Here is a 56592-nt window from a genome sequence, read left to right as displayed (position 1 = left end):
GGCGTCGTCTCATTGAATCCGACCCCAAGCCGTTTCTTCAAATGCGCGACGATATCGTCGCTGCCACGCAGGAGACAGGAAATGTTCGTGCAGACGCTGACCTTATGCCGCCCCACCGGCTCCAGATCATACATGGTGTAGAAACTCGCCACCTCGTAGACCTGGATGGGCCGCATCCCGAGCAATTCGGCGATATAATCCATGAGCGACACGCTCAACCACCCGTGCTCCTCCTGGGCGATATGCAGAGCCGCCATCACCGCTGACTGCTTGTGCTCCGGCGGATATTTGGCGATCTCCCGGTCGATCTGTTCGCGCGACTCCTTCGTCAACATACGCTCACCTGTCAACTTCGCCGAAAACGATGTCCTGGGTGCCGATGATCGCCACGACATCGGCGATCATGTGCCCGCGGGTCATTTCGTCCAAGGCCGCCAGATGCGCGAAACCCGGCGCCCTGATCTTTACGCGGAACGGCTTATTGGCGCCGTCCGACACAAGGTAGATGCCGAACTCGCCCTTGGGGTGCTCGACCGCCGCATAGGCCTCGCCCGCCGGCACCGAGTAACCTTCCGTAAACAGCTTGAAGTGATGGATCAAGGCCTCCATGTCGGCCTTCATTTCCTCGCGCGAGGGCGGCACAACCTTATGGTCACTCACGATCACGGGGCCCGGATTCTTGCGCAGCCAATCGATACATTGGGTCACGATCCGGTTGGACTGGCGCATCTCCTCGACGCGTACGAGGTAGCGATCATAACAATCCCCCTGGACCCCGACCGGTATGTCGAAATCCAGCTTGTCGTATACCTCGTAGGGCTGCTTCTTGCGAAGATCCCACTCGACGCCGGATCCCCTGAGCATCGGACCCGTAAAACCAAGCTGCAGGGCGCGCTCCGGACTCACGACACCTATGCCCACAGTCCTCTGCTTCCAGATGCGATTATCGGTGAGCAAGGTCTCATAGTCGTCTACGTAGCCCGGGAAGCGCCGGCAAAAATCGCCAAGAAAATCGAGGAGGCTGCCCTCTCGATTGGCATTCATGCGCGCCACGTCCTTCTCGTCGTGCCAACGCGACACACTGTAGCGAGGCATGCTGTCCGGCAGATCCCGGTAGACCCCGCCCACCCGATAATAAGTGGCATGCATGCGCGCCCCCGACACAGCCTCGTAGGCGTCCATAAGATCCTCGCGCTCGCGGAAGGCGTACAGAAACACCGTCATCGCGCCGATATCAAGCGCGTGCGCCCCAAGCCACAGCAGGTGGTTCAAGATACGCGTCAGTTCGTCGAACATCACGCGGATGTACTGTGCGCGGATCGGCACCTCGACCTTCAGAAGCTTCTCCAGGGCCATGACGTAGGCGTGCTCATTGGCCATCATGGAGACGTAATCGAGTCGGTCCATGTAGGGGATGGACTGGTTGTAGGGCTTAGTTTCGGCGAGCTTCTCGGTCGCGCGATGCAGAAGTCCGATATGCGGATCCGCGCGCTCCACGACCTCACCGTCGAGTTCCAAGACGAGTCGCAGCACGCCGTGGGCCGAGGGATGCTGCGGTCCAAAGTTCATCGTGTAATTACGAATCTCTGCCACCGTAGCCCTCCTCTCGGATCACGCGCGGGACGAGCACGCGCGGTTCTATGCTGACAGGCTCGTACACCACGCGCCGCTTGTCGGGGTCATAGCGCACCTCCACGCGCCCTGAAATCGGAAAATCCTTTCGGAACGGGTGGCCTACAAACCCGTAGTCCGTCAACAAGCGCCGCAAATCCTTATGCCCCTCGAAGATAAAACCAAACAGATCGAAGGCCTCGCGCTCATACCAATCGGCTGAGTTCCAGACTCCTGTCACGGAGGCGATCGTCGGCTGCTCGTCGTCGAGGAACGCACGAACCCTCAGGCGCCGGTTGTGGGCGAGAGACAGAAGATGCGCCACGACCGCGAACCGCGGCTCGCATCGTTCTCTTTCCCCATAAGTCAGATAATCCACGCCGCAAAGATCGATAAGCTGCTCGAAGTGAAACGCGGGCTCATCGCGCAAGGTCTGGCAGGTCGCAAGCCATCTCGCGCGCGGCACCACAAACGTTACCTCGCCGTGCTCCACCGTGACGGAGGCGAGCGCGTCCCCGAAGGTTTTTCGGGCATAGTCGAGGAAGGCCTCTTGCGTGGTCATGACTTAAGGGAGCCCTATGTCGGGTTCAACGCGCGATCGTGTTCGTGCGCCGAATTTTGTTTTGAAGCTGGATGATCCCATAGAGGAGGGCTTCCGCTGTGGGCGGACACCCGGGTACATAGACATCCACCGGCACAATCCGGTCACAGCCGCGTACCACGGCGTATGAGTAGTGATAGTACCCGCCTCCATTGGCGCACGATCCCATGGAAATGACCCAACGCGGCTCCGCCATCTGGTCATAAACCTTGCGCAAGGCCGGGGCCATCTTATTGACCAAGGTGCCCGCCACGATCATCACATCCGACTGCCGGGGACTCGGCCGAAACACCACACCGAAGCGATCCAGGTCATAACGCGCGGCGCCGGCATGCATCATCTCGACTGCGCAACAGGCAAGCCCGAACGTCATGGGCCACAAGGACCCCGTCCGCGTCCAGTTGATCACCTTGTCCGCGGATGTGACGACCCAGCCCTTGTCGAGAATGCCTTCTACTCCCACTCGAGCGCCCCTTTCATCCACTCATAGACAAATCCCACGACCAGAATTCCCAGGAATAAAACCATAGCCAAAAACCCCGGGCGACCGATCTGCTTTAGGGCCACGGCCCACGGGAACAAAAACGCGATCTCGAGATCGAAGACGATGAATAGGATGGCGACGAGGTAGTAGCGCACATCGAACTTCATGCGCGAATCCTCGAACGCCTCGAAGCCGCATTCGTAGGGCGAGAGCTTGGCGGCATCCGGGTGGTGAGGGGCAAGCAAGCGGCCGAGGACCATCGGTAGGACGCCGACGACGACGCCTACGCCTATGAAGATCAGAATAGGCAGATAATTTTGTAACATCCGCTTTCCTCGAGATGGACCTCGGGCGTGGCTGAAAGCCGCCGGGTTGGTTAGTCTAGACACCCCTGCGCGCGCAAGTCAAGCAAGGGCGCACCCTATAGTTTTATTCTATTTCAAGCGGTTAGCCATCCTCGAGAGAGGCGGGCTGGAGGAAAATCTGGTGCCGAAGGCGGGACTCGAACCCGCACAGCTTGCGCCACCGCCCCCTCAAGACGGCGTGTCTACCAATTCCACCACTTCGGCGAACTCGACTCTATCCCGTCCTTAATCCTAGACCGCGCACTAAGGGACCTTGTGGTCCGGTATGCCCGGGACAGTGGACGGGGATTGCGGTACCGGCGCAGCCGGCTGCGTTTGCGGCACCGGCGCGGCCGGGGCCGCGGGCCGCACGATCTCGGTCACGCTCCGCAAAGAACGCGGGTGTGCCGAAAGATAGGCGAGCCCTAAACTCGTTATAAAAAATAAGGTCGCGAGCACGGCGGTCATACGGCTTAGAAAAGTCGCCGAACCGCGCGCCCCGAACAAGGTCTGCGATGATCCGCCGCCGAAAGAAGCGCCCATATCGGCCCCCTTGCCATGCTGCAAGAGCACGACCCCGATCAGCGTGAGCGCAACCAAAATCTGTAAGACCACCAAAAAAACCGTCATGACGCCCTTATTACCCGATGCATGCCGCGCGGCAAATACCAACGAAGTCGGCGCCCGCGAGTGACGCGCCCCCTATCAGGCCGCCATCTATATCGTCCTGCCCGAACAGCTCGCGCGCGTTCTGCGCCTTGACGCTGCCGCCATACAATATGCGCAAGCGCCCTGCCGCCTCTGCGCTCTGCCGCGCAACGACATCCCGGATGAACCGGTGAACCGTCTGCGCTTCTTCGGGGCTCGCCGCGCGTCCCGTGCCGATCGCCCAGACCGGCTCGTAGGCGACCACCGCGCGCTCGAAGGCACTGCTCCCGCACTCTTTGAATACTGCGGAAAGCTGCCGAAGAATCACTTCCTGCGTACGTCCCGCGTCACGCTCGGCCGTCGTCTCGCCCACACAAAGGACGGGCGTCAGATCGGCTGCGAGCGAGCGCGCAAATTTCTGCGCCACCACCGCATCGGTCTCCCCAAACAGGGTGCGACGCTCCGAGTGACCTATGATAGCAAATCGACAGCCCACGTCGCGCGCCATCTCGGCCGATACCTCGCCCGTGTAGGCGCCGTCCGTATACGCACTCACGTCCTGCGCCCCGCAGACAACGGTGCTGTTTGCGGCGAGCCTATCCATGACCAAGCCGAGGTACGGATAAGGGGGGCATACCACGACCTCGACACCGAACAGATCACCGATGTCGGCCATGACGGCCTTCAACAAACTCTCGACCATGGAGCGGCGGCCGTTCATCTTCCAGTTACCCATAACCAACGGCTGCCGCACGGCCCCCCCACATATTCTTCTGAAACGCGCGCAGATGTTACCGGCAAGCCCGGTGGAAAGCAATTTTCGAGCCCGGAAAAATCCGGCTCTCGTTTCAGGCCGCGCGCTATGCCCATATCAGGCAACAGCAGCACCGGCGGCCGCTTTGGTGACGGCCGCGGCAAGTTGTTCGGTAAGGTCGGCCACCATCTGGGCTTCAGCCGCCTCAACCATGACGCGCACGACGGGCTCAGTCCCGGACGGCCGCAAGACCACTCGACCGGCGCTCCCCAGGCGACGCTCGACCTCATGGAGGATGGCAACCACCTCTGGGGCCCGTACCACCTCGCGCGCCGACACCCCGCGATTCAAGGTGACATTCACGAGCGCCTGCGGGTAGACGGACATCCCTTCGGCCAGTTCCGCGAGACTGCGTTCGGACTCGCGCATAGCGGCAAGCACCTGCAAGGCGGCGATCACGCCATCGCCCGTCGTGCTCTTATCCAGACAAATCACGTGTCCTGAGGCCTCGCCACCCAAATCCCAGCCCTGCTCCGCCAAGAGCGCCATCACATAGCGGTCGCCCACTGCGGCGCGCGCGAAGGGGATCTCCAAGCGCTTCAGGGCTTGCTCGAGACCCACGTTGCTCATGAGGGTGCCGGCCACGCCCGGCACCGGGACGCCCAAACGCTTCCGGTGTGCGGCGATGATATACAGGATGCGGTCGCCATCGATCGTGCAGCCGTGCCGATCGACCATGACCACGCGATCGCCGTCGCCATCCAAAGCAATACCGAGGTCGGCGTCCGCCGCCAGGACCGCCTGCCGCAAGGTCTCCGGACAGGTCGATCCGCAGGCGCAATTGATATTGAACCCATCCGGTGCATTGCCGATCGCCACGACCTCCGCCCCCAGCTCACCGAAGACATGAGGGGCGATCTGATAGGCTGCCCCGTGGGCGCAGTCGACCACAATCTTCAGGCCCTCAAGCCCAAGGCGATAAGGGAAGGTGCTCTTGCAAAACTCGATATAGCGGCCGGCCGCATCCGGGAAACGGCGCACCTTTCCCAGTTCGGCCGACGGCACCGTACGCATGGGCTTGCGCATCATGGCCTCTATCGCGCATTCCACTTCATCGGGCAGCTTGGTGCCAAGCGACGAAAAAAACTTGATACCGTTGTCTTCGTAGGGATTGTGCGAGGCGCTGATGACGATCCCCGCCTGGGCGCGCGCGGTGCGCGTCAGATAGGCAATGCCGGGGGTGGGCATGGGCCCTATCAGGCGTATGTCCGCCCCGGCCGCCGAAAGACCCGCCTCAAGAGCGGATTCGAGTAGATAACCCGAGATCCGCGTATCCTTTCCAATCAACACGCTGCCGCGGTCCTCGCCCTTTGCCAAGAGCACCCGTCCGGCCGCCCAACCCAACTTCAAGACGGTCTCCGGGGTAATCGGCTCCTCGCCGACCCGTCCCCGCATTCCGTCCGTACCAAAATACTGACGCTTCACGCTACCCGCTCCTTAGGTTCGAATACCCATTCCCACGCGCGCACCGCCTCCCGCGTCTCGCGCACATCATGCACACGCACGACCTTCGCGCCGCCTTGGATCGCGGCCAGTGCCAGCGCGACACTGGTCTGAAGCCGCGCGCCCGCAGGCAAACCCCAGGGCTCGCCCGTCATACGCTTACGGGAGATGCCGACTAGAACCGGGGCCAATGCCGCAATCTCTGGCAAATCGAACAACAGACTGCGGTTCTCGGCCAAATCCTTGCCGAAACCAAACCCCGGGTCGACGATGATACGATCGCTGGGGATGCCCGCTAGGCGCGCCGCTTCCAGGCGCTGGGCAAGATAGGATTTCACCTCGCCCACGACGTCACCCGAACTGCTACGCGTCCCCATCATGGACGATCCGCCCGGCTCATGCATCAGACAAACCGGTACGCCGAGCTTGGCCGCCGCGGCCAGGGCTCCGGGTCTCGTCAGGGCACGAACATCATTAATCAGGGAGGCCCCCGCCGCGACTGCCTCGGTCATAACTAAAGGCTCGGAGGTATCCACCGAGAACGACACGGGGAGCCGGCCACAGAGCGCCTCCAGGACCGGGATGACGCGTTCGCACTCCTCTTCGGGACTCACGGGGCTGGCCCCCGGACGTGTCGACTCGCCGCCTATATCTATAATATCGGCCCCCGCCGCGACCATGGCTTCAACATGTTTGAGCGCCTGATCGCGGGCCAAAAAAAGACCCCCGTCCGAAAACGAATCGGGGGTCACATTCAAGATGCCCATAATAGCAACTCGGCCATCCGGCCGCAGCCAAGATGCCGCGGCCTTACACGCCTCGCCCATCGCGCCGCTACCGGGATTCCCCTGCCGGGGTATCCATGCGGGGCTTCACGAGGGCCCGATCCGCAGCCTTGGGCTCGCTACTATCGCCGCCCGGGGTGGGATCATTGTAGCCGTACGGGGGGCGCGGCTTGCGGCCCTCCATGATATCGTTGATCTGATCGGTGTCGAGCGTCTCCCACTCGAGGAGCATGCCGGCCATCATCTCCACCTTGTCCTTGTTGGTCTCGATGACGCGCCGCGCGCGTATGTATTGCTCATCGATGATCCGACGGATCTCGGCATCCACGAGCTGCGCCGTAGCATCGCTCAAATTCTTGTGCGTCGTCACGTCGCGCCCGAGGAAGACCTCGCTTTGGTTCTCGCCGTACACACGCGTACCCAACCGATCACTCATACCCCAGCGGCTCACCATGTTGCGCGCAAGCTCAGTGGCCCGCTCAAAATCGTTGGCCGCCCCAGTGGTCATCTGATGCATGAAGACCTCCTCCGCTATGCGACCTGCCATGAGCACGGCAACGGTCGACAGCAGGTACTCGCGATCGTGGCTATAGCGATCCTCGGTCGGCAGCTGCATCGTCACACCCAGTGCGCGGCCACGCGGGATGATGGTCACCTTGTGCACAGGATCGGTATTGGGCAATAACCGCGCGACCACGGCGTGGCCTGATTCATGGTACGCGGTATTGATCCGCTCCTTCTCGGGCATCACTATGGACCGGCGTTCGGCACCCATGACGATCTTGTCTTTCGCGAGCTCAAAGTCCTGCATCTCCACGAGCCGCTTGTTGGCGCGTGCCGCAAACAAGGCTGCCTCGTTGACGAGATTGGCCAGATCGGCGCCGGAAAAGCCAGGTGTCCCACGGGCAAGAATACTCGGGACCACGTCATCCGACACCGGCACCTTGCGCATATGGATACGGATGATCTGTTCACGGCCCCGGATGTCGGGCAGCGGCACGAAGACCTGCCGATCGAAACGACCTGGCCGCAGAAGGGCCGGATCCAGGACGTCGGGCCGGTTGGTGGCGGCGATCACGATCACACCCTCGCTGCCCTCAAACCCGTCCATCTCCACGAGTAGCTGGTTTAATGTCTGCTCACGCTCGTCATGCCCGCCACCGAGGCCTGCACCGCGCTGGCGGCCGACCGCATCAATCTCGTCAATGAAGATGATGCATGGCGCGTGCTTCTTCGCCTGGTCGAACATGTCGCGAACGCGCGAAGCGCCAACACCCACGAACATCTCGACGAAATCCGAACCCGAGATCGAGAAGAAAGGGACCTTCGCTTCGCCGGCGATTGCCTTGGCGAGCAGCGTCTTGCCGGTACCGGGGCTACCGGTCATGAGCACCCCGCGCGGGATCCGTCCGCCGAGCTTCTGGAACTTCGTCGGGTCCCGCAGAAACTCGACCAACTCCTTGACCTCTTCCTTGGCTTCTTCGACACCCGCGACGTCGTCGAATGTCACTTTATTGGTGTCTTCCGTCAACATCCGCGCTTTGCTCTTCCCAAAGCTCATCGCGCTGCGACCGCCACCGCCCCCCTGCATCTGGCGCATGAAGAAGATCCACACCCCGACGAACAGCAGCAATGGGAACCAGTTGATGAATATCTGCAGGAGCAAAGACTGCTGCGCCGGCGGCTTGGCATCGACGCTCACGCCATTATTCAGCAGCTGGTCGATCAATCCGGAGTCGGTCGGCGTATAGGTCTGAAAGCGCTGACCGGTCTTGGTGATACCCGTGATCTCGTGACCCTTGATGACGACGCGGCCTACCTGCCCCTGCTTCACGTGATTAATGAACCGCGAAAACGGGATGGAGTGCACCGCCGGGTGGTGGTTACCGAAGCTGTTGAAAACCGACATCAGCACGATGGCGATAATGAGCCACAACAGCAGATTCTTTGCGAGATTATTCAAGGTGTGACCTCGTGCGCCCCAAAAGACGCGCCTGCCGCCATTCTCCTACGACTCCGGTCCCGACACAACAGGCCGTAACCCGGTACCGAGGAGGTAGACCTCGGGGCTACGGGGGCGCGACGCCGGCGGTTTGCGCGTGGCCACCCGTTGGAAACGGCGCCGCATATCGGCCAATAGCTCCGTAAATCCGGCACCCTGAAAGACCTTAATAAGACAACTACCGTCCCGGGTCAAGCACGAGGCGGCGAAATCCAGGGCGATCTCGGCAAGCCCAACGGCCCGGGCCTGATCCGACACCCCCACACCGCTCATATTGGGGGCCATATCCGAAATTACAAGATCCACTCGGTCCCCCAGGGCCCTTTGGACCTGCGCATAGCATTCGGGCTCGGTGAAATCGCCTTGAATAAACGTAACACCCGGCAAGGGATCCATGGCTAGGACATCGACCGCCACCAGACGACCGGCAGGCCCGAGCCTACCCGCCGCATACTGGGAAAAGCCCCCTGGGGCCGAGCCTAAGTCGGCGATGACGCTGTCGGGACGTATGAGATGGTCGCGAGCGTCGATTTCCATGAGCTTGTAGGCCGCCCGCGAACGATAACCCTCCGCTTGGGCGCGCTTCACATAGGGATCGGCGAAATGCTCATCCATCCACCGGTTGCGGGCCATCGTCTTTGCTCTTTGGGCTACAGGGCGCGGGCCACGACCACGAGACCCAGTACACCTTCAATCAGGTAGATCGTGGTAGAGACGGCGTGCATAGCCATGAAGAGGCCCCAGGTGGGGCTTTGGGGACCAAAATCCGGTGCGGCGCGCAGATAGGCCATGATGGGCAGGATGACAAGCGCGAACGCGCCGTCGAGCGCCCAAGCGATCTGGGCCAAACGCCGATAACGGCCGGGAGAGACCGTTTGCGCGACAACCCCGCCCAGAATGAGACCGAGGCCCTGGCCCGCAGCGAACAGATCGCCCGCAAGCCCGCCCGCGACCGCCTGCGGGAGCCGCCAGAACAAAAGCGCGACCACGGCGGCCGTAGTCCAGAGACTGCCCATCCAAAAAACCGCGGCCACGCGCGCCACACCGGGCGCGAACGACCGCCGCTCAGACGTAACGGATACCCAGGATTTCATACTGGCGGGTCCCGTCTGGAACCACGACCTCCACGACATCCCCGTCTTCCTTGCCGATCAAGGCGCGCGCAATGGGAGAGCTGATCGAGATCTTCCCCTTGTGAATGTCAGCCTCGTCATCGCCAACGATTTGGTAGGTCACCTCGCGCTGCCCATCCTCCTCGAACAGATCGACGGTCGCACCGAACACAACCCGCCCGCCCGCATTGACGGTCAAAGGATCGATGATCTGGGCGTTACCGAGCTTGGCCTCGACCTCGCTGATCCGTCCTTCGATGAAGCTCTGCTGTTCCTTGGCCGCGTGATATTCGGCGTTTTCCGACAAATCGCCGTGCGCCCGAGCCTCCGCGATCGCTTGAATGATACGCGGCCGCTCCACGGTCTTTAGGCGATGCAGCTCCTGTTTCAGCTTCTCGGCGCCGCTTACCGTGAGAGGAACCTTAATCATGCGCAATCTCCTTATGCAAGTCCTGCAAACACCGTACCTCGAACTCCTGCATGTTCCCGTGCGCCTCGCATGCTGCACGCGCCGCGGCGAGCGTCGTATAGTTCGTCACCTTATGCTGCAAGGCCTCGCGACGAATCTGATAAGAGTCGGCCATGCTCTGTTTGTCGGCAACGGTATTGACGATAATATCAATCTCGTCGTTCTTGATCATATCCACCACATGCGGGCGACCCTCGGAAACCTTGTTGACCGCCCGCACCTTGAGCCCCGCCGCCTCGAGCGCGGCCGCCGTTCCGCGCGTGGCCAGAAGCTCGAACCCGTGATCGGCGAAGTAGCGAGCGATAGCCACGGCCGGCCCCCGGTCGCGGTCGCGCACACTAATAAAGAGCCTGCCCCCACCTGGAATCGCGGCACCAGCGGCAATCTGCGATTTCGCGAAGGCCTCGCCGAAGCTCCTGCCGATCCCCATCACTTCGCCCGTCGATTTCATCTCGGGCCCGAGGACGGTATCGACCCCCGGGAACTTTATGAACGGGAAAACGGCCTCCTTCACTGAGCAATAGGCAGGTACGACCTCGGAGACCACCCCCTGGCTCTCAAGGGAATAGCCCATCATCACGCGCGCCGCGATTTTGGCAAACGGACGAGCCGTCGCCTTCGAGACGTACGGTATCGTACGGGACGCCCGCGGGTTCACCTCGAGTACGTAGACGTCCTGGTCCTTGATCGCAAACTGCACGTTCATGAGGCCCACCACATCCAGGGCCTTGGCCAAGGCCACGGTCTGGCGGCGCAATTCGTCCTGCAGCGCCTCGGAAAGACTGAAAGGCGGCAGCGAGCAGGCCGAATCGCCGGAATGGACTCCCGCCTCCTCGATATGCTCCATGATCCCAGCGATCACCACCCGCTCGCCGTCGGAGACCGCATCGACATCCACTTCGACCGCATCGCTCAAGAATCGGTCGAGGAGAATGGGGCTGTCCTCGGACACGCGAACCGCGATCCGCATGTAGACCTCGAGGTCGTCCTTGTTATGACAGATTTCCATGGCGCGCCCCCCCAGGACATAAGAGGGTCGCACGACGAGCGGATATCCGGTCTCCTCCGCCAATGCCACCGCATCGACCGCGTTGTGCGCGATGCGATTGGGCGGCTGCAACAAGCCAAGGCCCGTGATCAAGTGCTGGAAGCGTTCCCGATCCTCGGCCAGATCGATGCAAGCGGGGCTCGTCCCGACGATGGGAACACCATTGGCGGCAAGCCCGCGCGCGAGCTTCAGGGGTGTCTGTCCCCCGTACTGCACAATCACGCCCGTCGGCCGCTCGATGCGCGCGATCTCGAGCACATCTTCAAGCGTCAGGGGCTCAAAATAGAGCCTGTCGGAGATATCATAATCTGTGGATACGGTCTCCGGATTACAGTTGACCATGATGGTCTGATAGCCATTCTCACGCAAGGCCATGGAGGCGTGAACGCAGCAGTAATCGAACTCAATACCCTGACCGATGCGGTTGGGCCCGCTGCCGAGCACGATGACCTTGTCGCAATTCTCCGGAAGGGCCTCGCACTCCTCTTCGTAGGTCGAATACATGTAAGCGGTCGTCGACCCAAACTCGGCGGCGCAGGAATCGACGCGCTTATAGACGGGATGGAGGGCGTGGGCGTAACGGAATGCGCGAACCGAGTCCTCAGCGCAACGAAGAAGCGCCGCAATCCGTCGATCCGAAAACCCGCGCCGCTTCCAGCCCCGAACGCGCGCGACATCAAGCGCCCCCGATGCACCCCACTCCTCAATCTCCGCCTCGGTGGCGACGATCTCGGCGATCTGCGCGACAAACCAGGGATCGATGCGCGTCAATTCGTGCACCTCGTGCGGAGTGAAGCCCGCGCGCAAGGCATCTGCCACATACCAGAGCCGCTCCGCCCCGGGCACCTTCAACTCCTGGACCAGACGATCGCGCGCAGCCTTCGCATCGCTTGCGCGGTCCACGCGCGGCTCGAACCCATAACTGTCGATCTCGAGGCTGCGCATGGCCTTCTGCAATGACTCCTGGAAGGTGCGCCCGATCGCCATGACCTCACCGACCGATTTCATTTGCGTGGTCAACGTCGGATCGGCCTTGGGGAACTTCTCGAAGGTAAAGCGGGGGATCTTCGTGACCACGTAGTCGATGCTAGGCTCGAAGGATGCCGGCGTCATTCCGCCGGTAATATCGTTGCGCAACTCGTCCAGGGTGTAGCCGATAGCGAGCTTGGCGGCCACCTTGGCGATCGGAAAGCCGGTCGCCTTGGAGGCGAGGGCCGATGACCGGGACACGCGCGGATTCATCTCGATGACAATCATTTGCCCAGTCTGCGGGTTGATCGCGAACTGGACGTTCGACCCGCCCGTCTCCACGCCGATCTCGCGCAACACGGCGATGCTGGCGTCCCGCATCCTCTGGTACTCTTTGTCCGTCAGGGTCTGCGCGGGGGCGACGGTGATGGAATCACCTGTGTGCACGCCCATCGGATCGATGTTCTCGATGGCGCAGACGATGATGCAGTTGTCGAGACGGTCGCGCACGACCTCCATCTCGTATTCCTTCCAACCGATGATGGACTCCTCGATAAGAAGCTCGTGGGTTGGGGAGGCATCCAGCCCGCGCTCACACAACTGCACGAACTCCTCGCGATTGTAAGCGATGCCTCCCCCGGTGCCGCCGAGCGTGAAGGAGGGCCGGATGATCGCCGGAAACCCCACCAGCGCATGCACCTGAAGGGCCTCCTCCAGGCTGTGCGCGATGGCACCCTTAGCCACGCCCAGACCAATCGACTCCATAGCCTTCTTGAAGAGCTCGCGGTCTTCAGCCTTGTCGATCGCGGCCTTCGAGGCCCCGATCATGCGTACCCCATAACGCTCCAAGACTCCCTCGCGATCCAGGTCGAGGGCGCAATTGAGCGCCGTTTGGCCACCCATGGTCGGGAGCAAGGCGTCGGGACGCTCCTTGGCGATGATCCGCTCCAGCACTCGCCAATTGATCGGTTCCACATAGGTGGCGTCGGCGAGATCGGGGTCAGTCATGATCGTAGCCGGGTTCGAATTCACCAGAATGACGCGCAGACCCTCCTCCTTGAGGGCCCGGCAGGCCTGCGTGCCGGAATAATCGAATTCGCAGCCTTGGCCGATCACGATCGGCCCGGCGCCTATGATGAGAACGCTCTTGATATCGTCGCGCTTGGGCATCAGGACCTCGGAATCGCGTCGCGCGCCGCACCCATCAGCGCTGCGAACTGCGAAAACAGGGGCGAAACATCATGCGGTCCGGGGCTCGCCTCGGGGTGCCCCTGGAAAGAGAATACGGGCCGATCAACAAACGCCAGTCCCTGGACCGAACCATCAAAGAGCGAGCGATGGGTCACGCGCAGACCCTGGGGTAGGCTTCCCTCGTCGACCGCGAAGCCGTGGTTCTGGCTTGTGATAAAGACTCGCCCCGAGTCCACGTCGAGGACCGGGTGGTTGGCCCCGTGGTGACCGAACTTCATCTTTACCGTGCGCCCGCCCGCGGCAAGCCCGAGCAACTGGTGACCAAGGCAGATCCCAAAGAGCGGTACGCCCGACTCGATGAGCGCCCGCGCGGCCTCAATGGCGTAATCACAGGCCTTCGGATCGCCGGGCCCGTTGGAAAGGAACACACCGTCGGGCTTCATGGCCAGAGCCTCCGCCGCCGGGGTCTGTGCCGGCACCACCGTCACACGACACCCGACTTCGACCAGGCTGCGCAGGATGTTGCGCTTAATCCCGTAATCGAAGGCCACAACATGGTACTGCGGCGGCTGAGGCACTGTCTCCCAAAGCCCCTCGTCCCACGTGTAGGACTGTGCGGTCGACACGACCCGCGCGAGATCGAGACCGTCGAGCCCTGGGAAGGCGCGTGCCAAGGCGATGGCCGCCGCCCGGTCTTGCGCCAAATCACCCGCCACTATGGCTGCATTCTGGGCGCCGTGCTCGCGCAGCCGCCGGGTGAGCGCGCGTGTGTCGACCCCGGCGATGGCCACCACCCCCTGGCGCCGCAGAAAGGCCCCGAGGCCCTCGTTGCTACGAAAATTGCTGAAGTGGCTCGGGGCGTCCCGCACGACGAGCCCCGCGGCATGGACCCGGGGAGCCTCCATGTCTTGCACATTGACACCCGTATTGCCGATATGGGGATAGGTAAGCGTGACGATCTGACTGGCGTACGAAGGATCCGAAAGGATCTCCTGGTAGCCGGTCATGGCAGTGTTGAAGACGAGCTCGCCCTGGGAAGCCCCGGCGGCCCCGATGGACTCGCCGACGAACACAGTGCCGTCGGCGAGAGCAAGCAATGCCGGTTGCACCACGGTACCTCCCGCCTCAGGGTTTACATACAAAAGCGGGAGCCGCTCTTCGCCGCTCCCGCCCGGAAAACGAGTTATTCACAAGGATTTGTCGGGGGATTGTAACGAGATAGCCGTCCGAAATCAACGCAGACCGAGCACGTCCTGCATATCGTAGAGGCCGGCTGGGCGGCTCATCAAAAAACGGGCCGCACGCAAGGCGCCCTCGGCAAACACCTGACGGTTGTCGGCGACATGCGCGATCTCGAGGCGTTCCGTGGGGGAAGCCAGATAGGCCCGGTGCTCGCCTACGATCTCGCCCGCGCGGAGCGTGGCGAAGCCTATGGTCCCGGGCACACGCGGCGCACGCTGCTTGTGTCGCTCATAGACGGCGACGTCGGCCAAGCGCTGGCCACGGGCGGCGGCGGCCACTTCGCCCAGACGCAGTGCGGTCCCCGAGGGTGCGTCGACCTTGTGCCGATGGTGGGCCTCCAGGATCTCGATATCGGCGTCCGGGAGCACCCGGGCGGCGATCTCCAAGAGATGCAAGGCCAGGGTCACACCAACGCTCATGTTCGCGGCCACCACGAAGCGCCCCGCCTCGGCCCACTTTTGCAGCCGCTCGAGCATCGCTGGCGGGAAGCCCGTCGTGCCGATAACCGCCCCCTTCCCGAGACGCGCGCAGACCGCCGCATACGTATCGCTCGCCTCCGGCCGGGTGAAATCAATCAGGATGTCGCAACCGGCGATGACCTCCTCGACGGCGTCCGTCACGGGCACGCCGAAGGCGGCCCCGCCCACCAGCACCGCGACGTCCTGCCCACAGGCGGCGTCACCCGTACGGGCGAGCGCGCCGGAGAGCTCAAGGTCAGCCTGACCGCGCAGTGCCGCAAGCACGGCGCGCCCCATACGACCGGTGGCCCCGGCCACGGCTATCCTCATGACTTCCCCCTTACTGATTGGAATCCCGACGCCGACAGGGGTCCGGCCCGTCGGCCGCCACTACCACGCGATATAGGCGTAACCCTTGTGCTGAAGCTCCATCAGGTCCGCGGCCCCCATGGGGACGTAGGTGGCGAGCGGCAACAAGGCCGCTTTCGTAAGCTTGAGCGTCCGCAAGGTGTTGCCGCATCCATGAAAGTCCACGCCATAGTCGTGCAGGCTCGCCACGGCGGTGCGGATGTCCCGGGCGACTGGGCGTACGGGTTTCTTCAGGACGACACTGATCCCTTCGGCGAAGCAGGTTACCACGATATGGATCGAGCTCCCATAACGGCGCAGCATGGCCTGAATCGAAGACATGATGTGCTGCTGATAGCCGTGATCGGCCTGATTCAGCTGGTAGACGATGTGGTGTTTGGCCTTCTGGCCCGGAAAGGTCAGATTCAGACTATCCGCCGAATCGGCGAGTACGGTCCCGGATCCCATCGCCGCGGCAACACCGCCCGCGGCGACGATGATCCGGCGGCGAGTTGGATCGAATCTGCGTTTCTCTGCCATGGCGAGCCCCCCTTATTGTCATTCCCAAAGGACGGCTGCCGTCCGCTTTTATTCCCCGGAGCTTCGTGCCTTGGGTTCGAAGAAGCCGCGCAGCTTATCGAGCCACGAGTGCTCGACCGGGCTATGGCGGTCACCCCCCTCGCGCACCGAGGTCTCAAAGGCCTCGAGCATCTCGCGCTGCGCGCGCGTAAGCTTCACCGGGGTCTCCACCGTGATCTGGCAAAAGAGATCGCCGATGTGGCCTGTGCGCACGTTCTTAACGCCCTTGCCGCGCACCCGGAATACCTTGTCAGTCTGCGTCTCCGGCGGGATCTTAAGCGCCATGCGCCCATCGAGGCTCGGGATCTCGATCTCGCCCCCAAGAACCACCGTGCCGAAACGCACCGGAACCTTACAGTACAGGTCGTCCTGCTCGCGACGGAACAGGGGGTGGGGCTTTAGTTTGACCTGGACGTAGAGATCTCCGGACGGCCCGCCGTTTTCCCCGGCATCCCCCTGTCCGCTCACTCGGATCTGATCACCCTCGTCGACGCCCGCCGGGATCGTGACCGACAGGGTCTTGGCGCGCCGCGCACGGCCGTCGCCGCGGCATTCGACGCAGGGCTGCGTGATGACCCGCCCACTACCCCGGCAATTGGGGCAGGTCTGCTGAATCGAAAAAAAGCCCTGCTGCATACGCACCTGACCATGGCCGCCGCAGGTAGGACAGCTCGCCGGGACGCTCCCCGCGCGCGCCCCGGTCCCCTTACAGAGATCACAGGCCGCCAGGGTCGGGACGCGAATGCGGGCCTCGGTCCCGAAGACCGCATCCTCCAAAGAGAGATCCAGGGCGAAGCGCACATCGGCGCCGCGATACACCTGGTTCGCGCGACGGGCGCCACCGCCGCCAAAGATATCCCCAAAGACGTTGTCGAAGATGTCCGCGAAACCCCCGCCGGCACCGAAGGGGCCGGCCCCGGGACCCGCGCCGCCCTGCACCCCAGCATGTCCGAACTGATCGTAGGCGGTCCGCCTTTGCGGGTCGCTTAGGACGTCATAGGCCTCCTGACACTCCTTGAACAACGCCTCCGTGCTTTTGTCGTCGGGATTGCGGTCCGGGTGATACTTCATCGCCATGCGGCGATAGGCCTTTTTGATCTCGGCGTCTTCGGCCCCGCGGGCCACACCGAGGATCTCATAGTAATCGCGTCGCGTCGTCATAAGCCTGCACTGTAAAAGCCCGACCTTAAAAGAAAAAAGGCACGGGCGTCAACCGAAGTCCCAGCCCGCGCCCCCATTCGCTCCTACCCCTACTTACTTTTCGCGACGATTCTCGTTGACCTCTTCGAATTCCGCGTCGACCACATTGTCCGAGCCCTGCTGCGCCCCGCCTTGCTGCCCTTCGGCACCCGGCGTGGCGCCGGCCTGGGCCTGCGCGTACATCTGCTCGGTCAACTTATGGCTTGCCTGGGCCAGCGCCTCGGTCTTGGACGTGATCTCCGCCTTATCGTCGCCCTTCAAAGCCGTCTCCAGGTCGGTGATCGCCGTCTCGGCCGCGCTCTTGTCGGCGGCTGCCACCTTATCGCCCAAATCCTTCAAGGACTTGCGCGTGCCATGGATGAGCGCCTCGGCCTGATTACGGGCATCCACCAGCTCGTGCGCCTTGCGGTCGTCCTCGGCGTGCGCCTCGGCATCCTGCACCATGCGCTGAATCTCGGCCTCGCTCAAGCCGGAACTCGACTTGATGACGATGCGATTCTCCTTGCCAGTCGCCTTGTCGCGCGCCGACACATGCAAAATGCCGTTAGCGTCGATGTCGAAGGTCACCTCGACCTGCGGCACGCCCCGCGGCGCCGGCGGGATGTCGGTAAGGTCGAAACGGCCAAGCGACTTGTTGCCGGCCGCCATCTCGCGCTCGCCCTGCAGGACATGCACCGTCACCGCCGTCTGACTGTCCTCGGCGGTCGAGAATACCTGCGCGGCCTTGGTCGGTATGGTGGTGTTCTTCTGTATAAGTTTGGTCATCACGCCACCCATGGTCTCAATGCCGAGAGACAGAGGCGTCACGTCCAGCAACAGAACGTCCTTTACGTCGCCGCCCAACACACCGCCCTGGACCGCGGCACCGATCGCCACCGCCTCGTCGGGGTTCACGTCTCTGCGCGGCTCCTTCCCGAAGAAGTCCCGTACCGCCTCCTGCACTTTGGGCATGCGCGTCTGACCACCCACGAGGATGACGTCGTCGACCTCGGTGACCTTCAGGCCCGCGTCCTTCAAGGCGATCTTGCAGGGCTCGACGGTGCGTCGGATCAACTCCTCAACCAGGCTCTCGAGCTTGGCGCGCGTGATCTTCACGTTCAGGTGCTTCGGTCCGCTCGCATCCGCCGTGATGTAAGGGAGGTTCACATCTGTCTGGCTACTCGAAGACAGCTCGATCTTGGCCTTCTCGGCCGCATCCTTCAGGCGCTGGAGCGCAAGCGGATCCTTGTGCAGATCAATGCCTGCGTCCTTCTTGAATTCCTCGGCCAGATAGTCGATCAACCTGAGATCGAAGTCCTCGCCACCCAGGAAGGTATCCCCGTTCGTGGACAACACCTCGAACTGGTGTTCGCCATCGACTTCAGCGATCTCGATAATCGAAATATCGAAGGTGCCACCACCCAAGTCATAGACCGCGATCTTGCGGTCGCCTTCCTTCTTGTCGAGACCAAAGGCCAGGGCCGCCGCGGTCGGCTCATTGATGATGCGCTTCACATTCAAGCCGGCGATCCGACCGGCATCCTTGGTCGCCTGCCTCTGGGCGTCGTTGAAATAGGCCGGAACGGTAATGACCGCCTCGGTCACTTCCTCGCCAAGATAATCCTCGGCCGTCTTTTTCATCTTCTGCAGAACGCGTGCTGACACCTCCGGCGGCGCCATCTGTTTGCCATTCCCCTCGACCCACGCGTCGCCGTTCTTCGCGCGCACGATCTTGTAGGGCACCATCTTGATGTCGCGCTGCACGATCTCATCATCGAACTTCCGCCCCACCAAGCGCTTCACCGCGTAGAGCGTGTTCTGGGGATTGGTGACCGCCTGACGCTTGGCCGATTGGCCGACCAACACCTCACCATCGTTCGTATAGGCGACGACCGACGGCGTCGTGCGATCGCCTTCGCTATTCTCAATGACGCGCGGCTTCCCGCCTTCGATCACGGCCACGCACGAATTCGTGGTTCCCAAATCGATCCCGATAATCTTTGCCATCGCTTTTGTCCTCTTACTCCCGGTTTCGGGAAGCTAATTGTAAGGTCGCTGACTCCCCAGATGGGGGGCTAGGGGGCATTTTTCAAGGGTCAGGTCTTGGGCTTGGCCACCACGACCAGCGCCGGCCGCAGGAGTCTGTCATTCAGCAAAAAGCCCTTTTGCACGACCTCGACGACATGATTGGCCGGTACATCGGCGCTTTCGACCACGGACATGGCCTGATGCTGATCCGGGTTGAACCGCGCACCGACCGGATCGACCATCGCGATCGAAAACTTGTCGAGCACGGAATCCATCAACTGCAGGGTGAGATCCACCCCGGTGAAAAGCGCCTCTGTCGCGGCTGCCGCCACGCTCCGATCCACCGCACGGGCCCGCTCCAGGCTATCGCGGACCGGGAGGAGTTCGCCTGCGAAACGTTCGAGGGCGAATTTACGGGCCGCCGCCACATCCTGCTCGGCGCGACGTCGTGTATTCTCGGCATCGGCGGCGATGCGCAAGAGGCGCTCGCGGCTCTCGGCGAGCTCGGCACGGACCTTCTCGAGTTCTGAGGCAAGCGCGACCGCGTCCCCAGGCCCCTGCCCCTCGCTGGGCCCCGCGCCCTCCACCTGCCTCTGTTTCTCGTCCACCATCGTGTCGTTCTCTACCATCGGTTGCTCCGCGTTGAATGCACACGCGGCCATGTGGGGACGGCCTGCCATCAAATCAAGCGGACGAGATGTCTCTAGCTCGGCTGGCCGTGGCTTAGGGCGCCGCTTAGGAGGCGCGCGGTCACATCGACGATAGAGATCACACGGTCGTAAGACATCCGTTTCGGCCCGATGACGCCGACTGTGCCCACAATCTGGCCATCCACCTCGTAGGGGGCCGTAACGACGCTACACGACTCCAGGGCCTCATAACCCGACTCCGCGCCGATGAAGATCTGCACCCCCTGGGACACCATACTCTGATCCAGGAGGTGCAGGAGGTCCTGCTTGGCAGTAAAGGCGTCAAACAGGCGACGCAACTTCTCGGTATTGCTCAACTCGGGAAAGGCGAATAGATTGGATTCCCCGCTCACGAACAGCGGCGACTCGCCCCTCTCCTCCCCGGCAAAGACCTGATGGGCCATCTCCACCGCTGAGCGCAAAATGTTCTGCATGTCCTCACTATCGCGCTGCAAGGCCGCAACCAGAGAGCGCCGGACCTCCTCGAGCGAGCGCCCGGCGTAGGCACTGTTGAAGACATTGGCCGCTTGCTGGAGCTCCGCGGGCGAGTAAGGTCGCTTGGGGTGTATGACCCGATTCATAACCTGGCCGTCCTGGGTCACGAGGATCACCAGTACCCGGCTAGCAGAGAGCCTAAGAAAATCGAGCTGAAGGAAGCCCGCGCCGGCCCGTCGCGGGACGCGCACTATGCCGGCGAGCCTGGTGACCTGCGACAGGAGGCCCGAGACGGACTCTATGAGTTGCTGGGGATCCTGATCCGCCAGAAATCGATCCTCCAGGGACGCGACGTCCTCGGTATTCAGCGGCTTGACCGCAAGCAGCGTATTGACGAAGAAACGATAGCCGCGTTCGGTCGGGACGCGCCCGGCCGACGTGTGCGGTGACCGGATGAGCCCCAGCTCTTCGAGGTCAGACATGATGTTACGTACAGTAGCGGGGCTGAATTCCAAGCCGGCCTGCTTAACCAACGTCCGGGACCCGACGGGCAGGCCGTCGGCTATATACTGCTCGATAAGCGCCTTGAGGAGCCGTTCGGCACGAGGCGTTAACGACACCATAAGCTACCCCCTCCTCTTAGCACTCCCGCTTTCCGAGTGCCAGGGGCACGCTATCAATAGCGGCTTTGGGTGTCAACAGAGCACACGAGGGGGCGCGACTCTCTGGCCGCGTCCGGGTCCCCATGCTAGTGTTTGCAATCGTGAGGATCGGGCGATCAATCAACTCCCGGTCGAAATCAGAAGCTGTATGGTCAGAACGACGGCCCTATTTCAGACAGTGACAAGACAGGCGGCCCAGACGCGAGTCTCGGGCGCGGCCCACCGTTTGGCTGGACCTCGAGGGGCCGACGGGGCTGCGCACGACCGTGAGCGGCTTGGCGCCACGCCTCCTGCGATCATGATCGCGAGTTTCCTTGCGAGAAATCTATGAAAACGGCCATAAAGCGCGTGGGCTTGTTCGGAAAATACGGTGACCGGGGCGGTCGGGAGTTACTGCAACGCCTCTATGGGCTCCTGGAGGCGCGAGCCCTCGAGATCACCGTGGAAGCCGACACGGCCGCGGCCCTCGACATCACGGGCGTCACCACCTGCCCGCTCAATCGCATCGGCGACACCATAGACCTCGCCATCGTCCTCGGGGGAGACGGGACGCTGCTTGGCGTGGCGCGCACGCTCGCGCCCCACCATGTCCCCCTGATCGGCGTCAACGCCGGGCGTCTGGGCTTCCTGGCCGACGTATCCACGGACAACATCGGCATGATCGATCATATCCTCGACGGCCATTACTTGGCGGAGGAACGCTTTCTCCTGTCGGCGACCATCGTCCGCGACGGCCAGACGCTGCTCACGCGCCTGGCGCTCAATGATGTGGTCGTCAACAAAGGCGAACTCGCGCGGCTGATCGAATTCGAGACCTACATCGACGGCCAGCTGGTGAGCGGCTCGCGCGCCGATGGCGTCATCGTGGCGACCCCCACCGGCTCCACGGCCTACGCCATGTCCGCCGGCGGCCCCATCCTGCACCCTACGCTCGCGGCCATCGTGCTGGTCCCGATCTGTCCGCAAACCCTGAGCAACCGGCCGATCGTGGTGCATAGCGGCTGCCACGTCGAGATCGTGTTACTAAGCGACCAGACCGCGCATGTGACCTTTGACGGCCAATCCAACTTCGGCGTGACGAGCGGCGATCGTCTGGGCGTCTGCCGCTCCGAAGCGCCAGTCACCCTGCTCCACCCGGAAGGCCGTAACCACTACGAGGTCTTGCGCCACAAGCTGAACTGGGGGCGTCGCGTCTGATGCTCGCCGAACTGCTCATCCGGTCGTTCGTGGTCATAGACGAGCTCCGTATCCCCTTGGGACCGGGCTTGTCGGTCGTGACCGGCGAGACCGGCGCCGGCAAGTCCTTACTGGTCGACGCCCTGGGCCTCGTGCTCGGCGCACGCGCCGACGGCGGGGTCGTGCGGCCGGGGGCTGACACGGCGGAGGTGACCGCCACGTTCGAGATCAGCCCGGAGAGCGCCGTCCGCCGGTGGCTCGCGGAGCGCGACTTCGGGACCGAAGACGGCCAATGCATCGTGCGGCGGATCATCGCCCCCGACCGTTCGCGCGCCTTCATCAACGCGACCCCTGTGCCCCTACAGCAGCTGCGCGAACTCGGAGAACTCCTGGTGGACCTCCACGGCCAACACGAACATCAAGCGCTCATGCGCAAGGATGCGCAGCGCGCGCTCCTCGATGCCTACGCACATGCCGAGTCCGAGGCCCGCGCGCTCGGTGAAACGGTCGCGGCGCTGCAATCGACGCGCGCCCGCCACCAGACCCTGCAGGCGGCCTCTGAACAACGCAAGGCGCGCGCGTCACTCGTGCGTTATCAATTGGATGAACTTGAGGGCCTGGCGCCAGGGGCCGGCGAGTGGCAAAACCTGAACGCCACCGAACGGCGCTTGGCGCATGCGCAGGAACTCACGTCCGGCATCACGGACCTCGTGACCGCCCTCACCGAGGGGGACCAGGCGCTGTCGTCCGGACTCGAACGCGCGAGTGGCACATTGCGACAACTGACGCGCCACGAACCGCGCCTAGCGGAGATCGCAGGCCTGCTCGAGAGTGCCGCAGTCGAGATCGCTGAGGCCTCCGTCGGACTCAACCGCATCGCGGGCAGCCTCGAAAGCGAACCTGTCGACCTCCCGGCGCTCGAATCCCGTGTCGCCCGCTGGCACGACCTCGCGCGTAAGCACAAAGTCCCGCCCGAGGAGTTGCCTGCGCTTTGGACGCGCTTATCGGCGGAACACGAATCCCTCCAGGGCGACGAAGACGCCATCACGGAGCTTGTGGAGGAGATCGCGGGGCATGAACGCGCGGCGACAGAGCTCGCCCAGGCGCTTGGCGCCAAACGCCGCGAGGCCGCACCGATACTGGCGCGCGCCGTGACCGACGAGATGGGGCGACTGGGGCTTGGGGCGGCGCGCTTCGAGATCGCCCTGAACCCAGAGGCGCTGTCAGCCAACGGTTGCGAGGGTGTCGAGTTCCTGGTGGCGCCGGCGCCCGATGCCCCCCTGAAGCCGCTCGCCCGGGTCGCCTCCGGCGGGGAGCTCTCGCGCATCAGTCTCGCTTTACAAGTGGTCCTCGCCGATGTCTGCGCGGGCCCAGCGCTCGTATTCGATGAGGTCGACGTGGGGATCGGAGGGGCGGTCGCCGAGATCGTGGGCTTGAGACTCCAGGAACTCGCCAAGACCCGCCAGGTGCTCTGCATTACCCACCTTCCGCAAGTGGCCGCCCAAGGCGACACCCACCTGCTCGTCGAAAAGGCACAGACCGAGGGCCGCACCATGAGTTCGGTAGAAGTGCTGACACAAGCGCGCCGCATCGAGGAGATTGCACGCATGCTGGGGGGTATCGCGGTCAACGCGCGTACCCGCGCGCTTGCGCGGGACATGCTCCGTGGATAAGAAAAGGGGAACGCCTAAGGTGCGGCCGGCGCGCATCGCCGACGTCCCGATCATTCACCATCTTCTCGAGATCTACGCGGCCAAGGGCAACCTTCTCCCGCGCACCATGAACGAGATCTATCGCCACTTACGCGATTTCTTCGTAATCGAGATCGACGACCAGGTGGCGGCGATCGGCGCCCTCGAGATCTTCACCGAGGATTTAGGCGAGGTGCGCAGCCTAGTAGTAGCCGAGGAGTATGAGCGTCAAGGCCTTGGGCGCCTCATGGTGCAGCGCATCACGGCTGAGGCCCGGCAGCTGGGTCTGCGGCGACTCATGGCGCTCACCTACGTCCCGATCTTCTTCCACAAGCTCGGATTCGTCACAGTCGGAATGGATACGCTGCCGGAGAAGGTCTGGAACGTCTGCGTGAAGTGTTATAAGTATAACCAGTGCGACGAGGTGGCGGTGCTCCTGAACCTGAATCGCCCGGCCGCCTAGGGAACTATTCGGGTTCTGCCGCCCCCACGGCCGCCGTCTTCGAGCATTTCCCTCCGCGTTTCATGCCGAGACAGACGCCATACATGTAGAGAGAGTGGCTGTCGACATGGAAGCCCAGGGTCTCGGCCACACGCCGCTGCCGCTCCTCGATCGCCGGGTCATAGAATTCGAAGACCTCCCCACACTCCACGCATACGACGTGGTCGTGGTGCCCGCCCTGATTCATCTCGAATACCGAGCGACCGCCCTCGAAGTTGTGGCGAATGACAAGCCCCGCGTTTTCGAATTGCGTGAGCACCCGGTATACGGTGGCAAGCCCCACCTCCTCGCCCATATCCAGCAGCGCTTTATAAACGTCCTCGGCGGTCATATGCCGCGCCTGCGGTTCCTCGAGAATACTCAGGATCTTGAGACGCGGCAGTGTCGCCTTGAGGCCGGCCTTCTTGAGATCCGCGCTGTCGCTCATGATATCCGCCTCGGGCTTTTGCCTTGACGAGGTCGATAGTGTACTTTGTCGCCTTCGACCACGGAAAGCCAGTGTAAACCAGAACGATTCCCATGCAAAAAGCGAATGTGCTCTTCCCCATATTGGCGTCGCTGGCGCTGAGCGGTTGCCACTTGCTCTATAGGCCGACCGTCCAGCAAGGCAATGTCATCACGCCCCGAATGATCGCGCAATTGCATTTGGGGATGACGAAAAACGAGGTCGCCTACGACCTTGGGTCGCCCGCCATCCGCGATCCCTTCCATCATAACCGCTGGGACTACTACTACTCCCTGAAGCGCAACTACAAGCCGCTCGTGAGCGAACACTTCACCCTGTACTTCAAGGATGGCAAGCTCGTGCGGCTCGTGGGGACGCCGCGCCCGACCCCCCGCCACATTTACGGGAAGTCCCACGCCTAAGGGCGGCCCGCCGCCGCCTTCGTTCCTTCGGATCCTCGGGCAAGGGCACATAGATTTCGACACGATCGAAGTCTCGGACGAGCGCGCTCAAGGGGACGGGGCGCCCGAAGATGCCGACGGTACGCCCGCGCATGTCGAACCCCGGATAATCCTCGAGGAGTCCGGACCTTCGTATAACGTCGAGGACCGTACTCCCTGGGGCCACATGGACCCAGCGGACATCGGGGACGGAAGCGCCGTAGACGACCTCCACCGCCCAGTCAGCGCGGACCATAGACCTCGCGGGCACGCTTCTTGAAGCTGTCCACCAGGCTATTGGCGATGGTCCCGAACACAGGCCCCACGGCAAGCGCTAGCAGACGGTTCGCGAAATCAAATTCGAGATCGAGACTGATGCGGCTGCCGAGTTCCCCCACCTGGTCAAAGCGCCACGAACCCTCGAGGCGACTGAAGGGGCCGCGCACCAAGCGGATATCCATGCGCCCGGGCGTATGGTGGTTGCGGGTGGTGAATGTCTTACGGATCCCGCCGAAGGCCATGTCGATCTCCGCCGTCAGACCGGTATCGTCGTGTTCCAGGACGCGCGCACCGGCGCACCAGGGCAGGAAACGCGGATAGCTCTCGACATCGACCACGAGTCCGTACATCTCTTCGGCGCTGTAAGAAACGAGCGCGCTTTTACTGATCGTCGTCACAATACCAACCTAGGTGCGCTCAGAATTATCGCCAAGACCGCCGCGGGCACGAGCAGGCGCAGGGCCCAGAGCCACAGCAGTCGCACGCCGCGCCGCGCGCCGTGCCGATCGAAAGGCCCATCCGATGCCCACCCCATGAGAATGCTCAAGCCCCCCGCCCCCCACGGCAATAAGACGTTCACGGCGATAATCATGAGGACATCGAGCAGGCCCAGCGTCTTTAATCGCCCGAAGAAGGTAAACGAAAAGGCCCAGGACTTCAAAGAGAGCGTTAGGATCACACCCATGACGAAAGCGGCGAACCCAAGACCTGCCGCAGTCCACCCCCGTGACCTGCCGTGCGCCGTCAAAAGCTGCATGGCAGGCTCAAGCCAAGCGACCCCCGAAAGCCACACCGCCGATAGAAGGCCCAAGTAGCAGAGCGCGGCCACGAGCGCGCCATGTGGCAGGCGCGCTGCCATGAGCGGCAAGGTCTCGAACAGGAAACCACCGCCGGCGAGCGGGCGCAACCCGGTGGCATAGACCAGGGAAGCCAGAGCGAAGCCCCCAAGCCAGGCCACAAAAGCCTGTGCGAGCACCAGCGCAAGCGCCGTTCGCCCGGGCGATACCGAACTCCTGAGCGAGACCCCGTAGGCCAGTAGCGAGGCCGTCCCAAGCCCCGGCCCGAAAAAGGCCTGAGACAGGGCCGCCAGGACTAGCATCCCATCCGAAGGTACAGGTTGTGGCACCAGCAAAGTCGGGGCTGCCACGAAAAAACTCCCCAGGGTCGCGGCAAAGACCAGTAGCGCCGCGAAGAGCCCGAGCAGGCCCGGCATAACAAGATAGGACAGATGCTCGATCGCGCGCACCCCTCCGGCCACGACCGTAAAGACCAATACCAAGAACATCGCCTCCCACGCCAAGGACGGTCCCGGACGCGCCGCCAACTGCGTGAAGTAGCCCTCGATATAGGCCGGTGTCGCGGCCCTAAAACCCCCCGTAAGCGCCGTGTGCAGATAGGCCAGGATCCAGCCCGCGACGACGGCCACATAACAGAACATCATAAAGCCGCCGAGCGCGGCCGCCCAGAGCGTCCATCGCCATGGCCGTCCCGCGATCGCCTGCGTAATGGCGCCCCCCGCGGGGCCATCGCCGCTCACACGCCGCCCGAGAGCGAGTTCGGCGGCCAAAAGCGGCCAGGCGATCATAAGCAGGCCCAGGACATAGACGGCCACGAAGGTCCCGCCGCCATAGTGCGCGAGCAGATAAGGAAACTCCGAAAAGGTGTCCATGCCGGCGAGCGCCCCCAGGGCCGCGAGAAAAAAACGCGACGGGGACGACCACAGGGCCACAGACTTCGCAGGCGGGCTCGACATAAGCCTGAACTCTAAACGAATCGGCTCTCCGGGCGAATAGGCCTTGCGCTGCCGGCCGTCCTTGGGCACCATGCCGGACCATGGCCCGCCCCAAGGAAACCGAACCGCGTATCATTGCCCAGAACAAGAAAGCCTGGCACGACTACTTCGTCGAACAGCGCTTCGAGGCGGGGCTTGTATTACAGGGATGGGAAGCCAAAAGTCTGCGGGACGGGCGCGCCCAGCTCAAGGAAAGCTACGTGATCATCCAGAACGGCGAGATTTTTCTGTTCGGAGCGCATTTCTCACCGCTCAAGACGACCTCAACGCACGTTAAGGCAGACCCAACGCGCACCCGCAAGTTGCTCTTGCACAGGCTCGAGATCAGCCGCCTCATCGGGGCGGTGGAACGACGCGGCTACACGCTCGTGCCGCTCTCCCTGTATTGGAAGTTCGGGCGCGCCAAGGTCGAAATCGCCCTTGTGAAGGGCAAGAAGCAGCACGACAAACGCGCCGCCCTGAAGGAGCGCGAATCGGCCCGCGAGCAGGAACGCGCCATGAAACAGCATTAGACGCAACCGAGGTCGGCTCAAAAGACCCACCACCCGCCCCTGCGCCCACCCCAATAACCTGCCTTGCCCGCTCCCTGTGCTCGTGCCATACTTCCTGGTTCTTGGGGACGATCGGCTTCGACGTGGATTGCGACGCCTTCAGGGCATGCCGAGGTGCAGGGTTCCTCGTAAATCCAACTGCAAAACTATAGTTGCCAACGACGACAACTACGCCTTAGCGGCTTAATCCCCGCTAACCGTTTCCCCGGTTCTTCCTGTGGGTTGGGATGAAACGGTCATATACGCAGGATCGTGACGCGGTGTGCCTGTTAGCGCGTCATTAAACCTAAGCAGGCTCAACTCATGGCCATCCTGTCTGTCGGAGGGCGATGGGCGATTTCATAGACAGACTAAGCGTGTAGAACTGACTGGCTGAGGATTTGCGGACGCGGGTTCGATTCCCGCCGTCTCCACCATTACATCATTGTAAGCCGCTTATTTTAGGCGGCTTTTTTCTTTCCATTCCATTTTGTCCCACAATCTGCCCGATAAACAGAGCGTCGTGACACTCTCAACCCGCTAAAGCGGGTAAGCTTCTTATCGATTAAAGCGTGCTAGCGACTGGCGCAGATCCTCAGGTATCTCTTCCGCCATCACGGCCGCGCCCACTCTAACCCCAACCAACGCGCCAAGGCACTGTCCACGCGCCGCAAAGTGCGCTCGTCCAGCCGCCCAATGGGTGCCCCATCTTGTCGTGGTGGATGGTTAAAAGCTTGTCGATTTGAATCTGCGAGGGGTAGTGTACGGACTTATGTGCAAATTCTTGGACTGCGGAAGCGGTCATGGTATGAGGGAGATTGTGAAGATCAACCCTATGTCCTGTAGGAGGGACCATACCATGACCGTAAGAAAGCATAGCGCCAACCCGATGGACCTCAAAGCCCTCGTGGCTATGGCGCCCCGGCTCCTAAGCTCGGACATAAAGGCCGGGATAACGCGCCAAGGCAAGGCCGGGTGGTGAGTGACACGTTCCGACTTCGGAACCGCGGTCAGGATTTTATCCAGGTGCCCCTTCCATCGGGCCGGGTTGTCGCCTACCCGCAGCCCACGAGCGGTGGCGGCATCCAAGACGGCTTCTATGCGTTGCCGCACCCGGATCGCCGTCTCATGCTTCTTCGTCCAGATCGGCTTTAATGCCGCCAGGCGTGCCCGCGCACGACGACCCCGCACCATACAATCCTGCCTAAAGCAGCTTGCACGCCTCGGCGGCTAACTCGATCGCGTGTGTGACCCTCCGCCGGGCAACATCGTCATCTGGCGCGGCATGTCTCGCCTATCGGATATCGCGTTGGGCTTTAAGCTTGGCGCTCAACTTGTGGGTAATTGAAAGGTCTATGGAGCGCTTACGGTCGTTCAGCTCGTAGCTGGTGCTGCGCCCGCCCGCATCTAACTTCCGCAGGACGCCCTGCGCAAGTAAGTCGTTGATGTCACGCAGGGCCGTGTCCGGCGAACACTTGGCAATGGCCGCCCACTTGCTGCTGGTGAGCTTGCCTTCGAACCCATCGAGCAACTTGTTCAGTAACTTCACCTGCCGCTCGTTGAATGGTGCGGTAGCCCAACGCTGCCAGAACCGTGCTTTGGTCAGCACGGCGTCGAGTGTGTGCTGCGCCTGATCAACGGCGCGATGGAGCGTGTCGAGAAACCAGGCAAGCCACTCGGTGATGTCCATCGACCGTTTCTGTGTCTGCTCCAGGATGTCGTAGTAAGCCTTACGTTCGCGCTGAATCTGCGCAGACAAACTGTAGAACCGCTGTGGACTCCCATCGGCTCGCGCCAGCAGCAGATCACCGATGGCCCGCGCGATACGACCGTTGCCGTCGTCGAACGGGTGCAAGGTGACAAACCACAGATGGCCGAGACCGGCCTTGAGCAACGGAGGTTCGTTTGAAGTGCTATTGACCCAGACCAGGAATCGGCCAGTGTCCGTCTCCAGACGATCAGCGGGTGGTGCCTCGAAATGGACTTTCTGGCGGCCTATGGGGCCAGACACAACCGGCATCGGGCCGCTGACATCGTCGCGCCAGTCACCGATCCTGATCTTGGAAAGCCCGGAGTGGCCGCTAGGAAACAGCGCGCCGTGCCAGCCGAACAACCGCTCGCGCGACACCGGCGCATGGCAGTTGGCGGTGGCATCGAGCACCATCTCGACCACGCCTTCAATGTGTCGATCCACTGGGGCCAGGGCGCCGATGTCCACGCCCAGCCTGCGGGCGATACTTGAGCGAACGGATGCGGCATTGAGTTGCTCGCCTTCGATCTCGCTGGTCTTGACCACGTCTTCGGTAAGCGTCGCGAGGCTCGCTTGATCGCGCAGCGCCATACCCACATCGGCCAAGCGCCCCATCAAGAGCCCTTGGGCTCGACTGACGTCGGCCATGGGGCCAGCCAACGTCGCAAGGTCGAAACGCCAGCTTGGCCAGTCATTGGCCTGCCAGATATATGTGTAATCGCCGCTATTCATGCGGAGATTATGGGCCGGATTCTCCGCAGGTGCAAGTTATTCACCGCACCCTATGCGGCGAAAGATCGTGCTATTCGCCGCACGAGGGCGCCGGAACCGGGTTGCGCTGCCGCAATAGGTGTAAATGGTTGTGCTTTTGGGCGTGACGACCGACACACGACGGACAGTTGGACGATCATGTAAGTCCGCGTCTTTGGGTCGAAAAGACGCGGACTTACATGATCGTTAACACAACCGGGGAGTCTGCTTGATTTTTTCTTCCCGGCTCTTTATTTTATGATGTGCCTTTAAGATAAAATAAAGGTGAATCTTATTTTAGGTTTGAGGCAGGCGGGATCGATGAAGCGGGCACTCCAAGGCAGATACGTGACCATATCGACGGTGGGTGAGAGGGCCCAGGCCTTCGTGCCTGCACCGCTACCACCGCGTCCGCCCATCGACTGGACGCAGGAGCTGCACAGCAAATTCGACCAGGCGTTACTGGCGCTCGGGAGGTTGGATAGCATTTCGACTCTGCTACCGGATACCTCGCTGTTCCTCTACATGTACGTTCGCAAGGAGGCGGTGCTTTCCTCTATGATCGAGGGGACGCAGTCGTCCCTGTCCGACCTGCTGCTGTTCGAACTGGATCCGGAAGCCGGCGTGCCGCTGAATGACGTGCGGGAGGTCAGCAACTATGTTGCCGCCCTCAACCATGGCCTGGATCTGTTGGCGAAAGGGCTGCCGTTGTCGCTGCGTTTGTTTCGAGAGATCCACGGCGTGCTGCTGACCAAAGGCCGGGGTAGCAATCAGACGCCGGGGGAGTTCCGGCGCAGCCAGAACTGGATCGGCGGGACCCGGCCGGGCAATGCAGCCTTCGTTCCGCCACCGGCCGAAGAGGTACTGGAGTGTATGGGCAAGCTGGAGCTCTTCCTCCACGACCAGCCTGAACCGACCCCGGTGCTGCTCAAGGCGGCGTTGGCCCATGTGCAGTTCGAGACGATCCACCCGTTCCTCGACGGCAATGGCCGTCTCGGTCGTCTGCTGATCGCGCTGCTGTTGTGCGAGCAGAAGGTGCTGCGGGAGCCAATGCTCTACCTTAGCCTCTATTTCAAGACGCACCGCCAGTATTACTACGAGTTGCTCAACAACGTGCGCATGACCGGCGACTGGGAAGCCTGGCTCGACTTCTTTGCCGAAGCCGTGATCGTCACCGCCACCCAGGCGGTGGAGACGGCCCAGCAACTTCTCGGTCTGTCGAACCAGGACCGCGACAAGATCGGCAGCCTCGGACGAGCAGCGGCATCAACCCTACAGGTCCATCGGGCGCTCATGGAGCATCCCATCGCCACCTCGGGCTCGCTGGTGGAGAGAACCGGCATCACCCCGGCCACGGTCAACAAGGCGCTCGGCCACCTGGAGCATCTCGGCATTGTCAAGGAGCTGACCGCCCAGAAACGCAACCGCCTGTTCAGCTATGCAGGCTATATCGAGATCATGAGTCGCGGCACCGAACCGCCGGGAAGGTAGGTCAGTTCGATTCCCTTTTTTGGAATCGAATCAGATTCGTTGGGAGAGCGTTATTGGTATCCGCTCAACGTTACAAACCCAGCCCCGCATCCTCGTCCGGAGCTTGGAAATCGGGGGAGAAAAGTTGCTTCCCCGGTGGGAACTTGAGGCGTGGGTCGACGTCCTGTGTGACGCCCTTTGTTATGAACTCTCCCACTGCTAAGCTGCTGACGCGGTTGTAGCGGGGGCTTCTTTCCTCGTGAAAAGAAATTCCTGGTTCCTTCCCCCTCATTGGGGGCATCCCGTCCCCTGCGCCTGACCGTTTCCGGTCACGCGACTTACAATGGACTCCCCAGGCGTAGATCCGGACCGCACCGGCCCTATGACCGCCTCTCCTTTCTGCCGAAAGATCCCGCAGCCGCTTGACCTCTTTGGGATGGTAGCCCCCCGAAAGCAGCAATCGCACACCCCGCCGGGCGATAACGCGCCCCGCGTTGTGATCGGCGGTCCTGATACCCGCAGGCTTGGCAGACAAACGCGGATTGGGAAACCCGGTTGCCCGGATGGATGTGCCCGCACTCGGCACATTTCTGCGAGGTTTGATAAGGGTTGATCTTGATGCAAAGCTTACCGGCCTTGACAGCTTTGTATCGGGTGAACGCGACCGTTTTGCCCCAGGCCGCAGTGAGGATCTTCTTGTTGAGCCCCGCCTTCCCTTCAGCAGGTCCCGCAATCCTCATACCTCCAATCTGCATGCACTCTAGCCCTAAGGTGCGCTCGTGCGTATTTCGCATACCTCACCGTATCCCAAGTCGTTGACCAAGGACCCCGCGCACAAACTCGCTGTGGGGCGATGCCTCGACGATCAGCTGAACAAGCTGCGTGGTCATATCGCCCTCGTCGCATCCAGCCTGGGCTGCGGCCTGCATCAATCCATCGTATGCCTCCAGAACATCCATGTGGGTCAACTCGTAACCGTAACCGAGCGCCATCCAGCGCAAAGCCGCAAAACCTGCGGCCATGGCGAACTTGGGCTGCTTGTCCGCAAAATCCCTTGCCGCCCGGGTCAAAGTACGCGGGTCGGTGGGGCTTGTATTCGCGAGGTCGATGGCCATGTCGAACAAATCCGCGTCCTTGGCAGCGGCAAACCACTTACCCTCCTCGCCGGGTCTGCTTGCGACTAGGTCGTGCAGGATTTCCTTCGGCTGCCGGCCTGGATATTTCTTGACGATGGCCCGGAAGGTCGCAATGTTCGTCGAGCCCTGGTTCGCTTCGATGGCATAGCGCCGATAAGCTTCATCGGCGAGACCTGACGACAACAAGATTTCCTCGCACGCTTGGGCAATCTGCCAGCCAGGGTCGTTCAGTCCGCGGAATTCCTCCGCGTAGCGAATCGCCTCCGCCTTCTTTCCTTGCGCCGCGAGCGCCATGACACCCCATCGGCGGTCGTGCCACCACCGGAACGGCGCGCCCTCCAGCAAGGACAGCAATTGTTCATGGCGACCGGCGTAAAACAATGAGGACAAACAGGCGCTCGTCCCTTTGAAATAACCGTGCCCGGGCGTTGTCGAACCCCAGACCCGCTCGACTACCGGGAGGAACTCGTCGGCCCAGGCGCTCGCCAACCCCGGTGTTGCGCAAAGCTCACCCCAGTAGTCGCCCAAGACTTCGATATAGGGGATGTTGTCGTCCTGTAATGCGTCCCACAAACGTTCCAGCCAGCGCTGACGGTGTTCCGTACCGACATCGGCCTTGGCAATCACCGGCACCAGCACGCCTATGGCCTTATTGACGGCAGACCCCAGCGCCCCCGAGGAGCTGTCGACTTGCTCCAAGGCAGGCGACAATTTCTCCAATAAGGACACCGCGCCCTCAGCGGCGAGACGCGGCTCCTTACGCGCAACCTTCTTGATCTCCGACAAGGCCTCCTTGATCCGCTGAATGGGCGGACCTGAACGCCACCCGAAGGCCTGGCGACGGAAATGCGAAGTGAACTGCCATTTGTGCCCATTCGGCATTCAGGCGCTTCCCATAAATCCAGCTACCTCTTTCTGTACATCATACGCCAGTGGCCACCGGCATTGGCGTATGAGAGTCATCGCCCAGATATCGGACCGGCCATCCACCATCTCAAGGGCGTCATCGCGATCAGGGGCGGCAAGCACTCGTCCAGTGATGTTGGCCTCGGCACAAGTGGAAAATCGCAGATTACGATTCCTCGCAAGCGCCCTGATCGGCCGGGGGCGCCCCTTGAAGCAGTCCACCACGGCCTGCACGGCCGCCTCCTGGGGAGACCTGCGCCTTGAACTCGATTCATCCCAACCATGTCAGAGGCTCTTCACTTCGGTGGAAGGCGACATGCGCTTGAAGACCTGCGCGACCTTGGTTCTGGCGGCACTATCCCCGAACCCCGCACCGCGGAACACCACGCGTAAGGGCTTGCGCTTGGCGAGCTCCTTCGCAAAACCCACATCTACACTACCGTCTACATCAAAACATGCGGCAAGCGCCCCATTACCGACAAACAGCATATCTTTTCCACATACCGTCTCCCTGACGATGGGTAAGGCGAGGTCGACACCACAATCCAGCATCACCTGGAAGAGAAGGTCTTCCGACGTGCGGTCAGGCCTTATGTTATCCGCGTCGAGAGCGGGACGCGCTTGGTCCGGCGCATGGGGCGTGTAATAGACGTCGGCCATGTTGGACGAGCCGACTTTCAATACCCGAAACCCCCAGTCGAGGGACGTCCTGCGGGAGGCTAGGGTCTGGGCATTGGCTTTGACGAGCTTGGCTGCCGCTCGGCGTAGGCGCTCCTTGGCGATTTCGGCGATGCTTTCGTAGCCCGCACGGAAGGCGGAGGAGTTTTTGCCGCATGGCTCGGGCCATTGCACCATGATGAAGCGGCGATCCGCGCCGTCTTCGACATTCAATTGCAGTACCGCGTGCGCGGTCGTGGCGGCGCCTGCAAAGAAATCCAGAACGATGCCTTCATCTCCACATATCGTCTGAATCAATCGCTTGGCCACGTAAACAGGCTTTGGGTTGTCGAATGGTATTCCTAGCTCCGCGAGGAGCGCGTCGTCGCTCCCCCCGAAGTACAGGAGCGATGGCACATTCTCCAGCAGGTTATCCTTGAGCAGATATTTCCGGGTCGGCTGGATGGTCTCATCGGCGCCGAAAAGTATTTGCCCGGACTTGAGCAGTCCTCGCATGGTAGATGGGGGGTTCCGCCAGCCGCGTTCCGGTACGGGACAAGGCTTTCCTGTAACGGGGTGAATGAGAGGCTGGAAATACTCGTCCGGCGCGCTCTTCTTGTTGGGCCAGGCCATGGACACAGGACGGTAGACGTCACCATTGTCATCGATCTGATTATAGGCGTGCTCACCCCCCGTTAGATCCTGCTGCTTGACCCAATCCCGATAGTCCTTTCTTGCTCTTTCGGTAGCACCACCCTCACGCGCCACGATCTCCTTGGCGCGCGCCAGCATCCTGTTGGCGTTCTCCTTGGGGCGCTTGAATTTGCACGCCCGCTTGAATACTTCCCTGTCCTTACAGTAAAGGCATATGAGCTCGTGTTGCTGCGCTACCCCCATGGCATCGCCCTTGGGGTTTCTCTTATCCCATACGATTGTGCCCAGATTGTTGGCTTCACCGAATATTTCCGCGAGGACCTTTTCGAGGTTCGGGTATTCGTTTTCGTCGATATGTACGACGATGACACCATCTGGCCGCAACAGATTGCGCGACAGTTTAAGCCTCGAGAACATCATAGACAGCCAATTGGCGTGAAAACGTCCGTGGGCCTCGGGGCCTATGACAAGCCGGTTGCCCTGTTCATCCCGCTGATCGGTGCGCCACAGGAAGGTGTTTGCGCTATCAGCGAAGTCGTCGGCGTAGACAAACTTGTTTCCGGTGTTATAGGGAGGGTCGATGTAAATCATCTTGACCTGGCCTAGGTATGCCTTCTGGATGAGCTTTAGCACATCCAGGTTATCGCCTTCGACGAACAGGTTCCTTGTGGTGTCAAAATGGACGCTCTCTTCCCGGCAAGGCCGCAGCGTTTTGGCAATCGGCGTGTTGGCGGTAAGTAGGGCCTCGCGCTTGCCCGGCCAGTTCAGGTGATAGCGTTCGGGCGGCCCCTCGATGATCGACCCCGACAACTCCTGTCGCAGTCGGTCGAAGTCCACGGCAAGCCGCGGGGCGCCATCATCGCCACGACCTTCCGTCACACACCCCGGGAACAGTTCGCTGATACGCGCGATCGCGTCTTGGGCGAGGTCAAGGGAATGCATTTTGAGTTTTTCCACGGCCGATCCCTCGTGCGAACCCACCAACCACGGCCGATCGGTGCCGGCCCTTTTTCACCGATTCCGCCGTCTCCTCGCCGATCCCGGCTCGGGAAATCCTGCGGCATTTTTATGGCATAGCGCAAAGGCTTTTCGTGGCCTCCCGCCCGGGCCCGTCCCCGCCCGTGACACGCCGGCGCCTGGGACGTCTTCATCCGGATCCGCTTGGGCGGGGACGTTCTCTCGCAACATGTGACCTGCGTGCACGCCAAACACTACCGCACACGAGGCCCCTCGTCTCCGCCTCTGCCATCCCCGGTCGCCGACGTTAGCTAGACTCCATTGTATCGGTGCGAGACATTGGCCGTCCGCAGGCTGACAGCGTAACCCGCTTTATACCTTAGCTTGCGTGTTGCAGCCATTGCGGGCGGGTGCACGGGGAGGTGTGTCCGGAGATGATCGCGCATGACCCACTTCGCGTCGGCATGACGAAAATCGCCATCTCGACCGCTTTCGCCTGAAGCGGGGGCGGACACGGATCCGTTGCTAGAGCACGAGGGGCCCTGACACTTTCGAGGCGCGGGTCCCCGCGCCCTGGCCGAAGACTTGATGGGAATCGCATGCGCCAGAACGGCAGCGCGTCCTGCCTTGCGTCTGGCGCATGCTCTTACGGGGGGGCACCGATGCGCGCGGCCTAGAAATGCGGCTTATGGCGTGAGACCTTATAGCGCTCGATACCGTTTGTGATCTCGGCACCCACGGCCTCGCCATCGACCCAGCCCTCGATCTTCACCCACTTGCCAGCCTCGAGATCCTTGTAGTGCGCGAAGAAATGGCTGATCTGATCGAGCAGGTGAGGGGGTATGTCCTTCAGGGATTGGTAATGGCGATAGGACACACAGAGCTTGTCCGCCGGGACCGCGAGGATCTTCATGTCAATGCCCTTCTCGTCGGTCATCTTGAGCATGGCGACAGGCCTGCAGCTTATGACCGAGCCGCTTATGAGCGGCGCAGGCGTCACGACCAAAACATCCACCGGGTCGCCGTCGTCCGACAAAGTGTGGGGGACGTAGCCGTAGTTGCATGGGTAATACATGGCAGTGTTCATGAACCGGTCCACGAACATCGCCCCCGTTTCCTTATCCATCTCGTACTTTACGGGCGGCCCGTTGGCCGGGATCTCGATGACAACATTGACGATCGCCGGGACCTTGTCACCCGGGCCCACTCGATCCAAATTCATGGTAGGACTCCTTGGAAAATGCTTCTCAGTCGCGTACTACACTAGACCCCAGACACTGCTGGCGCAGGCCTCAGGACGATTTGGCAGGATACACGATCGGCAGGATGTCCGTGAAGAAGTCCGCCTTGGCTCGATCGCGTAGGCGCTGCGGAATGGAGGCCCGCACCTCGATGCTCATGGCGGTGAGCGAAATATCCACGATCAGAACAAGCGGTGGGTCCCAACCGAACGGGGGTGCGGCCTCATCGCTTTGCGGGGAATCGGAAGACGGGAATGGCTCCTCGGGGCGGGGTCGGAAATGCTGCCGCGCCACCTCTTCAAGCTTGTGCGCGGTGTCGGCCGGGTTGGGCGAGATGGCCACGTCGAATCGAAAGACGATGCGCGCCCAGTCATCCGGCAAGGAGCGTATGAGTCCCCCGGTTATCACGACCCCGTTGGGCACCCGGAACAACTGGCCGTCGTCTAGGCGCAACTCGGAATAAAAGAGGTTGATGTCGCGCACGACGCCGCGATAGCCCTGAGCCCGCAATTGATGCGGATAGGTCTCCGGCATCATCGGGAACTGCCAAGCGACGATCTGGACATGGTCACCGACATCGAAGGGCTTGAAAAGCGCCACCGCAAGGCCGCCGAAAAAGTTTCCGAAGAACGACTGGCCCGCGACGCCTACCACCACCGAGAGCATGGTGCCGCCGACCAGAACGCCGCTGAACGTCCCCCCGACCACCATAATTATAAGGAAGACGAGGCCCGCGTAGAGCAAAAGCCGGATGAGATAGATGCCGGTGACGGAATCCTGCCAGGCCAACTCGTAGCCACGCGTGGAGCGCGCCATCTGCTCAAGCCGCGCGGACCTATGGCGCGCCAAGGCGCGCTCGACGCCGCGGATGACGCGCAGCCCGGCGAGCCCCACAACCAGGATTCGGAGAAGGCTTACTTCCTCCGGCGGGACCTTATAATGCTGAGCGGCGAACCCGATGCCGGACAAGAGCCCTACCGCGAGCGCAATCCATACCACAGTCGTCCACGGCAGCGCGCGCAACAGGCGACGCAGTTGCCATTTTTCGGGGATGTGTCCGTTGGTCATTGGGTCCAGTATACCGCATTGATGAACCCCTATAGAGTACGGCCCTAGCCGGCCCCCGCGGAATTGACGGTTTCTGGTCGTTGCAGTAGGGTGACAGACGATGGATGAGGATGACCTGTGACCGAAAACACCCCCCTTCCCAACTTTGAAGCGGCTTTGGCCGAACTTGAGCAAATCGTGCATCAAATGGAAAACGGCCAACAATCGCTGGAGGACGCGCTCTCCACATTCCAGCGCGGAATGGAACTTTCGCGGCTGTGCGAGGCTGGCTTGAAGAACGCCGAACAACGCGTGGAGCGGCTCGTCTCCGAAAACGGGGGCTATCGCGTGGAGCCCTTCAAGGCTGGCGAACAGGGCGAGTGAGCGCGGTGTCCCAAGATCAGTTGAAGCGCTATCGCGAGCGGGCGGAGGCGGTGTTGGCACGCGTCCTGCCCTCCGCCCAGACCTCGCCTCCGGACCTCCACGAGGCCATGCGCTACGCCACCCTCGGGGGCGGCAAGAGATTGCGCGCCTGCCTCGTCTACGCCACGGGCGAGGCCTTGGGCGCGAGCCTCGAGACGCTCGACGCCGCCGCCGCCGCGGTCGAACTGATCCACGCCTACTCCCTCGTGCACGATGACCTGCCGTGCATGGATGACGACGACATGCGCCGCGGGCGCCCAAGCTGCCATAAGGCCTTCGGGGAGGCCACGGCCCTGCTCGCAGGCGACGCCTTGCAGACCCAGGCCTTCGCGGTCCTGGCGTGCGCGCAGGCGGTGTCGCCGCATGCCCGCATCCGCATGGTCGAAGAACTGGCGCAGGCCTCTGGATCGCTCGGCATGGCCGGCGGCCAAGCGCTCGACCTCAAGGCCGGGCCTGAGGCCACAGTTGAGGTACTGGAAGAGCGACATAGCCGTAAGACCGGCGCCCTCATCCACGCCAGCGTGCGGCTCGGGGCGCTGGCCGCGAATCCCGAGATCCCCGCGGCCCTGGATGACTACGGTCGCGCCCTGGGGCTTGCCTTCCAGATCGCAGACGACCTGCTCGACGTGGAGGGCGTGGCGCTCGTGGTCGGCAAGACCGTCGGCGCCGATGCGGCGGCCGGCAAGGCGACCTTCGCCTCGGTCCTCGGTGTCGATGAGGCGCGTCGACGCGCCCGCGCACTCCATGACAATGCCCTCGCCAGCCTTCGCTTTTTGGGAGATAATGGCGGGCTCCTTGCGACCATCGCGCAATACGCCGTCGAGCGAGATCACTGAGGCATGATGAAAACCGGGCAATCGCTGCTGCGTTCTATCGATTCCCCCGCAGACCTCAGACGGCTGCCGGAGGGGATCCTCCCGCAACTTGCCGACGAGCTGCGCGAATTTCTCATCACGAGCGTAAGCCGGACCGGCGGCCATCTCGCCGCCGGACTTGGGACCGTCGAGCTCACGATCGCGCTGCACTATGTGTTCGATACCCCGGAAGACCGCCTCGTGTGGGATGTCGGCCATCAGACCTACCCTCACAAGATCCTGACCGGACGTCGCGAACAGATGGGGACGCTGCGCAAAGCCGGCGGCTTGGCCGGCTTTCCAAAACGAGCAGAAAGCCCCTACGACACCTTCGGCGTAGGACACTCCAGCACCTCGATCAGCGCCGCGCTCGGCATGGCGGTGGCCGCCAAAGAGGCCCAGAAGACACGTCAGGTCGTTGCCGTGATCGGCGATGGCGCACTCACCGCGGGCATGGCCTTCGAGGCCCTGAACAATGCCGGCAGCATGGACGCCGACCTGCTCGTAGTTTTGAACGACAACGACATGTCCATATCACCCAATGTGGGCGCCCTTTCGAGCTATCTCGCCCGTATCCTCTCGGGGCGCGCCTATACGAGCGTGCGCAGCGGCAGCAAGACGGTCTTGAGTACCGTGCGGCCGGTGTTCCAATTCGCCAAGCGGATCGAGGAGCACATGAAGGGCATCATCATGCCCGGCACCTTGTTCGAGGAGCTCGGTTTCAACTACATAGGCCCGATCGACGGGCATGACCTCCCGACCCTGATCCCAACACTACGGAACATGCGTGACCTGAAGGGTCCGCGCTTCCTGCATGTCATCACCCGCAAAGGCAAGGGCTACACGCCCGCGGAAGGCGACCCCTGCGTCTATCACGGGGTAACGCCCTTTGATCCGCGCACGGGCAAAATGGAGGTCAAGGCCTCGGGCAAGACCTACACACAGATCTTCGGCGAATGGCTATGCGATATGGCGGCCGAGGACCCGAAACTGATCGGCGTCACGCCGGCCATGCGCGAAGGCTCGGGGCTGGTCGAGTTCTCCGAACGCTTTCCGAGCCGCTACTTCGACGTGGGTATAGCTGAACAGCATGCCCTGACGTTTGCCGCGGGCATGGCCTGCGAGGGCCTAAAGCCCGTGGTCGCGATCTACTCGACCTTCCTGCAACGCGGCTACGATCAGGTCGTCCACGACATCAGCCTGCAAAACCTCCCGGTCATGCTGGCTGTGGACCGCGGAGGCCTAGTCGGGGCCGACGGGCCGACCCACGCCGGCAGCTTCGATCTGAGCTTCATGCGCTGCCTGCCGCACTTCGTCATCATGGCCCCGAGCGACGAGAACGAATGTCGGCAGATGCTCTACACAGCTTATCGGCACGATGGGCCGACCGCGGTCCGCTACCCGCGTGGCACCGGACCGGGCGTGGCCGTGGAACGCGTCATGACCGCACTTCCCATCGGCAAGGCCGAAATCCGGCGACAAGGGGCACGCGTGGCGCTGCTCGCCTTCGGTTCGGTCCTGACCGCGGCCCTGGGCGCCGGCGAGACCCTGAACGCCACGGTCGTCAATATGCGTTTCGTGAAGCCGCTAGACGAGGCGCTTCTCGTGCGACTCGCCCGCTCCCACGAACTCTTTGTTACCATCGAGGAGAACGCGGTGGCGGGAGGGGCGGGGAGCGGCGTGGGCGAGCTTGTGGGGCAACTCCAACTGCCCGTGCGGGTCCTGAATCTCGGCCTGCCGGATTGCTATTTGGAGCATGGCACGCCCGCGCAGATGCTGGCAGACGTCGGGCTCGATGCCTCCGGCATCGCCCGCCAGGTCCGCGACGCCCTGCCCGAACTTGCCCGCACGTCGGAATCGGCCTAGAATGTCGATTCGTTGACTAAATTACTCAGGATTGACGTCCCGCTATGATCGCTGCGCCTCCCGGTGCGCGAGCCGACTGTATCGCCGATGTGCAAAACAGTGCCGACTCGCGTCAGATCGCCATAGACAAAGTCGGCATCAAGGACATCCGCCATCCCGTGCGCGTCAAGGACCGCAGCCAAGGGGAGCAGCACACGATTGCGCTGTTCAACATGTACGTCGAGCTGCCCCACAACTTCAAGGGCACGCACATGTCACGGTTCGTCGAGATCCTGAACCGTTACGAGACCGAAATATCAGTCGAATCTTTCCAAGACATGCTCGCCGAGATGGCCCAGCGGCTCGAGGCCGACACGGGCCACATCGAGATGAGCTTCCCCTACTTCGTGATGAAGACCGCGCCGGTATCAGGCGTGCGCAGCCTCATGGACTACGAGGTGGGCTTCCTGGGCGAGATCCGCAATGGGCATAGCGTCACTACCATACGCGTGGTCGTGCCAGTAACCAGCCTCTGCCCCTGCTCCAAGGAGATCTCGGACCGCGGGGCGCACAACCAGCGATCGCATGTCACCCTGACGGTCAGGACCAACCAGTTCGTCTGGGTCGAGGACCTGATCGATATCGTGGAAAAACAGGCGAGCTGCGAGCTGTACGGGCTCTTAAAGCGCCCGGATGAGAAATTCGTGACGGAGCGCGCCTATGACAATCCGCGGTTTGTTGAGGACATGGTCCGTGAAGTCGCGAGCGTGTTGAACGCCGACCCGCGGATAGACGCCTACACGGTCGAGTCCGAGAACTTCGAGTCGATACATAATCATTCGGCCTACGCACTCATCAAGAAGGACAAGACTACGGCCGCCTAGCCCTAAAGGGGCCTTGCACATTGCCTCGTTCATCTGTTAGCCTCCTAATAGTTAGGTTCAAAAGGGGCGAGCGATGGGGCTTCCTCACGAGTCCTTTGCGGGGACACTCCACGAAACCGCACGGCTATGGCGGACCGAATTGGATCGCCGCCTGCGACCACTTGGCCTGAGTCAGGCCAAGTGGCGTATGTTGCTCCACATCTCCTGCAGTGAAGACTGCACGCAGGCCGAACTTGCGGCGCGCCTTGGCGTCGAAGCGCCGACCGTCGTGGGCTTGCTCGATCGCCTGACCGCCGACGGCTTGGTGGAGCGGCGGGAATCACCGCACGACCGCCGTAGCAAGACGGTGCACCTCTGCGAGGGGGGTCGGGCGCTCATGCGCCCGATAACCGAGGTGGCCGAGAGCCTGAGCCATGAACTCCTCGCCAACCTCACCGAAGAGGAAGTGGCGGTGAGCACCGCGGTCCTCAAAAAAATCCGCAACCGGCTTCTTAGTCTTTAGCCTTCATTTTCATACAGGTCCGACCCACACTATGTCCCGACTGTCGCAGATGGCCCGCGCCCTACTCCGTCAAAGGGCCTTACTGGCCTTCATCGCCATCCTGCTGCTCTATGGAGCCTACGTCTATTGGCGCAGCTTCCAGGATTACGTCAGCACGGATGATGCTTATGTAGGTGCGCACGTCGTCTCGATGGCCGCGCAGGTCTCGGGGCCGGTCTCACAGCTCTTTGTGCACGACAATGAAACAGTACGCGCCCACCAACGCCTGTTCGAGATCGATCCGCATCCCTATCAGATCGCGGTCCGTGCGGCGCAAGCCTCGGTCGAGCAACGTCAAGCCCTGCTCGTCAACGCCGAGGCCATAAGCGGCCGCACGCGGCGCATGGCGGCACACCGGTTCCTGTCGTCGCAGGCCTCCGAGACTGCGCAGGCGACCGTCAAGGCTGACCAAGCCGCGCTCGAAGCTGCCCGAGCGGCACTTGCCCGCGCCAAGCTCGATCTCGCACATTGCCTGGTGCGGGCACCGACCGCGGGCTCTCTGAGTAATATGCGGCTGCGTCCCGGCGCCTATATCCAGGCGGGCACGCCCCTTTTTGCCCTCATCGCAAGCCGCACCTATTGGGTGACCGCCAACTTTAAAGAGACGGACCTGAGTCATATCGCGGTGGGCGATCGGGCACACATCCACATCGATATGTACCCAAACCACCTCTTCCACGGTAAAGTGATCGGCATAAGCGGCGGCAGCGGCACAGCCTTCTCGTTGCTACCACCCGAAAACGCAACGGGCAACTGGGTCAAGGTCACGCAACGCGTCCCGGTACGCATCCTGATCCAAAACCCGGACCCCCGTTGGCCACTGCGCATCGCGACGAGCGCGAACGCAACAGTCTTTTTTCGCGCCGCGCATCAACGCTGACGAGGGATACCCATGGTCTTTCGCACCATGCTCCTTTGCTACGATGGCACACGCGAAGGCCGGACGGCCCTCACACAGGGGGCTGAACTAGCCGCCGCCTGCGGCGCCTTCGTGCACCTGCTCGCCGTCGTCCGCACAAGCGCCACGGCGATCGTCGGTGAGTCCTTGTCCACCGATGCGCCCTTCGCGCAGCAGACTCGCCATATCGAAGAGATATTGGCCGAGGGCGTCGCGAAACTGACCGAACGCGGCGTCAAGGCCCAAGGCCACTTGGCCCTGGGCGAGCCCACAGACGAGATCGCGCGCGCAGCCAAGGCCCTACAGGTTGACCTGATCGTTCTCGGCCACCACACGCAGTCGGGATTCGCCCGGTGGTGGCGCGGCTCGGTCGGAGTGACGCTCCTCGATCTGTCCACATGCAGTATCCTCGTCTGTATCGAAAACTCGACCCCTGAACCCGGGCCGTGAGTCCGAGACAGCGACTCCTCATCACCATCGCGGTCATGGCGACGACCGTCATGCAGGTGCTGGACACTACCATCGTGAACGTGGCCCTGCCGCATATGCAAGGCCAGCTCGAGGCGACCCCCGACCAGATCACCTGGGTGCTCACGAGCTACCTCGTAGCCTCCGCGATCTTCATGCCGCTCACGGGATTCTTCACAGACCGCCTGGGTCGGCGCCGTTACCTCCTCATCAGTATTTTCGGTTTCGTGGCCTTCTCCGCGCTCTGCGGCCTGGCGATGTCGCTGCGCCAGATCGTGGTCTTCCGCCTCCTGCAGGGCGCGTTCGGGGCCTCCCTCGTCCCACTCTCGCAGGCCATCCTGGTCAGCGTCTACCCAATCGAGGAGCGTGGCCGGGCGATGGCGATCTGGGGCATCGGGGTGATGATAGGGCCCATCCTCGGGCCCACGCTCGGGGGTTATCTGACCGAGGTCTTGAGCTGGCGATGGACCTTTTTCATCAATCTACCAGTCGGCATCCTCTCCTATGTGCTGGCACTCACGTCGGTGCCGGACACCCCGCGCGGGAAGCGCGACATGGACTGGGAGGGTCTCATCTATCTGGGCCTGTCCATAGGCGCCCTTCAGTTCCTTCTTGACCGCGGGAACGAGTACGGGTGGCTGGACTCGATGCGCATCCAGCTCGCCGCCGTAGTCGCGCTCGCCAGTCTCGGGGCCTTCGCCGTCCATAGCCTCTCGCCTGGCGGCCGACGGCTCTTCGATTTACGCATTCTCGCCGACCGCAACTTTACCGTGGCAAGCCTCTTGCTTGCGATCTTCGGACTCGGCATGTACGGATCGATGGTCATACAGCCGCTCTTTCTTGAGGAGCTCCTGCATTATCCGACACTCACAACCGGGCTTGTCATGGCGCCGCGCGGTATAGTAAGTGCGGTCAGTATGCTCATCGTAGGCCGCCTCATCACGCGCATGAGTCCGCGGGTCTTGATCACGACCGGCATTCTCTTAAGCGGCGTCGGGACCTGGGGCATGACCCGCTATGACCTCCATATCAACGAATGGGACGTCATATGGCCGGTCCTCATCCAGGGACTCGGCCTGGGGATGATCTACGTGCCGCTGTCCACGGTGGCCTTTGCAAGCCTACCGCGCGAGTCGGCCTCCGAGGCCGCCGGGCTCTTCAGTCTCATGCGCACCGTGGGCTCATCGATCGGCATCTCGCTCGTCACGGCCGTATTTATTCGCCACGGTCAGATCGCCTGGAACGCGATCGGCGGCCACATCACTGCCTTCGGCAACGCCACCGCCGCCTACTTGGCGCCGCTCCACCTCCTCCCCCAGGCGCCAGAAGGCGCCGTGATACTGGCCAACACCCTGAACCAACAGTCACAGATGGTCGCCTTCGATGCCGCGTTCTGGTTCATCGCGCTCAGTTTCGCCACCATGCTGCCTTTCGTCCTGCTCGTCGGCAAACACAGGCTCGGCGGGGAAACGACGCCCGCCGTCGCCGCCGACTAGGGAACAGGCCCCGCATACCGCTATACTAAAGGCCTCGAGCGCGGCGTGTTTGCGAGATGAGCCGTGCGGATGGCGACACAGCCCGTGCGCCCCCGAATCAATGGCCGAGACCTCTCTTCACTCATGAAACCTCTTGCGATTTTCCGACATGCGCCCGGCGAGGGTCCGGGTTATCTGGCCGAGGTCCTAAACCGCCGGGACGTGCCTTACACCATCATACGAGTCGATCAAGGCGATGCGATGCCCAAGACCGCGAGCGACTACGCGGGCCTCGTCTTCATGGGCGGGCCTATGAGCGTGAACGACCCGCTCCCCTGGATCCCGCAGTCCTTGGCACTCATTCGCGAGGCCCGCGGGTCGGACCTGCCGGTCCTGGGCCATTGCCTGGGAGGCCAGCTGATCAGCAAGGCGCTGGGCGGCACGGTGGGGCCCAACCCGGTGATGGAGATCGGCTGGGGCATGGTCGAGGCCGTCTCCGGGGCGGCCGCCAGAGATTGGCTGAAGGGACTCCCCGACCGTTTCGAGGTCTTCCATTGGCATGGCGAGACCTTCACCGTCCCCCACGACGCCTCCCCCCTCCTGACCGGCCCTTTCTGCCGTCATCAGGGCTTCGTCATCGGCCGGACACTGGCCTTGCAATGTCACATCGAGATGACCGCCCGCATGATCGACTCATGGGCGGGCAGCCCGGCGGGTCGCGCCCTCATCGCCTCGCCGTCGGTACAGACCGCCGATAAGATGCGTGACGATGCGAGCCACAAACTCGCGGCCCTGCACCAGGTTGCGGACATCCTCTACGCCCGCTGGCTGGCCGCGCTATGCGCATAGGGATCGACCTCGGCGGCACGAAGATCGAGGGTATCGTCATGGATGGGAGCGGTCGCGAGATTGCCCGCAGGCGGGTGCCCACACCCGCTGCGGCCGGCTATGACGCCATCTTGGGGGCGGTCGCAGACCTAGTCGCCGCGCTCGAATCCTTGGCCTCTGAACCCTGTACGGTGGGCATAGGGAGTCCCGGGGCGATCTCCCACAAAACGGGCTTACTTAAGAACTCCAATACCGTCTGCCTGAACGGGCGGCCGCTGCGCGAAGACCTAGCCGCGCGCCTCGGCCGCCCGATCCGCCTTGAGAACGACGCCAACTGCCTGGCCCTGAGCGAGGCCCGCGACGGAGTGGGTCAAGGCCTGCGATGCGTGTTCGCGGTCATCCTCGGCACCGGTGTCGGCGGGGGGCTCGTGATCGACGGCGCACTCTGGCCGGGCCGGCAACACATTGCGGGCGAATGGGGGCATAACATCCTCGAGGCCGACGGGCCGCCTTGCTATTGCGGGCGCTCAGGATGCGTGGAGACCCTACTATCGGGCGGTGGCTTCGCGGCAAGCTATAGGGCCCTGGGCGGGCAGGAAGGGCTTGCCGCCCCCGAGATAGTAGCGCGCGCGGGACGCGACCCGATCGCGCAGGCAACCCTTGATCGGTATGGCGCCCGGCTCGGGCGGGCGCTCGGCGTAGTCGTCAACATCCTAGACCCGGACGTGATCGTGCTGGGCGGCGGCTTGAGCGCTGTGGGGGCGCTCTATGCGCTGGCCCCGAGGGCTTTGGCAAGCGCCGCGTTCACCGATGAGTTCACGACACCCATCGTGGCCGCCCGCCACGGTGCCGCCTCCGGCGTACGAGGGGCCGCCCATCTGTGGCCGGCCCAGGGCCCTAGGCGCCACGAGCCTCCGCGTCGACACGGACCACAGCCGCCCCCCGATCCCCGCGACTAGATTCGTATATCATGGCGACTGGGTGATCGCGCGCGGGCTGTGGCCTTGAAGGCGCGGTCCCTTCGAACAACAATCTCTTAAGGATACTCGTATAGCCATGCGGACACAGGCGCTACTGCTTGCCACTCTCAAGGAAACCCCGGCGGACGCCGAGATCGTGAGCCACCGTCTCATGCTGCGCGCCGGCATGATTCGCAAGTTGGCCTCAGGGCTCTACACGTGGCTGCCCATGGGCCTGCGCGTACTGCGCAAGGTGGAAGCCATCGTGCGCGAAGAGATGAATCGGGCCGGCGCCCAAGAGGTCCTGATGCCCGCGGTCCAACCCGCCGAGCTCTGGGAGGAATCGGGGCGCTGGCAACACTATGGGCCGGAACTCCTGCGGCTAACCGACCGCCACGACCGACCATTCTGCTTCGGCCCCACGCACGAAGAGGTGATCACCGATTTGGCGCGGCGCGAGATCAAAAGTTATCGGCAGTTGCCCATGAACTTCTACCAGATCCAGACCAAATTCCGCGATGAGGTGCGTCCCCGCTTCGGAGTGATGCGCGCCCGCGAGTTTCTCATGAAAGACGCCTACTCCTTCCATGCCGACAAGGCGTCCCTCGAGGCCACCTACGAGGTCATGCATGCGACCTATCAACGTATCTTCACGCGCCTGGGGCTGCGCTTTCGGGCCGTGCGCGCCGACACCGGCAGCATAGGGGGCGACGCCTCCCATGAGTTCCATGTCGTGGCCGACACAGGCGAAGACGCGATCATCACCTGCCCGGGCTGCGACTACGCGGCCAACGTGGAGCTCGCGCGAAGCGGCGCGGGCGCGCCGCGGGCACCGGCGGCGACTGCACTTACCGAAGTGGACACGGGCAGCGCGCACACAGTCGAAGAGGTGGCAAAAGCCCTCTCGGTCCCCACCACCCGCGTCCTAAAGACGCTCTTCATTCGCGGCACACGCGGCCCCATCGCCTTGTATGTGCGCGGCGATCGCGACATCAACCCGATCAAAGCCGCCAAGGTGCCCGAGGCCTTAAATCCCTTGACCTTCGCGAGCCCTGCGGAGGTCCGCGCCGCAGGCGGCGTACCGGGCGCGGCGGGACCGCGAGGGCTCGTCATTCCGGGCTACGCCGACCCCGAGGCCCTCGCCCTCTCCGACTTCGTGTGCGGCGCAAACCATGAGGATCGACACCTCACGGGTGCGAACTGGGTGCGCGACCTTCCGGAACCGCAGGCCTTCGATCTGCGCGAGGTCACAGCCGGCGACCCCTGCCCGCAATGCGGCACGAGCCTCGAGCGGGGCCGCGGCATCGAGGTGGGCCACATCTTCCAGCTCGGAACCAAGTACAGCAGCGAGATGAAGGCGACCTACCTGGATGATGCCGGCCGCGCCCAAGCCTTCGTCATGGGCTGCTATGGTATAGGCGTGTCGCGGGTCGTGGCCGCCGCCATCGAGCAAAACCACGACGAACGCGGCATCATCTGGCCTATGCCCATCGCGCCTTTCACAGTCGCCATCGTCCCCATAGGGTTCCACAAATCCGCGGAGGTGGCGCAGGCCGCACGAATGCTCTATGAGGACCTGCGCGCCGACGGGATAGACGCCCTTTTGGATGACCGCGACGAACGCCCGGGCGTGCTGTTCGGCGACATCGACCTGATCGGCATACCGCATAGGCTTGTGATCGGTGATCGCAGCCTCAAGACGGGCACCATAGAATACAAAGGCCGCACGGACGCCGAGCCCCAAAACTGGCCGATCGCCGATGCGCGCGCCCTCATCGCCCAAAGGCTGGCGCGCTAGGGCGCTGGTGCTCGCGGTCGCCCTCCTCGCGGCGCCCGCGGGCAGGGCTGCGCCGGGGCCCTGGGGCCATATCCCCATCCACCGCGACGCCTTCCGCGACCGCTTCGCAGCCGAGGTCTGGCTCGCCGATATGTCGCAGCGGCTATCGGCCCTCGTTCCGGCGCGGCGTTTCCGCCTGCGGCTGCTCGAAGACGTCCGCTACGCGGCGCTGCGCGAGGGGCTGCGGCCGCGCATCGTGCTCGCCGTGATCGAAGTCGAAAGCAGCTTCAACCCCTATGCGGTGTCCCCGAAGGGCGCGCTCGGCCTCATGCAGGTGATGCCCTTTTGGAAAAAGCGGCTGGGGGAGCCCACCGCCAATCTCTTTCGGGTCCGCACCAACCTGCGCATGGGCTGCCATATCCTTCGGCATTACCTGAATCGCCACCAAGGCGATCTCTTCGCCGCGCTCGCCGCCTACAACGGCAGCAACGGCCTGCCCTATTATCCGGACCGCGTCTACCGCGTATTCCACGCACGCTGGTTTCGTCAGTAACAAACCCGCTCCTCGCCTGCGCAATTGGCGGCAAAGACCACACGCTTTGCATGCATGAGGGGCCGCGAGACCGAGTCCCGTCCCTTCGCCCACGGACGCGCCGCAACACACCATCACACGAACGTCAGGGCTCATCCGGCCCATCAGTCTCCCGCAGAAGGTTGGCCCCCAAAGTATAGGCGTGCAGGCTCGTCGGCCGGAACGTGACGCGCACCCCTTGGCAATCGACGCCCTCCTATATCGTGAGGCTAGTGACGAGAACATCGCGAATCCCGGGATTTCTCTTGACGAACTCTAGACACGAGCTCAACTCATCAAGGGCCCGGCGCGGCCGATCGCTCCACTTTATCTCGGTTACCCAAAGCGGCCTCTGGTCGGCGCCCGCAAGCAAAACCATGTCCACCTCACCACCAGACCATCGCGCGTAATGGAGGTCCGCCGATTTGCTATGTTGCCACTGGCTGTATATCGCCGTTTCGGCAAGCGCCCCCATGGTATCGGAGGTCGTGTCGAGCCGCCCAAAAAGGGCGGCGCGCATCGATGGGTTAGCGAGATACACCTTGAAGTGTACAGCGCGCTTGAAGCGCTTGGCGTTTTGATCGATGCGCTCAACTCTTCGCACGAGAAATGCCGCCTCTAGATATTCGAAGTATCGTCGAACCGTGTTTTTCGCCACCCCAGACGATTGCGACAATCCCTCGATATTCACCTGAAGGCCCGTATTATAGGCAAGCGTAGTGAACAACCGGCTCAATTCCTGTATGTCGCTGATCCCGTACAGACTCGGAAGATCCCGCAACAGCACCTCGTCAATGATATCGCTCTTGATATATTGGTCCGGGTTTTTTTGTATCGTCTCGGAGAATACCGCCTCATGGTATCCTCCAAAATTCAAGTAATTGACGAATTCGGCATTGAGTTCGTTTATAGATGTGGTCACATGGCGTCTACTGCCGCCGGGCCCCTCAACGGACTGGATCAACGCTTCCTCCCTACCTATGAAGGCAAGATATTCGGCAAAAGTGAGGGGGGATAAGATAAAGTCACTAAAGCGGCCCGCCCCCGACTCACGGCTTTTCAATCGCAAGGCCGCAGCCGCGGATCCCGTCGCGACGAATTTGACGCCTGGGTAGGAATCGACCAATGATTTCAGGTGAACTTCCCAATCCCTTAGATACTGAACCTCGTCGAAAAAAACGAAAAGCGCCGCGTTATGCGGGTGGTCGAACTGACCGCGGAAGTAGGAGAGGAGTTTTTCTAGCGCAAGTCCAGTGTAAAGGGGCGTCTCGAGAGACGCATAGAATATCCGGTTGCTCGGTATACCGTCGTCGAGAAGACGTCTCACCGCTTGATACAACATGACGGTCTTGCCAACCCGCCTTGGTCCCATCAAGACGATCGCACGGTTAACGCTGGTATCCTTGACCATGCGGTAGAAGGGCCAGAAATACTTCCGGCGTGGCTCGTTCTGGAAAGCGAGGCATGTTGCGGGTCCCGCAGGGCCCCACCAAGGATTATCGAATGCGATCCGATCGATAACATCCTGCGCCTTGATTTCCAGCACCTTCCCCTCCGTTCCGGCCTGCAGAATGCTGCCATTTTAGTTAATGAAGAGATGGCCCACGAAGACGCCTCCCGCCTAAGGCCAACGCGGCCTGGGGGTTGTGAACCACAAGTCACGAGGGAGCGAATCGTTCAAGAGTCGCAACGAGAGAGGTGCAACGACGATCCGCAGTGGACAATACTGACGGGCAACTTCGCCACCGAAGTCGATTCATCGGTCGCCCGGCACAGCTTCTGCTCAATCCTCGTCATAACGCACGAGGAAGCTCTCCGGGATGAGCGCGCCTGCGAGTCCAAGCTCCTGCGCCACGTGCGTGACGCGTGCGGCAATGGGACCTTGAGAGACCAGCTTCGTGAGACTTTCGAGCGCCGCCTCGGGGCCGCATGCCAGAACCTCGACCGATCCATCCGCGCGATTGCGAACCCAGCCCGTCACACCCAAACCGCGGGCTTGGTCGCGTACGTAGACGCGAAACCCGACCCCCTGGACCCTACCCCTGACCCTCAATCGGATACAAGCCACATCCTCCTCCCTAAGGCTCTTCGCGCGCCGGCGCCTCGCGCCTATCCTTGCACACGATCTTTGCCTTATCCAGACGACGGAGAATTCGCATGAGCTTGCATCTCGGTGACATCGCCCCAGACTTTACCCAGGACTCTACAATAGGACCGGTAGCGTTCCACAAATGGATCGGCCCGCACTGGGTGGTCTTGTTTTCGCATCCCGCCGACTATACGCCGGTATGCACAACCGAACTCGGGAGCGCAGCGAAACTCATGGAGGAGTTCAAGCGTCGCGACGTGAAGGTGCTTGCCGTGAGCGTCGACCCGGTCGATACCCATAAAGACTGGATCAAGGATATCGACGAGACACAAAAGACCCACGTCGACTTCCCGATCCTAGGCGACCAGGATCGCAAGGTGTCCCTGCTCTATGACATGATCCATCCCAAGCAAAACGACACGCTCACCGTGCGATCGGTGTTCATCATCGACCCAAAGAAGGTGATCCGTACCATACTCACCTATCCGGCAAGCACGGGGCGCGAATTCGGGGAGATCTTCCGGGTCATCGATTCCCTGCAGCTCACCGACAAATATCAGGTCGCGACCCCCGCCAATTGGCATAGCGGCGACGACGTCGTGATATCGCCTGCGCTCCAGGACAAGGCGGCGCTCGCCGCCAAATTCCCAAAAGGCTACCGGGAGATCAAGCCGTATCTGCGCATGACGCCACAGCCCACACACTGATCCGCAGCGATCAGCGGGTGGCGGAGAACAAGCCGCGCGCCTCACGCACCGACTTCCAGAAGGCGTAGCCAGCCACAGGTACCAGCACGAGCACGAGCACGATGAGGCCGATGCCCACATGCGCGAGGTTATGGACGTGCAGGCCGGTTGCAACGGATACCGAGGCAAGCCCCGGGTCGACGAGCCCCAGGATACCGACGAGCACGAAGGCCACGCCGCCGCCGCTCAGGGTGCGGCCCGCCATCTTGCGCGCCACATAGACCCGCGCCCTCTCGTCGAGCTTGCGTCGCGCCATCCAACCACCGAAGAGCGCACCCAGGAGCATCTGCGTAAGCATCGTGCCCAAACCAAAGAGGAGACCCGGCAAGAAACCGAAATAGGGGCTCGGCATGGCCGGGGCCAAGACCGTGTAGACGATGATCGCGAACGCGCCGGTACCCCAGCCAGCGACGAAACCATGGACGAGCGGCATATAGGTGGGCAGCGCCGCAGGCTCCTGGTCGGCCGTCTCGTGCTCGAGGGCGTGGCTGTGAAAGATGTGCGGGATGCGTCCCTTGCGTAATATGAAAAGCCCGGAGCCCGCCATAACGACGCCCACGACGACGTAGACTGCAAAACTCCAGCGGGCACCCACGAGGAAACTCGTCATAGCGAAATAGGCGAGCTCGGAGGCGATGGCCCGCTGAAGGGTAAAGGTGAGCGAAAACAACAGTCCCGCCCTGAGTCCGCCACGGATGGAATAGGATCCAATAGCGTAATTGAAGGTGATGGGCCAGGTGTGCTCGTCGGGCGTCACCCCATGCACCATGCCAAGAAAAAAGGCGGTGGCGAGCGCAAGCCCTATGCTAAGGCCCGCGAGCCCCGGATCCCAAAGATTCAAATCGCCGATCGCCACCCTACCGTGCCTCGTCCATTCGCGGAATCGGCTACTTTAACGACAACGGGCTCCCGCGCCAACCGCGAGCACGGGGAGCTTGGCGGATGCACCCGCCTCCTCGCGCACGAGACGCGGGACGAGATAGCCCGGAAGTCGCACGCGGAGGGCCTCCAGGAGGCCCATGGCGAAGGCCTCCTCGACCGCGAAATGCGCGGCCCCCTCAACACGATCGAGCATATGCAGGTAATAGGGGAGGACACCGGCCTCGAACAGGCGCTCACTTAACTGCGTGAGGGTCTCGGCATCGTCATTCACGCCGGCCAGCAAGACCGACTGGTTCAAGAGTGTCACTCCCGCCTTACGTAATCGCGCACAAGCCCCTGCGACTGCCTCATCGATTTCGCGGGCGTGATTCACGTGCAATACCATGACGACCGAAAGCGATGTCCGCCCGAGCCAGTCGAGGAGCGCCTCATCGACGCGACTGGGGATCACGACCGGTACGCGGGTATGAAGCCGCAACCTCTTTATGTGGGGCACGCCCTCCAGGGCCCGCGTCAGCTCGGCGAGCTTATCGTCACCCAAGGTCAGCGGGTCGCCACCGCTTAAAATCACCTCCCGGATCGACAGGTCGGCCGCGAGATGGGCCACGGCCGGCCGCCACCGATCCCGCGCGGCGTTGGCCTTTGCATACGGAAAGTGTCGACGAAAGCAGTACCGGCAATGGATCGCGCAGGCGCCGGTGGCGGTCAGCAACACCCGGCCTTCATATTTGTGGAGCACTCCAGGCACAAGCTGGGCGGCAAGATCGCCGACCGGGTCCCGGGAGTCGCCGGGCGCTATGACCTCCTCGAGGTCGAGCGGCAAGACCTGCCGCAGCAAGGGATCCTGCGGATCACCCGGGGTGATGCGCGCGAGATAGGCGCGCGGCACGCGCAGCGGGAACAGATGATGGGCCCGGCGCGCCGCCGGAAGCAGGTCCCACGGCAACTCCAAGGCCCGCAACAGCTCTTCCGGATCGCAAACGGCCGCGGCAAGCTCGGCCCGCCAGGGCGCCTGCCCCGTTGAAGAAGTTCCATGTATCATAGGCGCGCACTGTCCGTGTTCGGCCCACAAAAGGCAAGGGATGCCGGCCAGACCCCATTCAAACCCGAGATTACCATGAGCACCTATAGCACCAACGAATTCAAAAACGGCCTCAAGATCATGCTGGACTCCGACCCCTGCTCGATCATCGAGAACGAGTTCGTGAAACCCGGCAAGGGCCAGGCCTTCAATCGCGTCAGGATCCGTAACCTGAAGACCGGACGCGTGGTCGAACGCACATTCAAGTCGGGCGATACCGTAGAGGGCGCCGACGTCGTCGATGTGGAAATGCAATACCTCTATAGCGACGGCGAGTTTTGGTATTTCATGTCACCCGAGACCTACGAGCAGCTGGGGGCCGACAAGACTGCCGTCGGCGACTCCGCCAAGTGGCTGAAGGAACAAGCGCTGTGTCTCGTGACACTCTGGAATGGCGTACCGCTCAGCGTCGACCCGCCGGTCCACGTCATCCTTAAGGTCGCGGACACCGACCCCGGAGTGCGTGGCGACACAAGCGGTGGTGGCGGCAAACCTGCGACCCTGGAGACGGGTGCGGTGGTGCGCGTGCCGCTTTTCATCAACGTGGGCGACAGTCTGAAGGTGAACACCCAAACCGGCGAATACATTGCCCGCGCCAAGGAATAGCAACCCATCGGCACTCGAGGGGCTTGGCGGCGTACTCACACAGCTAGACGCCCTGCGTGGCCGTGCCGCGCTCCTTACGCAAGTACGCGCCTTTTTCGTGGCGCGCGGCTACCTGGAGGTGGAGACGCCAGTGCTCGGACGTTCGGGGGCGGCCGATGCCCAGCTCGCCCAGTTTGCCCTGAGCGACCCGGTCTTTGGCAGCCTTTATCTCCAGACCTCTCCGGAGTACGCCATGAAGCGTCTGCTGGCGAGTGGGAGCGGGTCGATTTTCCAGATCACGAAGGCGTTTCGACAAGGCGAGGTGGGGCGCTTCCATAACCCCGAGTTCACGCTCGTGGAATGGTATGGCGTGGGCTACGACCACCTTCGCCTCATCGACGAGGCCTGCACCTTGATCGCGCGACTCGCCCCATCCTTGACGCCCGAGGCGCGCCTCGTGAGCTTCCGCCAGGCCTTTCGCGATAGACTGGGCGTCGATCCGATCGACGACCCCACGGGCCTCTTGCAGGAATGTGCGCATGCGTGCCTCCCCTCGACGCGCGAATTGGTCCTGGACGATCGGGACGCCCTCCTGGATCTCCTCATGAGCCAGGCCGTGGCCCCGCACTTTCCGACCGACGCCATGACCGTGATAACAGACTACCCGGCAAGCCAAGCGGCCCTTGCGCGCATCAATTCCCAGGGGCTTGCGGACCGCTTCGAGATCTATTGCGGGGCGCTGGAACTGGCCAACGGCTTCCACGAGGAGGCGAACCGCGACGAATACGCTGCGCGGTTCGCCGCGGAGGCCCGCAAGAGGCACGCGCGGGGACTACCGGCGATTGCGCAAGACGAGCGCCTGCTCGCGGCGCTCGCCCAGGGTGATTTCCCCGAGTGCGCAGGCTGCGCGCTCGGTTTCGACCGGGTGCTGATGCGAGCCTTGGGCGCCGTGCACATCAACGACGTCCTGGCCTTTCCGATCGAACAGACTTGATGACCTGTGACACTCTCAACCCGCTCAAGCGGGTGAGCTTCTTACTGAATGACACGGTTCATGGGCATGCTCCAGAGAGCCCGCACACACATCCTGCGGCGCTTGATTCCGTGCTTCGGAAAGACAAC

General features: G+C 62.4%; 58 protein-coding genes, 1 tRNA gene, 1 other RNA gene and 1 pseudogene (1 of these 61 only partly in view). 23 read left to right on the top strand and 38 right to left on the bottom strand.

What is annotated here, in order from left to right:
* From nuoE to hrcA, 22 genes are all read right to left on the bottom strand, one after another.
* Nucleotides 1-335 carry the 5' portion of an NADH-quinone oxidoreductase subunit NuoE gene (gene nuoE / locus ACYCTF_RS00305; RefSeq protein ID WP_461282194.1) on the bottom strand. The gene continues 136 nt to the left of window position 1, outside the view, so 335 of the gene's 471 nt are visible here — the first part of the coding sequence; its start codon is at nucleotides 333-335; its stop codon lies beyond the left edge, outside the window.
* A 4-nt stretch (nucleotides 336-339) separates the two neighbouring features.
* Entirely contained in the window at nucleotides 340-1593 is a 1254-nt protein-coding gene (locus tag ACYCTF_RS00300; protein ID WP_461282193.1) for an NADH-quinone oxidoreductase subunit D, read from the bottom strand.
* Nucleotides 1577-2173, bottom strand: a complete 597-nt coding sequence (locus ACYCTF_RS00295) for an NADH-quinone oxidoreductase subunit C (protein ID WP_461282192.1) — start codon at nucleotides 2171-2173, stop codon at nucleotides 1577-1579. The genes ACYCTF_RS00300 and ACYCTF_RS00295 overlap by 17 nt, the downstream gene beginning before the upstream one ends.
* A gap of 25 nt (nucleotides 2174-2198) precedes the next feature.
* The gene (locus ACYCTF_RS00290) at nucleotides 2199-2675 is read right to left on the bottom strand and encodes a NuoB/complex I 20 kDa subunit family protein (protein WP_461282191.1); all 477 of its coding nucleotides are present in this window, start codon (nucleotides 2673-2675) and stop codon (nucleotides 2199-2201) included.
* Nucleotides 2666-3022 carry an NADH-quinone oxidoreductase subunit A gene (locus ACYCTF_RS00285; RefSeq protein WP_461282190.1) on the bottom strand — a complete coding sequence of 119 codons (357 nt, stop codon included), beginning with the start codon at nucleotides 3020-3022 and terminating at the stop codon, nucleotides 2666-2668. Before ACYCTF_RS00285 ends, ACYCTF_RS00290 begins: the two co-directional genes overlap by 10 nt.
* Nucleotides 3023-3180: 158 nt before the next feature.
* A tRNA-Leu gene (locus ACYCTF_RS00280) sits at nucleotides 3181-3265 on the bottom strand.
* A gap of 39 nt (nucleotides 3266-3304) precedes the next feature.
* A complete protein-coding gene (secG, locus tag ACYCTF_RS00275; protein ID WP_461282189.1) occupies nucleotides 3305-3670 on the bottom strand; it encodes a preprotein translocase subunit SecG in 366 nt (121 codons plus the stop codon).
* 10 nt (nucleotides 3671-3680) lie between these two features.
* The gene (gene tpiA / locus ACYCTF_RS00270; protein WP_461282188.1) at nucleotides 3681-4442 is read right to left on the bottom strand and encodes a triose-phosphate isomerase; all 762 of its coding nucleotides are present in this window, start codon (nucleotides 4440-4442) and stop codon (nucleotides 3681-3683) included.
* A gap of 117 nt (nucleotides 4443-4559) precedes the next feature.
* Entirely contained in the window at nucleotides 4560-5927 is a 1368-nt protein-coding gene (gene glmM / locus ACYCTF_RS00265; RefSeq protein WP_461282187.1) for a phosphoglucosamine mutase, read from the bottom strand.
* On the bottom strand, nucleotides 5924-6712 hold the full coding sequence (folP, locus tag ACYCTF_RS00260; protein ID WP_461284401.1) for a dihydropteroate synthase: 789 nt from the start codon (nucleotides 6710-6712) through the stop codon (nucleotides 5924-5926). The genes glmM and folP overlap by 4 nt, the downstream gene beginning before the upstream one ends.
* 67 nt (nucleotides 6713-6779) lie before the next feature.
* Nucleotides 6780-8693 (bottom strand): ATP-dependent zinc metalloprotease FtsH, encoded by a 1914-nt coding sequence (gene ftsH / locus ACYCTF_RS00255; protein WP_461282185.1) that lies wholly within the window; start codon nucleotides 8691-8693, stop codon nucleotides 6780-6782.
* A 45-nt stretch (nucleotides 8694-8738) separates the two neighbouring features.
* Complete coding sequence (locus ACYCTF_RS00250; protein ID WP_461282184.1) at nucleotides 8739-9365, bottom strand: RlmE family RNA methyltransferase; 627 nt, start codon at nucleotides 9363-9365, stop codon at nucleotides 8739-8741.
* Between the two features lie 17 nt (nucleotides 9366-9382).
* Nucleotides 9383-9826, bottom strand: coding sequence for a hypothetical protein (locus tag ACYCTF_RS00245; RefSeq protein ID WP_461282183.1), 444 nt, complete (start codon nucleotides 9824-9826; stop codon nucleotides 9383-9385).
* Nucleotides 9798-10274, bottom strand: coding sequence for a transcription elongation factor GreA (gene greA / locus ACYCTF_RS00240; protein WP_461282182.1), 477 nt, complete (start codon nucleotides 10272-10274; stop codon nucleotides 9798-9800). The genes ACYCTF_RS00245 and greA overlap by 29 nt, the downstream gene beginning before the upstream one ends.
* Complete coding sequence (gene carB / locus ACYCTF_RS00235; RefSeq protein ID WP_461282181.1) at nucleotides 10267-13500, bottom strand: carbamoyl-phosphate synthase large subunit; 3234 nt, start codon at nucleotides 13498-13500, stop codon at nucleotides 10267-10269. The genes greA and carB overlap by 8 nt, the downstream gene beginning before the upstream one ends.
* Nucleotides 13500-14633, bottom strand: a complete 1134-nt coding sequence (carA, locus tag ACYCTF_RS00230; RefSeq protein WP_461282180.1) for a glutamine-hydrolyzing carbamoyl-phosphate synthase small subunit — start codon at nucleotides 14631-14633, stop codon at nucleotides 13500-13502. Before carA ends, carB begins: the two co-directional genes overlap by 1 nt.
* Nucleotides 14634-14753: 120 nt before the next feature.
* Nucleotides 14754-15551: a 4-hydroxy-tetrahydrodipicolinate reductase gene (gene dapB / locus ACYCTF_RS00225; protein WP_461282179.1), complete on the bottom strand. Its 798-nt coding sequence runs from the start codon at nucleotides 15549-15551 to the stop codon at nucleotides 14754-14756.
* Between the two features lie 60 nt (nucleotides 15552-15611).
* Complete coding sequence (locus ACYCTF_RS00220) at nucleotides 15612-16109, bottom strand: DsrE family protein (protein ID WP_461282178.1); 498 nt, start codon at nucleotides 16107-16109, stop codon at nucleotides 15612-15614.
* 48 nt (nucleotides 16110-16157) lie between these two features.
* The gene (dnaJ, locus tag ACYCTF_RS00215; RefSeq protein WP_461282177.1) at nucleotides 16158-17309 is read right to left on the bottom strand and encodes a molecular chaperone DnaJ; all 1152 of its coding nucleotides are present in this window, start codon (nucleotides 17307-17309) and stop codon (nucleotides 16158-16160) included.
* A gap of 93 nt (nucleotides 17310-17402) precedes the next feature.
* Nucleotides 17403-19334, bottom strand: coding sequence for a molecular chaperone DnaK (dnaK, locus tag ACYCTF_RS00210; protein ID WP_461282176.1), 1932 nt, complete (start codon nucleotides 19332-19334; stop codon nucleotides 17403-17405).
* Nucleotides 19335-19423: 89 nt separating this feature from the next.
* On the bottom strand, nucleotides 19424-19984 hold the full coding sequence (gene grpE / locus ACYCTF_RS00205; protein ID WP_461282175.1) for a nucleotide exchange factor GrpE: 561 nt from the start codon (nucleotides 19982-19984) through the stop codon (nucleotides 19424-19426).
* Nucleotides 19985-20058: 74 nt separating this feature from the next.
* A complete protein-coding gene (gene hrcA, locus ACYCTF_RS00200; RefSeq protein ID WP_461282174.1) occupies nucleotides 20059-21102 on the bottom strand; it encodes a heat-inducible transcriptional repressor HrcA in 1044 nt (347 codons plus the stop codon).
* Between the two features lie 366 nt (nucleotides 21103-21468).
* On the opposite strand from hrcA, the gene ACYCTF_RS00195 reads away from it, so the two are divergent.
* Genes ACYCTF_RS00195 through ACYCTF_RS00185 form a run of 3 tightly spaced genes read left to right on the top strand, consistent with a single transcriptional unit; the run spans nucleotide 21469 to nucleotide 24471 of the window.
* Nucleotides 21469-22338: an NAD(+) kinase gene (locus ACYCTF_RS00195; RefSeq protein WP_461282173.1), complete on the top strand. Its 870-nt coding sequence runs from the start codon at nucleotides 21469-21471 to the stop codon at nucleotides 22336-22338.
* Complete coding sequence (gene recN, locus ACYCTF_RS00190) at nucleotides 22338-23990, top strand: DNA repair protein RecN (RefSeq protein ID WP_461282172.1); 1653 nt, start codon at nucleotides 22338-22340, stop codon at nucleotides 23988-23990. The genes ACYCTF_RS00195 and recN overlap by 1 nt, the downstream gene beginning before the upstream one ends.
* The gene (locus tag ACYCTF_RS00185; protein ID WP_461282171.1) at nucleotides 23983-24471 is read left to right on the top strand and encodes an N-acetyltransferase; all 489 of its coding nucleotides are present in this window, start codon (nucleotides 23983-23985) and stop codon (nucleotides 24469-24471) included. Before recN ends, ACYCTF_RS00185 begins: the two co-directional genes overlap by 8 nt.
* Before the next feature lie 4 nt (nucleotides 24472-24475).
* On the opposite strand, the gene fur is transcribed toward ACYCTF_RS00185, so the two are convergent.
* Entirely contained in the window at nucleotides 24476-24937 is a 462-nt protein-coding gene (gene fur, locus ACYCTF_RS00180) for a ferric iron uptake transcriptional regulator (RefSeq protein WP_461282170.1), read from the bottom strand.
* Nucleotides 24938-25029: 92 nt separating this feature from the next.
* Between fur and ACYCTF_RS00175 the strand changes: the two genes are divergently transcribed.
* Nucleotides 25030-25377 carry an outer membrane protein assembly factor BamE gene (locus ACYCTF_RS00175; RefSeq protein ID WP_461282169.1) on the top strand — a complete coding sequence of 116 codons (348 nt, stop codon included), beginning with the start codon at nucleotides 25030-25032 and terminating at the stop codon, nucleotides 25375-25377.
* Here ACYCTF_RS00175 and ACYCTF_RS00170 read toward each other — a convergent pair.
* From ACYCTF_RS00170 to ACYCTF_RS00160, 3 genes are read right to left on the bottom strand one after another with little or no spacing between them, the layout of a single operon-like run.
* Entirely contained in the window at nucleotides 25298-25651 is a 354-nt protein-coding gene (locus tag ACYCTF_RS00170) for an RnfH family protein (protein WP_461282168.1), read from the bottom strand. The genes ACYCTF_RS00175 and ACYCTF_RS00170 overlap by 80 nt on opposite strands.
* Entirely contained in the window at nucleotides 25638-26072 is a 435-nt protein-coding gene (locus tag ACYCTF_RS00165; RefSeq protein ID WP_461282167.1) for a type II toxin-antitoxin system RatA family toxin, read from the bottom strand. The genes ACYCTF_RS00170 and ACYCTF_RS00165 overlap by 14 nt, the downstream gene beginning before the upstream one ends.
* Nucleotides 26069-27499, bottom strand: a complete 1431-nt coding sequence (locus ACYCTF_RS00160; RefSeq protein WP_461282166.1) for a sodium-dependent transporter — start codon at nucleotides 27497-27499, stop codon at nucleotides 26069-26071. The genes ACYCTF_RS00165 and ACYCTF_RS00160 overlap by 4 nt, the downstream gene beginning before the upstream one ends.
* Before the next feature lie 8 nt (nucleotides 27500-27507).
* Between ACYCTF_RS00160 and smpB the strand changes: the two genes are divergently transcribed.
* From smpB to ACYCTF_RS00145, 3 genes are all read left to right on the top strand, one after another.
* Nucleotides 27508-27978, top strand: coding sequence for an SsrA-binding protein SmpB (smpB, locus tag ACYCTF_RS00155; protein ID WP_461282165.1), 471 nt, complete (start codon nucleotides 27508-27510; stop codon nucleotides 27976-27978).
* Nucleotides 27979-28081: 103 nt separating this feature from the next.
* Nucleotides 28082-28433, top strand: a transfer-messenger RNA (tmRNA) gene (ssrA, locus tag ACYCTF_RS00150).
* Between the two features lie 422 nt (nucleotides 28434-28855).
* Nucleotides 28856-28978, top strand: coding sequence for a hypothetical protein (locus ACYCTF_RS00145; protein WP_461282257.1), 123 nt, complete (start codon nucleotides 28856-28858; stop codon nucleotides 28976-28978).
* A gap of 104 nt (nucleotides 28979-29082) precedes the next feature.
* Here the strand turns inward: ACYCTF_RS00145 and ACYCTF_RS00140 are convergent.
* Both ACYCTF_RS00140 and ACYCTF_RS00135 read right to left on the bottom strand, forming a co-directional pair.
* Nucleotides 29083-29190, bottom strand: a pseudogene (locus ACYCTF_RS00140) (hypothetical protein); the annotation flags it as partial.
* A gap of 100 nt (nucleotides 29191-29290) precedes the next feature.
* Nucleotides 29291-30478 (bottom strand): Fic family protein, encoded by a 1188-nt coding sequence (locus ACYCTF_RS00135; protein ID WP_461284400.1) that lies wholly within the window; start codon nucleotides 30476-30478, stop codon nucleotides 29291-29293.
* 339 nt (nucleotides 30479-30817) lie between these two features.
* Here ACYCTF_RS00135 and ACYCTF_RS00130 point away from each other — a divergent pair, with 339 nt between their 5' ends.
* A complete protein-coding gene (locus ACYCTF_RS00130; RefSeq protein ID WP_461282163.1) occupies nucleotides 30818-31987 on the top strand; it encodes a Fic family protein in 1170 nt (389 codons plus the stop codon).
* Between the two features lie 359 nt (nucleotides 31988-32346).
* On the opposite strand, the gene ACYCTF_RS00125 is transcribed toward ACYCTF_RS00130, so the two are convergent.
* The 6 genes from ACYCTF_RS00125 to ACYCTF_RS00100 form a co-directional block, all read right to left on the bottom strand.
* Complete coding sequence (locus ACYCTF_RS00125) at nucleotides 32347-32706, bottom strand: zinc ribbon domain-containing protein (protein ID WP_461282253.1); 360 nt, start codon at nucleotides 32704-32706, stop codon at nucleotides 32347-32349.
* 57 nt (nucleotides 32707-32763) lie between these two features.
* Nucleotides 32764-33984, bottom strand: coding sequence for a hypothetical protein (locus ACYCTF_RS00120; RefSeq protein ID WP_461282162.1), 1221 nt, complete (start codon nucleotides 33982-33984; stop codon nucleotides 32764-32766).
* Nucleotides 33985-34242, bottom strand: a complete 258-nt coding sequence (locus ACYCTF_RS00115) for a hypothetical protein (protein WP_461282161.1) — start codon at nucleotides 34240-34242, stop codon at nucleotides 33985-33987. It abuts the gene before it with no gap.
* Nucleotides 34243-34293: 51 nt separating this feature from the next.
* On the bottom strand, nucleotides 34294-36261 hold the full coding sequence (locus tag ACYCTF_RS00110) for a site-specific DNA-methyltransferase (RefSeq protein ID WP_461282252.1): 1968 nt from the start codon (nucleotides 36259-36261) through the stop codon (nucleotides 34294-34296).
* Between the two features lie 688 nt (nucleotides 36262-36949).
* Nucleotides 36950-37498 carry an inorganic diphosphatase gene (gene ppa / locus ACYCTF_RS00105; RefSeq protein ID WP_461282160.1) on the bottom strand — a complete coding sequence of 183 codons (549 nt, stop codon included), beginning with the start codon at nucleotides 37496-37498 and terminating at the stop codon, nucleotides 36950-36952.
* A 70-nt stretch (nucleotides 37499-37568) separates the two neighbouring features.
* Nucleotides 37569-38585: a mechanosensitive ion channel family protein gene (locus ACYCTF_RS00100; protein WP_461282159.1), complete on the bottom strand. Its 1017-nt coding sequence runs from the start codon at nucleotides 38583-38585 to the stop codon at nucleotides 37569-37571.
* A gap of 117 nt (nucleotides 38586-38702) precedes the next feature.
* Between ACYCTF_RS00100 and xseB the strand changes: the two genes are divergently transcribed.
* The 12 genes from xseB to ACYCTF_RS00040 all read left to right on the top strand — a co-directional run bounded on the left by xseB (nucleotide 38703) and on the right by ACYCTF_RS00040 (nucleotide 50069).
* Nucleotides 38703-38948 (top strand): exodeoxyribonuclease VII small subunit, encoded by a 246-nt coding sequence (gene xseB, locus ACYCTF_RS00095; RefSeq protein WP_461282158.1) that lies wholly within the window; start codon nucleotides 38703-38705, stop codon nucleotides 38946-38948.
* Between the two features lie 5 nt (nucleotides 38949-38953).
* The gene (locus tag ACYCTF_RS00090; protein ID WP_461284399.1) at nucleotides 38954-39823 is read left to right on the top strand and encodes a polyprenyl synthetase family protein; all 870 of its coding nucleotides are present in this window, start codon (nucleotides 38954-38956) and stop codon (nucleotides 39821-39823) included.
* A 6-nt stretch (nucleotides 39824-39829) separates the two neighbouring features.
* Complete coding sequence (dxs, locus tag ACYCTF_RS00085; protein ID WP_461284405.1) at nucleotides 39830-41707, top strand: 1-deoxy-D-xylulose-5-phosphate synthase; 1878 nt, start codon at nucleotides 39830-39832, stop codon at nucleotides 41705-41707.
* Between the two features lie 44 nt (nucleotides 41708-41751).
* A complete protein-coding gene (gene folE2, locus ACYCTF_RS00080; RefSeq protein WP_461282156.1) occupies nucleotides 41752-42570 on the top strand; it encodes a GTP cyclohydrolase FolE2 in 819 nt (272 codons plus the stop codon).
* Nucleotides 42571-42643: 73 nt separating this feature from the next.
* Nucleotides 42644-43072: a MarR family winged helix-turn-helix transcriptional regulator gene (locus ACYCTF_RS00075; RefSeq protein WP_461282155.1), complete on the top strand. Its 429-nt coding sequence runs from the start codon at nucleotides 42644-42646 to the stop codon at nucleotides 43070-43072.
* A 31-nt stretch (nucleotides 43073-43103) separates the two neighbouring features.
* A complete protein-coding gene (locus ACYCTF_RS00070) occupies nucleotides 43104-43991 on the top strand; it encodes an efflux RND transporter periplasmic adaptor subunit (protein WP_461282154.1) in 888 nt (295 codons plus the stop codon).
* Nucleotides 43992-44003: 12 nt separating this feature from the next.
* On the top strand, nucleotides 44004-44459 hold the full coding sequence (locus tag ACYCTF_RS00065) for a universal stress protein (RefSeq protein ID WP_461282153.1): 456 nt from the start codon (nucleotides 44004-44006) through the stop codon (nucleotides 44457-44459).
* The gene (locus ACYCTF_RS00060) at nucleotides 44456-45973 is read left to right on the top strand and encodes a DHA2 family efflux MFS transporter permease subunit (protein ID WP_461282152.1); all 1518 of its coding nucleotides are present in this window, start codon (nucleotides 44456-44458) and stop codon (nucleotides 45971-45973) included. Before ACYCTF_RS00065 ends, ACYCTF_RS00060 begins: the two co-directional genes overlap by 4 nt.
* Nucleotides 45974-46042: 69 nt before the next feature.
* The gene (locus tag ACYCTF_RS00055; protein WP_461282151.1) at nucleotides 46043-46801 is read left to right on the top strand and encodes a type 1 glutamine amidotransferase; all 759 of its coding nucleotides are present in this window, start codon (nucleotides 46043-46045) and stop codon (nucleotides 46799-46801) included.
* Nucleotides 46792-47739, top strand: a complete 948-nt coding sequence (locus ACYCTF_RS00050) for an ROK family protein (protein WP_461282150.1) — start codon at nucleotides 46792-46794, stop codon at nucleotides 47737-47739. Before ACYCTF_RS00055 ends, ACYCTF_RS00050 begins: the two co-directional genes overlap by 10 nt.
* A 97-nt stretch (nucleotides 47740-47836) precedes the next feature.
* Nucleotides 47837-49537 carry a proline--tRNA ligase gene (locus tag ACYCTF_RS00045; RefSeq protein WP_461282149.1) on the top strand — a complete coding sequence of 567 codons (1701 nt, stop codon included), beginning with the start codon at nucleotides 47837-47839 and terminating at the stop codon, nucleotides 49535-49537.
* A 7-nt stretch (nucleotides 49538-49544) separates the two neighbouring features.
* Nucleotides 49545-50069 (top strand): lytic transglycosylase domain-containing protein, encoded by a 525-nt coding sequence (locus ACYCTF_RS00040; protein WP_461282148.1) that lies wholly within the window; start codon nucleotides 49545-49547, stop codon nucleotides 50067-50069.
* Between the two features lie 235 nt (nucleotides 50070-50304).
* Here ACYCTF_RS00040 and ACYCTF_RS00035 read toward each other — a convergent pair whose 3' ends face one another.
* Both ACYCTF_RS00035 and ACYCTF_RS00030 read right to left on the bottom strand, forming a co-directional pair.
* Nucleotides 50305-51633, bottom strand: coding sequence for an ATP-binding protein (locus ACYCTF_RS00035; RefSeq protein WP_461284398.1), 1329 nt, complete (start codon nucleotides 51631-51633; stop codon nucleotides 50305-50307).
* Nucleotides 51634-51870: 237 nt separating this feature from the next.
* Complete coding sequence (locus ACYCTF_RS00030; protein ID WP_461282146.1) at nucleotides 51871-52155, bottom strand: acylphosphatase; 285 nt, start codon at nucleotides 52153-52155, stop codon at nucleotides 51871-51873.
* An 89-nt stretch (nucleotides 52156-52244) separates the two neighbouring features.
* Between ACYCTF_RS00030 and ACYCTF_RS00025 the strand changes: the two genes are divergently transcribed.
* Entirely contained in the window at nucleotides 52245-52883 is a 639-nt protein-coding gene (locus ACYCTF_RS00025) for a peroxiredoxin (RefSeq protein ID WP_461282145.1), read from the top strand.
* A 10-nt stretch (nucleotides 52884-52893) separates the two neighbouring features.
* Here the strand turns inward: ACYCTF_RS00025 and ACYCTF_RS00020 are convergent, their stop codons facing one another.
* Nucleotides 52894-53778, bottom strand: coding sequence for a hypothetical protein (locus ACYCTF_RS00020; protein WP_461282144.1), 885 nt, complete (start codon nucleotides 53776-53778; stop codon nucleotides 52894-52896).
* Nucleotides 53779-53814: 36 nt separating this feature from the next.
* Entirely contained in the window at nucleotides 53815-54846 is a 1032-nt protein-coding gene (gene epmB / locus ACYCTF_RS00015; protein WP_461282143.1) for an EF-P beta-lysylation protein EpmB, read from the bottom strand.
* A gap of 75 nt (nucleotides 54847-54921) precedes the next feature.
* On the opposite strand from epmB, the gene efp reads away from it, so the two are divergent.
* A complete protein-coding gene (gene efp / locus ACYCTF_RS00010; RefSeq protein WP_461282142.1) occupies nucleotides 54922-55491 on the top strand; it encodes an elongation factor P in 570 nt (189 codons plus the stop codon).
* Complete coding sequence (gene epmA, locus ACYCTF_RS00005; RefSeq protein WP_461282141.1) at nucleotides 55472-56464, top strand: EF-P lysine aminoacylase EpmA; 993 nt, start codon at nucleotides 55472-55474, stop codon at nucleotides 56462-56464. Before efp ends, epmA begins: the two co-directional genes overlap by 20 nt.
* The last annotated feature ends 128 nt before the right edge of the window (nucleotides 56465-56592 follow it).

The sequence above is a fragment of the Acidiferrobacter sp. genome (assembly GCF_054609335.1).
This window is presented reverse-complemented; position numbering and strand designations above follow the sequence as displayed.

Coding starts and splice junctions, on each gene's coding strand:
- ACYCTF_RS00295 (WP_461282192.1), bottom strand. CDS start 2,173: ATGACCACGCAAGAGGCCTTCCTCGACTATGCCCGAAAAACCTTCGGG.
- ACYCTF_RS00285 (WP_461282190.1), bottom strand. CDS start 3,022: ATGTTACAAAATTATCTGCCTATTCTGATCTTCATAGGCGTAGGCGTC.
- secG (WP_461282189.1), bottom strand. CDS start 3,670: ATGACGGTTTTTTTGGTGGTCTTACAGATTTTGGTTGCGCTCACGCTG.
- folP (WP_461284401.1), bottom strand. CDS start 6,712: ATGGGCATCTTGAATGTGACCCCCGATTCGTTTTCGGACGGGGGTCTT.
- ACYCTF_RS00250 (WP_461282184.1), bottom strand. CDS start 9,365: ATGGCCCGCAACCGGTGGATGGATGAGCATTTCGCCGATCCCTATGTG.
- ACYCTF_RS00245 (WP_461282183.1), bottom strand. CDS start 9,826: ATGAAATCCTGGGTATCCGTTACGTCTGAGCGGCGGTCGTTCGCGCCC.
- greA (WP_461282182.1), bottom strand. CDS start 10,274: ATGATTAAGGTTCCTCTCACGGTAAGCGGCGCCGAGAAGCTGAAACAG.
- carB (WP_461282181.1), bottom strand. CDS start 13,500: ATGCCCAAGCGCGACGATATCAAGAGCGTTCTCATCATAGGCGCCGGG.
- dapB (WP_461282179.1), bottom strand. CDS start 15,551: ATGAGGATAGCCGTGGCCGGGGCCACCGGTCGTATGGGGCGCGCCGTG.
- ACYCTF_RS00220 (WP_461282178.1), bottom strand. CDS start 16,109: ATGGCAGAGAAACGCAGATTCGATCCAACTCGCCGCCGGATCATCGTC.
- dnaJ (WP_461282177.1), bottom strand. CDS start 17,309: ATGACGACGCGACGCGATTACTATGAGATCCTCGGTGTGGCCCGCGGG.
- dnaK (WP_461282176.1), bottom strand. CDS start 19,334: ATGGCAAAGATTATCGGGATCGATTTGGGAACCACGAATTCGTGCGTG.
- grpE (WP_461282175.1), bottom strand. CDS start 19,984: ATGGTAGAGAACGACACGATGGTGGACGAGAAACAGAGGCAGGTGGAG.
- hrcA (WP_461282174.1), bottom strand. CDS start 21,102: ATGGTGTCGTTAACGCCTCGTGCCGAACGGCTCCTCAAGGCGCTTATC.
- ACYCTF_RS00195 (WP_461282173.1), top strand. CDS start 21,469: ATGAAAACGGCCATAAAGCGCGTGGGCTTGTTCGGAAAATACGGTGAC.
- recN (WP_461282172.1), top strand. CDS start 22,338: ATGCTCGCCGAACTGCTCATCCGGTCGTTCGTGGTCATAGACGAGCTC.
- fur (WP_461282170.1), bottom strand. CDS start 24,937: ATGAGCGACAGCGCGGATCTCAAGAAGGCCGGCCTCAAGGCGACACTG.
- ACYCTF_RS00175 (WP_461282169.1), top strand. CDS start 25,030: ATGCAAAAAGCGAATGTGCTCTTCCCCATATTGGCGTCGCTGGCGCTG.
- ACYCTF_RS00170 (WP_461282168.1), bottom strand. CDS start 25,651: ATGGTCCGCGCTGACTGGGCGGTGGAGGTCGTCTACGGCGCTTCCGTC.
- ACYCTF_RS00160 (WP_461282166.1), bottom strand. CDS start 27,499: ATGGTGCCCAAGGACGGCCGGCAGCGCAAGGCCTATTCGCCCGGAGAG.
- smpB (WP_461282165.1), top strand. CDS start 27,508: ATGGCCCGCCCCAAGGAAACCGAACCGCGTATCATTGCCCAGAACAAG.
- ACYCTF_RS00145 (WP_461282257.1), top strand. CDS start 28,856: ATGACCGTAAGAAAGCATAGCGCCAACCCGATGGACCTCAAAGCCCTC.
- ACYCTF_RS00135 (WP_461284400.1), bottom strand. CDS start 30,478: ATGAATAGCGGCGATTACACATATATCTGGCAGGCCAATGACTGGCCA.
- ACYCTF_RS00130 (WP_461282163.1), top strand. CDS start 30,818: ATGAAGCGGGCACTCCAAGGCAGATACGTGACCATATCGACGGTGGGT.
- ACYCTF_RS00125 (WP_461282253.1), bottom strand. CDS start 32,706: ATGAGGATTGCGGGACCTGCTGAAGGGAAGGCGGGGCTCAACAAGAAG.
- ACYCTF_RS00120 (WP_461282162.1), bottom strand. CDS start 33,984: ATGCCGAATGGGCACAAATGGCAGTTCACTTCGCATTTCCGTCGCCAG.
- ACYCTF_RS00110 (WP_461282252.1), bottom strand. CDS start 36,261: ATGCATTCCCTTGACCTCGCCCAAGACGCGATCGCGCGTATCAGCGAA.
- ppa (WP_461282160.1), bottom strand. CDS start 37,498: ATGAATTTGGATCGAGTGGGCCCGGGTGACAAGGTCCCGGCGATCGTC.
- ACYCTF_RS00100 (WP_461282159.1), bottom strand. CDS start 38,585: ATGACCAACGGACACATCCCCGAAAAATGGCAACTGCGTCGCCTGTTG.
- dxs (WP_461284405.1), top strand. CDS start 39,830: ATGAAAACCGGGCAATCGCTGCTGCGTTCTATCGATTCCCCCGCAGAC.
- folE2 (WP_461282156.1), top strand. CDS start 41,752: ATGATCGCTGCGCCTCCCGGTGCGCGAGCCGACTGTATCGCCGATGTG.
- ACYCTF_RS00075 (WP_461282155.1), top strand. CDS start 42,644: ATGGGGCTTCCTCACGAGTCCTTTGCGGGGACACTCCACGAAACCGCA.
- ACYCTF_RS00070 (WP_461282154.1), top strand. CDS start 43,104: ATGTCCCGACTGTCGCAGATGGCCCGCGCCCTACTCCGTCAAAGGGCC.
- ACYCTF_RS00065 (WP_461282153.1), top strand. CDS start 44,004: ATGGTCTTTCGCACCATGCTCCTTTGCTACGATGGCACACGCGAAGGC.
- ACYCTF_RS00055 (WP_461282151.1), top strand. CDS start 46,043: ATGGCGACACAGCCCGTGCGCCCCCGAATCAATGGCCGAGACCTCTCT.
- ACYCTF_RS00050 (WP_461282150.1), top strand. CDS start 46,792: ATGCGCATAGGGATCGACCTCGGCGGCACGAAGATCGAGGGTATCGTC.
- ACYCTF_RS00045 (WP_461282149.1), top strand. CDS start 47,837: ATGCGGACACAGGCGCTACTGCTTGCCACTCTCAAGGAAACCCCGGCG.
- ACYCTF_RS00025 (WP_461282145.1), top strand. CDS start 52,245: ATGAGCTTGCATCTCGGTGACATCGCCCCAGACTTTACCCAGGACTCT.
- epmB (WP_461282143.1), bottom strand. CDS start 54,846: ATGATACATGGAACTTCTTCAACGGGGCAGGCGCCCTGGCGGGCCGAG.
- efp (WP_461282142.1), top strand. CDS start 54,922: ATGAGCACCTATAGCACCAACGAATTCAAAAACGGCCTCAAGATCATG.